Below are 56,828 nucleotides of genomic sequence, written 5' to 3' on the forward strand. Positions count from 1 at the left end.
TCCCGGCACCGTCCGGCACGCTTCCGTCCGGGGGCGGTTTGCGGTGGTATTCGACGTGAATACCGCCCGAAACCGCCCCCGACGCGTCGAGGTGTGGCGGGGCGGCTCCGTCAGGATCGGACCATGACCCCCGACGACGACGCCCCCGTCCGCCTGATCGCCCGCTCCGACGCCCCGCGGCGCCCACGGTCGACCGTGGACGTCCACTGCGCCCTCGAGCTGGAGCTGGCCTCCGGCCGCCGCGTGCCTCTGCTCACGGACCGCGGCTGGACGAGCCGGGCGGCGGCCGCACGCCTGCCCAGGAGGAGACGCGACACTGGGACGCGCTGGCAGCGGTCGCGGCCGAGGCCGGGGTGCCGGTGGGTGCCGCAACGTTGCGCGAGCTGCCGCTGGTGGGGGAGACCTCGCCCGAGCTGGCCGCCCTCGTGGACCGGGCGCACCGCGAGGCCCGCGCCCTGAACCGGCTGCTCGGCGTCCACCCGCTGGCCCTCGGCACGGTCGCGCCGGCCGACGTGCTGGGCGCCGACGCGACCGCCGCGCTGCGGACCGGGCTGGCCGCGGGACTCGGCGTCGCGCCGACGGCGTGGGAGGACCCGGGCGTCGTGCTCGCGCCCGCCGCGGACGCCGACCCGAAGCTGCTGCACGTGGTCCTGCTGCACACGACCGCGGTGGTCGCCGGGCCACCCGCACTCGTGGCCCGCCTCGCGGACGCCGACGTCTCCGACCTGCTCGACGACGCCTCCCTCGGCGCGCACCTGCGCCGCCCGGTGGAGGACGTGTCGGCGGCCTGGCTCCACGCGGCCGACCGGCAGGCGCTGTCCCTCGACCCGGACGGCGGGGCCGCGCACGTGGCGCGCCACGCCGACCTGATGGTCGCACTGGAGACGCGGCCCGTCGTCGTGGAGCGCGTGGGGATGCGCGACCGGGACGCCCAGCGCGCCGCCGACGCCGTGGGCCTGCGCCGGGTGGGCCGGGAACGCGTGCTCCGCGTCGCCGCGCCCTGAGCCGGAATGGTCACGACACGCCGCCTCGCCCGAGGGGAGGCGGCGTGTCGTGACCACTCTGCGCGGGAGGGCTTACCGCTCAGCCCGCCGGCTGCACCGCCTGCACGCGCAGGGACCGTCGCAGGGCGTCCGTGTGCTCCACGACCAGGCGCCGCAGTGCCCCCGGGGCGTCGGGGTGCTCGTCCAGCCAGCGCTGGGCCGCGGCCAGCGTCGGGTGTGACTCCTGCGCACCGGCGCCGCCGGCCACCGCGTCCTGGCGGCCCGGGAACAGCCCGCCGATCGCGCGCGAGGCCAGCCCGTTGGACCGCGAGGCCCACACCGAGGTCAGGCGCGGCCAGAAGCCGGACTCGTAGGGGGCGAGGAGCTCGACCTCGCCCGCCGCGAAGCCGGCCGCCGTGGCCGAGAGCAGGTCGTTGGACAGCTCCGTGCCGGTGGCCGTGCGGCCGGACATGACCGCCTCCCACGCCGCGGCCTTAACCTCGGCCTCGGGGCGGGCGGCCGCGGCGAGGCGGTGCCACGTGACCGTCTGGGCGGTGCGGCCGGCCTCGAGCTCCGCGTCCAGGCGGTCCTGGTCGGCCCGGCCGGTCGCGGCGAGGGCCTGGAGCACGAGCCAGCGCAGCTCCGCGTCGAACGCCAGGCCCGGCGCCGACGTCGCCGTGTCCTCGCCGAGCAGGGCGGCCTCGAGGGCCGCGGCCATCCCGACGTCGGCCCGCGCCAGCGTCGCCCACGTGCGGGCCGCGGTGCGCTGGCGGTCGGAGCCGGCCTCGAGCGTCCGGGTCTGCTCGGCCAGCACCTCGCCCAGCCGGGCGCGCAGAGCGTCCCGGTCCTCGGCGCGGGCGTACTGGTCCACGGCCGCGGCGGCCTGCGCCAGCACCTGCGCGTGCACGCCCACGGTCGAGATCCGCGCGGACAGCGTCGCCACCGCGTCGAGGAACCGGGCGACCGGCAGCTCGCCGTCGCGGGTCATCGACCACAGGGCGGCCCACACGGTGGCCTCCGCGAGCGGGTCCGCGATGGGGTGCGTCAGGGCCGCGCGCAGCGAGTCCGCGTCGAGCGCGACGGCGGCGTAGGTGAGGTCCTCGTCGTTGGGCAGCACGAGGCGGACGCCCCCGGGGACCTCGAGGTCCGGCAGGGGCACGGCCGTGCCCTCCGCCCCGCCCGGCACGTCGGCGGTGACCTGGGCGGTGCGGCGCAGGACGCCGTCCTGCCCGGGCGTGAAGACGCCGACCTTCAGCACGTGCGGGCGGAGGATCGGCCCGCCCGTGACCGGGTCCGTGCCCTCCTGGCGCAGCGCTGGGGTGTCGCCGTCGACGTCGACCCGCAGCCGGGGCACGCCGGAGGTGTGCAGCCACGCGTCCGCCCACGCGCGCATGTCCCGCCCCGAGGCGGCCTCGAGCGCGGCCATGAAGTCGGCGAGGGAGGCGTTGCCCCACGCGTGGGCGGCGAAGTAGCGGTGCGCGGCGTCGAGGAACGCGTCCCGGCCCACGTAGGCGGCCAGCTGCTTGAGCACGGAGGCGCCCTTGGCGTAGGTGATGCCGTCGAAGTTCTGACGGGCGGCCTCGAGGTCGACGATGTCCGCGACGATCGGGTGCGTCGTCGGCATCTGGTCCTGCACGTACGCCCAGGCCTTGCGGCGGGACGCGAAGGTCACCCACGCGGTCCGGAAGTCGGTGGCCTCGTCCACGCCGAGGGCGCCCATGTAGTCCGCGAACGACTCCTTGAGCCACAGGTCGTCCCACCAGTGCATCGTCACGAGGTCGCCGAACCACATGTGCGCCATCTCGTGCAGGATCACGTTGGCCCGGCCCTCGTACTGGACCGCGGTGGCCCGCGAGGTGAACACGAAGTCCTCGGTGAAGGTGACGAGGCCCGGGTTCTCCATGGCGCCGAGGTTGTACTCGGGCACGAAGGCCTGGTCGTACTTGCCCCACGGGTACGCGACGCCGAAGAGGTCGTGGAAGAACGTCAGCCCCCGCTTCGTCACGTCGAACACGGCCTCGGGGTCGAACGCGTCGGCCATCGTGCGCCGGGTGAACAGCCGCAGCGGCACGGCCCGCGCGCCGCTGGCCGGGTGACCGTCCCAGGCGTCCTCCCACTGCGCATAGGGGCCGGCGAGCAGCGTCGTGATATAGGTGGACTGGGGGAGCGTCGGGGCGAACTCCACCCGGACGACACCGTCCCCGGCAGGCGTCCGGGACACCTCCGGCCGGTTCGAGGCCAGCACCCAGTCCTCGGGTCCGGTGAGGGAGAAGGTGAAGGCGGCCTTGAGGTCCGGCTGCTCGAAGTCCGGGAACACGCGGCGCGCGTCGGCGGGCTCGTACTGGGTGTAGAGGTAGACCTCGCCGTCGGCGGGGTCCGTGAAGCGGTGCAGGCCCTCGCCCGACCGGGAGTACACGGACCGGCCGACCAGCTCCACCACGTTCTGCGCCGCCAGGTCGGGCAGCAGGACCCGGGCCTCGCCCACGACCTCGGCCACGTCCAGCGCCGTGCCGTTGAGGGTCACCGACTCCACGCCGCCGTGGATCCAGTCCAGGTGGGTCTGCGCGCCGGGCTCGGCGCACGCGAAGCGGATCACGGTGCGGACCGGATAGGTGTCGGCCGCGGCGTCCCGGGCGTCGGAGAGGTCCACGTCCACGACGTAGTCCTGCACCGTGAGCAGGCGGGAGCGGTCCGCGGCCTCAGCGCGGGTGACGTTGGTGGCGTCGAGGTCGGGGGTGGTGTCGGTCAAGGCGAGCCTCCGGTCGGGGATCCAGCGGGGACGGCGACGCGCGGACACACCGGGGCGTGCCCGCGCGTCGGCGGTGGTCCGGGGCCGGCGGCCCGGGGCCGCGTCAGTGCGGCGTCGGGACGGGCTGGCCCTTGGAGAGCACCGTCAGGCCGGATTCTGTCACGGTGTAGCCGTTCGCCTCGTCCTCCGCCCGGTCGAAGCCGATGCGCGCGCCCGGGGGCACGACCACGTTCTTGTCCAGGATCGCGTTGCGCACGTGGGCCCCCTCGCCGATGACGACGGAGTCCAGCAGCACCGACTGCTCCACCCACGCCTCGTTGTGCACGCGCACGTCCGTGGAGAGCACGGACTGGGCCACGGTGCCGCCGGAGATGACCACGCCCTGGGAGAGGATCGAGTCGTTCGCCGAGCCGGGGCGACGGGTGGACGAGCGCACGAGCTTGGCCGGCGGGGAGACGGACTGGCGGGTGTAGAGCGGCCACTCGCGGTTGTAGAGGTTGAACTCCGGCCACGGCTGCACCAGGTCCATGTGCGCGTCGTAGTAAGAGTCCAGGGTGCCGACGTCCCGCCAGTAGTGCTTGCCGGCCGTGCCCCCGGGCACCTCGTTGGCGGTGAAGTCGTACACCCCGGCCTCGCCGCGCTCCACGAACAGCGGGATGATGTCCCCGCCCATGTCGTTGTTCGACTCGGGGTTCTCCTCGTCCTGGTTCAGCGCCGCCACGAGGGCGTCCGTGTCGAACACGTAGTTGCCCATCGAGGCCAGGAACTGCGTGGGGTCGTCCGGCAGGCCGGGGGTCGTCTCCGGCTTCTCCACGAACGCCGAGATCCGCGTCCTGTCCTGCGGGTCCGTCTCGATCACCCCGAACGAGGAGGCCAGCTCGAGGGGCTGGCGCACCGCGGCCACGGTCGCCTTGGCACCCGAGGCGATGTGCTGGTCCACCATCTGCTGGAAGTCCATGTGGTAGACGTGGTCCGCGCCGATGACGACGACGATGTCCGGCCGTGCGTCGTGGATCAGGTTCATGGACTGGTAAATGGCGTTCGCGCTGCCCGTGAACCAGTCCTTGCCCCGGCGCTGCTGCGCCGGCACGGAGGCCACGTAGTTGTTCAGCAGCGTGGACATCCGCCACGTCTCGGAGATGTGGCGGTCCAGCGAGTGCGACTTGTACTGCGTCAGCACGACGATCTCGCGGTACCGGCTGTTGACCAGGTTGGACAGCGCGAAGTCGATGAGGCGGTACGTGCCGCCGAACGGGACGGCCGGCTTGGCACGGTCGGCCGTCAGCGGCATCAGACGCTTGCCCTCACCGCCCGCCAGCACGACCGAGAGGACCTTCTTCTGCACCATCTGCGTCACTCCTCATGAGCCGGGTCGTCGCGACCCGCACGCGTGCTCTGGGCGTGCGGGGCATCCGTGCCGCCAGACTATCGACCCCCGCCGGGCTGAACTAGGTTGGGGGCGTGCGCATCGACATCGTGAGCAAAGAGTTCCCCCCGTCCATCTACGGCGGTGCCGGCGTCCACGTCGCCGAGCTGACCCGCGTCCTCGCCTCCCGCGTCGACGTCCGCGTCCATGCCTTCGGCGAGCCGCGCGACCCGGACTACCACGGGGCCCGCGTCCTGACGTACCCGAACCCGCCCGGGTTCGACGCCGCCAACGGGGCCGTGCAGACCCTGGCCACCGACCTCACGATCCTCGGGGACCTCGAGGGCGCCGACGTCATCCACTCCCACACCTGGTACGCCAACATGGCCGGCCATCTCGGCAAGCTCCTGCACGAGGTTCCCCACGTCCTCTCCGCGCACTCCCTCGAGCCGCTGCGCCCCTGGAAGGCGGAGCAGCTCGGCGGCGGCTACGCCCTGTCCAGCTGGGCCGAGCGCACGGCCTACCTCGGGGCGGACGCGGTCATCGCGGTCTCGGACGGCATGCGTCGGGACATCCTGGCCTGCTACCCGGACGTGGACCCGGCGAAGGTGCACACGGTCCACAACGGCATCGACACGCAGGTCTGGACCCCGCAGACCGGCACCGCCGCACTGGAGAAGTACGGAATCGACCCGGACAAGCCCTCCGTCGCGTTCGTCGGCCGCATCACGCGCCAGAAGGGCGTGCCCCACCTGCTCCGTGCGGCCCTGCGGCTGCCGGAGGACGTCCAGCTCGTGCTGTGCGTGGGCGCCCCGGACACCGCGGAGCTGGCGCACGAGGTGAACGAGTTGATCTCCGAGCTGCGGCGCACCCGCCAGGGCGTCGTCGTGATCGAGGGGATGATCCCGCGCCACGAGGTGATGGAGATCCTCACGGCCGCCACCGTGTTCGCCTGCCCCTCGGTCTACGAGCCGCTGGGCATCGTCAACCTCGAGGCGATGGCGTGCGGCACCGCCGTCGTCGCCTCCGCCGTGGGCGGCATCCCGGAGGTCGTGCAGGACGGCGAGACCGGCCTGCTCGTCCCCTTCGAGCAGGTCGACGACGGCACGGGGGCGCCCGTGGACGAGGAGGGGTTCGCCGCCGACTTCGCGGCCGCGCTCACCCGCGTCGTGGAGGACCCGGAGCGCGCCCGCGCGATGGGTGAGGCCGGCCGGGCCCGCGCGATCGAGCACTTCTCGTGGGAGACCATCGCGGAGCGCACGATCGAGGTCTACGAGGCCGTGCTGCGCTGAGCCCGCCCGGCCGACCACGCAGACGGGCCCCCGCCACCGCGAGGTGACGGGGGCCCGGTGCGTCCGGGGACGGACGCGGTCAGCCGCGGCGACCCCGCGCCGCCTTCTCGCGGGCGCGCACGGCCTTCTCGTCCTCCGGCTCCTCGCCGGCGGCCCGGCGGGCCGTGAACCAGGCGTGGGCCTCCTCCTGGCGCTGGGTCTCGGCGTCCGTGGCCACCGCCATGCGCAGGTGCTCGGGCTCGAGGCCGAACGCCTCGACGAGCTCGAGGGCGAAGGGGCGCAGCCGCTCAGCCAGCCGGTTGACGTAGCCGCGCAGGGCCCGGGCGCGCTGGCTCGAGACGCGGCCGTGGGCCACGAACCAGCCGAGGTCGTCCTCGATGAGGCGCAGCGCGAAGAGGTCGCGCAACCACGTCAGGACGGTCTTCGTGGTCTCATCCGTGATGCCCTCCAGGGCGCGGGTGAAGGCCTCCCACTGCAGCAGCTCGCCGTGGTTGCGGGCGGCCTCGATGAGCTCGTGCTGGCGCGTGTTGAACGCCTCCGCCTGCGCCGCCTGGCCCTTGCCCCGGGCCCCCGAGAGGGTGCCGGCGACGTCGGCGGTCTTGGCGCGGACGCGCTCGGTGAGCAGCTCATGCTGGACGGCGGGGTCCTTGAACCAGTTCGCCGAGCGGCGCTCGGACCCGCCGTCGGCCACGGACTGGACGGCCTTGTGCAGGCCCGCACGGTGGAGGGCGTCCGAGGCCTGGTGGACCACGTAGCGGGAGAGGGCGCCCACATTGAGACGTCCGAACTCCTTCGAGTAGTCGGTCAGCAGGCGCTTGCCCACCAGCTGCAGGAGCACCGTGTTGTCACCCTCGAACGTGACGTACACGTCCAGGTCGGCGCGCATCTGGGCCACCCGGTTCTCAGCGAGGAACCCGGCGCCGCCGCACGCCTCGCGGGCCTCCTGCAGGGTGTCCAGGGCGTGCCACGTGGTCAGCGGCTTCACGGCCGCGGCGAGCGTCTCGAGCTCCTGCCGGTCCACGTCCGTGTCGGAGCGGCCGGAGAAGACGTCGTCGAACTTCTCCACGAGCTCGTTGGAGGAGAAGGCGTCCGCGTAGGCGCGGGCCAGGCGGTCGATGAGGCGGCGCTGGTGGTTCTGGTAGTCCAGCAGCACCTCCTCCCGCTGCGGGTCGGAGGCCTTGAACTGGCGGCGCTGCTCCGCGTAGGCCAGCGCACCGTGCAGGCCGAGGAAGGAGGCCGTGGTGGCGGCGAGGGACAGGGAGACGCGGCCCTGGACGAGCGTGCCGAGCATCGTGAAGAAGCGACGCCCGGGGGAGGCGATGGGCGAGGAGTAGGTGCCGTCCTCGGCCACGTCGCCGTAGCGGTTGAGGAGGTTGGTGCGCGGGATGCGGACCTGGGTGAAATGCAGACGGCCGTTGTCGATGCCGTTCAGTCCGCCCTTGAGGCCGTCGTCCTCGCCGCCCACGCCGGGCAGGAAGGCGCCCTCCTCGTCCCGGATGGGGACGTAGAAGCAGTGCACGCCGTGGTTGACGCCCCGGGTGATCAGCTGCGCGAAGACCGTGGCCGCCCTGCCGTGCAGCGCGGCGTTGCCGAGGTAGTCCTTCCAGGCGCCCTTGAACGGGGTGTGGATGACGAACTCCTGGGTCGCCTCGTCGTACGTGGCGGTCGTCGCGATCGAGGCGACGTCCGAGCCGTGCCCGATCTCGGTCATGGCGAAGGCGCCCGGGACGCTCAGGTCCATCGCGCCCGGCAGCCACCGGCGGTGGTGCTCCGCGGTGCCCAGGTGCAGGATCGCCGAGCTGAACAGGCCCCACTGCACACCGGCCTTGATCTGCAGGGAGGGGTCGGCGAGCACGAGGTCACCGAAGGCGGCGAGGTTGCCGCCGTGGTTGTCCTCGCCGCCGAACTCGCGCGGGAAGGCGCGGTGGACCGCGTTGCGCTCCACGAGGACGCCCAGCTGCCGCAGGACGCGGGCGCGGTGCTCGTCCATGCCGAGCAGCGGGTCGCGCCACAGGGCGGGGTCCTTGGCGAGTTCGCGGGATTCGCGGCGCTCCGCGGCCCAGCGGCCGAGGAGGGCCTCCTCGAGGGCCGCGGCGTCGAGGGAGCCGGGCGTCGGCCGCTCGGGCGCGATCTCGGCGACGTCGGAGGGAACCTCGGTGCTGTGCGTCGAGGACTGGGGGGCGAGCTTCTCGTGGACGGTCATGACGATGCTCCTGTTCGTGAGTGGGGGCGGGCGCGGTCGGCGTCCGCCGCCGCGGGTTCGAGGGAGGCGCCGGGCGCGGCGCCGATGAGGCCGGTGAGCAGCCAGTCGGCGATGGCGCGGGCCATCGCCTCGACCGGGATGCGACCGGCGGCCGGGGTCCGCAGCCAGGTCTCGGCGGCGGCCCGGACGAGGCCGACGGCGGCGCGCGGCCACAGGGCGAGCGGGTCCGCCGGCGCCGGGGCGTGGCCCCGCGCGGCCATCCCGCGCGCCAGGCCCGACTCGAGCACGGCGTAGACGCGCTCGAGGAACGGGCCCAGCACAGGGGCCTCGGCCGCGGCGGGGGGCGGGGCGACGGCGAACGCGTACACCTCGGGCGACGTCGCCGCGACCGTGAGGTACACCTCGACCATGCGACGCAGCGCCTCGGGTTCGGAGACCGGTTCGTCCGCGACCTCGAGCAGGCGGCGCTCCATGTGGGCGGTGACCCGCTCGGACACCGCCAGGCGCAGGCCCTCGCGGTCGCCGAAATAGCGGTAGTAGACGGTCTTGGAGGTGCCCGCGTGGGACGCGATCTCCTCCATCGAGGCGTGTGCGCCCAGGGCGTGCACGGCCGACCGGGCGGCCCGGACCAGTTCCAGACGGCGCTCGGCGCGGTGCCGGTCCCAGCGGACGCTGCGACCGTCCCGGGCGGTGGACGTAACGGGGTTCACGAAACCGAGCGTATCAGGTACTGTGGGTCACAGTCACCCACCCCGCCGATGTCCGTATCGTCCGGGGTGGAAACGCCCCCGCCGCGTCGGCGGTGGGCCCGCCGTCGAGAGGACCGTCATGACCCACCACGAGACCCCCGCGTCCGAGACCGCCTCCCGCCCCGCCGTCGCCGGTGGAGCGCTGCGCCCCGCCGTCATCCTGGGCGGCAACCGCATCCCCTTCGCCCGTGCCAACACCGCCTACGCCGAGGCCGGGAACCAGGAGATGCTCACGGCCACGCTCGACGGCCTCGTCGCGCGGTTCGGGCTCCAGGGCGAGCGCATCGGCCAGGTCACCGCCGGCGCCGTCCTCAAGCACCCGCGCAACTTCAACCTCACCCGCGAGGCCGTCCTGGGCTCCGCGCTCTCCGCCGCCACCCCGGCCGCCGACGTCCAGGTGGCCTGCGCCACCGGCATGGAGGCCCTGGGCACCCTCGCCAACAAGATCCGGCTCGGCCAGCTCGACTCCGCCATCGGCGGCGGCGTGGACTCGATCTCGGACGCGCCCGTCTCGCTCTCGGACGGCGCGCGCCGCGTGCTGCTGCAGCTCAACACCGCCAAGACCACGAAGGACCGCCTGCGCGCCCTCGCCCAGCTGCGCCCCGGGCAGCTCGTGCCCGAGCCGGCCGGCGCGGGCGAGCCGCGCACCGGCATGTCCATGGGCGAGCACCAGGCCCTGACCACCCACAAGTGGGGCATCACCCGTCAGGCCCAGGACGAGCTCGCCGCGGCCTCCCACCGGAACCTCGGCGCCGCCTACGCCGCCGGGTACATGGACGATCTGGTGACCCCGTTCCACGGCCTGGCCCGCGACAACAACCTCCGCCCCGACTCCACGCCGGAGAAGCTGGCCGGCCTGAAGCCCGCGTTCGGCCGCCAGCTGGGGGACGAGGCGACCATGACGGCCGGCAACTCCACCCCGCTCACCGACGGCGCCTCCGCGGTGCTGCTCTCCTCCGAGGAGTGGGCCGCCGAGCGCGGACTGCCCGTGCTCGCCGAGTTCGTGGACATGGAGAACGCCGCCGTGGACTTCGTCGACGGACACGAGGGCCTGCTCATGGCCCCCGCCTACGCCGTCCCGCGCCTGCTGGCCCGGCACGGGCTCACCCTCGACGACCTCGACTTCGTGGAGATCCACGAGGCGTTCGCCGGCACCGTCCTGTCCACGCTCGCCGCCTGGGAGGACGAGGAGTACTGCCGCGAGCGCCTCGGGCTGCCGGGTGCGCTGGGCTCGGTGGACCGCGCCCGGCTCAACGTGCACGGCTCCTCGTTGGCGGCCGGTCACCCCTTCGCCGCCACCGGCGGCCGCATCGTCGCCCTGCTGGCCAAGATGCTGCATGAGAAGGGGGAGGGCTCCCTCGGCCTCATCTCCGTCTGTGCCGCCGGCGGCCAGGGCATCGTCGCCCTGCTCCGCGGCCGCTGAGCCCCGACCGACCCGACCCGAGAGGACCGACCATGACCGACCGTTACGGCACCTTCGTCGCCTCGCCCCTGGGCCGCCGCCTCACCGGCGCCCTGGGCCTGCCTCAGCCCGTCGAGCTGCGCCGGCACACCCCCGGCGACCCCGTGCTGCCCGGCTCCGTGCTCGTCCTGGGCGCGACCCCCGCAGCCGCGGACGCCCGCACCCTCTTGGCCTCGTGGGGCCTCGAGGTCGCCGACGCCCCCCGGGAGGGCGCCCGCCACGCGGCGATCGTCGCGTGCTTCGACGGGGTCGCCACGCCCGCGGACCTCGGCGCGGTGGCGCTGGAGATCGGCGGCGCGCTGCGCTCGCTGGGCTCCTCCTCGCGCGTGGTGACCGTGTTCGAGGACCCCGAGGCCGCCACGGACCCGGCCCTGCGCGCCGCCCGCCAGGGCGTGACGGGCCTGACCCGCTCGATCGCGCACGAGATGCGCCGTGGCGGCACCGCCAACGGCCTCGTCCTGGGCGAGGGCGTGCCGCTCACTGCCCCCGGTGCGGCCGGCGCGCTCGCGTTCCTGCTCTCCGGTCGCGCGGCGTACGTCTCCGGCCAGTTCGTGCCCGTCTCCACCGCCGACGGCGCGGTCCCCGCCGACGCGGCGCGCCCCCTGGCCGGCAAGGTCGCCGTGGTCACGGGCGCCGCCCGCGGCATCGGCGCCGCCATCGTCCGGACGCTGGCCCGCGACGGGGCCGTCGTCGTCGGCGTGGACGTCCCGGCGGCGGGCGAGACGCTGGCCAAGGTCGTGAACGAGGTGGGCGGCACCGCGCTCGCCCTGGACATCACGGCGCCGGACGCCGGCGCGCGCATCCTCGAGCACTGCCGCACCCGGCACGGCCGGATGGACGTGGTGGTGCACAACGCCGGGATCACCCGGGACCGGATGCTGGCCAACATGGACGCCGCGCGCTGGGACTCCGTCCTCGCTGTGAACACCACGGCCCAGCTGGCCATGAACGAGGCGTTCCTCGCCGAGGACGCCCGGGACGTGGCGGGCCACGGGCTGCGCATCGTGGGCCTGGCCTCCATCTCCGGCATCGCGGGCAACCGCGGCCAGACGAACTACGCGGCATCCAAGGCCGGGGTGATCGGCCTGACCGCGGCCTCCGCACCGGTCCTCGCGGCCCGTGGGGGCACGATCAACGCGGTGGCCCCGGGCTTCATCGAGACCGAGATGACCGCGAAGATCCCGCTCGCCACGCGCGAGGTGGGCCGGAGGCTCAACTCGCTGCAGCAGGGCGGCCTGCCGCAGGACGTGGCCGAGACGGTGGCCTGGCTCGCCTCGGACGCCGCAGGCGGCACCAACGGGGCCACGCTGCGGGTCTGCGGCCAGTCGAAGCTGGGGGCGTGAGGATGCAGACCACGCAGCTGTCCGCCCCGCCCTCCCTCGCCCGGCTCTACGCCCGGGCCGCCAGGCAGGCCGCCACGGACGCCGTCGTCCGTCGGCGCCGTCCCCGCGAGCTCCCGGACCGTCAGGTGGTCGTGACCGGCCACCGCATCCCGGCCGAGGCCGTGTCCGCGTGGCGCGGGGCCGTCGGGTCCGCGGATCCGGCGGACCTGCCCTCGGTCCTGGTGCACACCCAGGTGTTCGGTGCGGCGATGGAGCTGATGGCCGACCCCGAGTTCCCACTGCCCCTGCCCGGACTGGTGCACCTGAGTAACACCGTCCTGCACCACCGGCCCGTCGCGGCGGAGACCCCGCTGCGCGTCACCGCGCGTGCGGTGGGTCTTGTCCCGCACCACGCGGGTACCGCCGTGGACGTCGTCGTGACCGTCGAGGGGCCCGGCGACGACGGCGGGGAGGCACTGCTGTGGGAGGGCGTCTCCCGGTACCTCGCCAAGGGCGTCCACCTCTCCGGCCTGCGTCCCGAGCGGCCCGCCCGCGAGGACTTCGTGCCCCCGACGCCGACCGCCCAGTGGCGCTTCGGGACGGGGGCCGGACGCCGGTATGCGGGTGTCTCCGGAGACTGGAACCCGATCCACCTGACGGGCGTCTCGGCCCGACTGTTCGGCATGAAGGGCGCGATCGCCCACGGGATGTTCCTGGCCGCCCGGATGCTCGAGGGCCGTGAGCCGGCCGGCGCCGGGTTCCGCTGGCACATCGACTTCGAGGCGCCCGTCGTGCTGCCGACCACCGTGGCCGTCCGCTACGAGCCCGGGCCCGACGGCGGCACGCGCGTGTGCGGCTGGGATGCGCGGCGCCGGCGCCCGCACTTCTCCGGGGAGATCACTCCGCTCGGGTCCTGACGGCCACCGGGCCCGCGCACCGGCCCGCCGAGACTCGCTGTCTCGGCGGGCCGGTGCGTTCGGGCGGTCAGGCGTCCAGCCCGGGCGACCGCCGCGGCACGGCGGTGACGGCCTCGAGCAGCCCGTCCGCGTAGGCCTCCCACGAGTGACCGGCGGCGTGGCGCACGGCGCCGGTCCCCAGTGCCGCCCAGGCGTCACGATCCGCCAGGATCTCGGCCAGGGCATCGGCCCACGCCTCGGGGGTGCCCGCCGTCACGTGGCGGCCGGACACGCCGTCGAGGACCGCGTAGACCAGTCCGCCGACCCGGTGCGCCAGCACGGGCGTGCCGCAGGCCTGTGCCTCGAGGGCGACCAGGCCGTAGGTCTCGGACGCGCTCGGCATCGCCACGACGTCCGCCGCCCGGAACTGGGCGGCCAGGGCGGGCGCGGGCACCGGCCCGGAGAACGTCACCAGGTCGGCGACCCCCTCCCGCGCGGCCAGGCCCGCCAGGTCCAGCTCGTCGTCCCCCGAAGCGGCCCCGTTCACGTGCAGGCGCACCCCCGGGTCGGCGCCCGCGCCACCGGCCCGCTCGCGCAGCACCCCGAGGGCGGCCACGAGCAGGTGCGGGCCCTTGTGCCGCTGCACGCGGCCGGCGAACAGGACGCGCAGGGCCCCGTCGTCCTCCGGGGCGCCCGGCCACTGCGCGGCGCCCTCCGGCGTGAACGTCTCGAGGTCGGCCCCGGGGGGCAGCACCCGGGTGCGGGCGCGGGGCACGTCCAGCAGCTCGCGCAGGTCGGCGACCTCGGCGGCGGAGTTGACCACGAGCAGGTCGGCCCGCTCGGCGACCTCGCGTTCGGCCTCGACCCGGGCGTCCGGCTCGCGCAGCTCGGGGTCCTCGAGCATCTTCGCCGCCGCCGTGGTGTGCATGGTCTGCAGGTACGGGGCGTGGGCCGCCCGCGCCAGCGCCGCGGCGGTGGACCCGGAGAGCCAGTAGTGGCCGTGCACGAACGCGACGGGCGGGGCGTCCGCGCCACCGAGGACGGGACCGCCCGGCACGGCGTCCGAGGCGAGCCAGTCCAGGGCCGCGCGGGTGAACTCGGCGCCGAGTCCCGCCAGCTCCTCCTTGGGCACGGGAGCGGACGGCCCGGCGGCGAGGTCCACGACCGTGACCGGCGGGGCCTGCCCGCCGGCGTCCACCATCCGGACCCGTGCGCCATCCGCTCCCACCGGCTCCTCCGCCCGGGTCAGCAGGATCATCCGCACGCCCCGGCGGGCCAGGGCGACGGCGGCCTGCCGCACGTAGACGTTCATGCCGCCGGCGTCGCCGCGGCCGGGCTGGGCCAGGGGGGAGGTGTGCAGGCTGACCCCGATCCCCACCGGCACGGACGCCCGCAGTTCGGCGTCCACGGCGTCGAACAGTCGGGCCGCCGACGCCGAGTCCGCCAGGTCCTCGACGGAGACCATCCGTCCGGCGCCGTCGCCGAGCGGCACGGTCCAGTTCGGGTACTGGTCCTGGAGGGTGCCGGGCTGGTTCTGGATGCGCCGCTCGCCCACGGCGTCCACGAGCGCCACGCTGTGCAGGGCCGAGGGCGCCTGCGCGAGCAGGCGGTGCAGGGCCACGATCTGGCGTTCGCGCACCTCGGGGCCGGCGTCGGGGACGTCCACGTCCGCCTCGGCGAGCAGCCCGCGCCGGGCCGCGGCGGCGAGGAAGGCGCGCACCTCCTCCGCCGACCGGCGGCGTTCCTGGGCGACGTCCACGGTGTAGAGGCCCAGCCGTTCGCGCAGGTCCACCTGGACGCCCTCGAGGTAGCCGGCCGTGGGCGGCAGGTCGTGCGTGTTCACCGCCGCCATGGCCAGCCGCCGGTAGCGCTCCGGCGGGGTGGGCTCGCCGTCCTCCTGCTCGAACCAGAGGATCGACGTGCCGAGCACGCCGGCCTCGGCCAGGCGGCGCTGCACCCACGGCTCGAACGTGCCGAGGTCCTCGCCCACCACGACGACGCCGGCCCGCTCGGCCTCGAGCGTGAGCACGGCGAGCATCGCCTCGTGGTCGTATTCGACGTACGCGCCCTGGGTGGCGCCGGCGCCCTCCGGGATCCACCACAGGCGGAACAGCCCCAGGACGTGGTCCATGCGGATGCCGCCCGCGCCGCGCAGCACGGTGCGCAGCATGTCCCGGAACGCGGCGTAGCCGGTCTCGGCCAGGCGGCGCGGATGCCAGGGGTGCTGTGACCAGTCCTGGCCCAGCTGGTTGAACAGCTCGGGCGGCGCGCCGACGGACATGGTCGGCACCAGCACGTCCCCGAGCATCCACGCGTCCGCGGTCTCGCGGGTCGCCCCGACCGCCAGGTCCACCATGACGCCCATGCGCATGCCGGCCGCCCGGGCCCGCTGGTGCACGCCGGCGAGCTGCTCGGCGGCGATCCACTGCACCCAGCGGTGCAGGTCGACGTCGGTCGCGCGTTCGACGCGGACCCGCTCGGCCTCGACCCCGCCCGGCGCCCAGGCCGGGTCGGCGAGATCGGGCCCGGTGCCGTCGCCGTCCAGGCGCAGGACGGACCAGAGGGCGAAGTCGTCCAGGCCCGGGCCGGCCTCGGCGCGGAACCGTGCGTAGGCGGCCTCGCGCTCGGGGGAGCGGGGCACCTCGTGCACGCGGCGCAGCGCGGGCCACAGGACGGCGGCGACGGCGGCCCGGTCGATCCGGCCGGTGCGCTCCAGCTCCGCCTGGACGCGGGCGCCGGCCGACCGCAGCTCCGCCTGCTCCGCGGCGGGCAGGTCGGCGAACTCGGGGATCGAGGGCACGTGCACGATCAGCGCCGAGAGGAACCGACGGGAGACGGGGGAGTAGGGGGAGTCCGCCGGATGGGGGCCGGGCTCGACCGCGTGCAGGGGGTGCAGCAGCAGGAAGTCGGCACCGTGCCGGGCGACGATCTCGGCCAGGGACGCCATGTCCGCCGCGTCGCCGATGCCCCACGAGTCCGCCGAGGTCACCGAGTAGCCCTGCGCGGCCGCGCCCCAGCCGCGGCGCTCGAGGAAGGGACGCGCCGTGCTCAGCCGGGTCGGGGCGCAGACCAGGACCGCGGAGGCGGTGGAGCCGGAGCCGCTGGTCACCTCCAGCCGGTGCCAGCCCGGGGCGAGGTCGGCGGGGATCTGCACGTGGACGCGCTCGCGCTCGACGCCGTCGACCAGGCGGACCTCGGACACCGGCTCGCTCACGCTCACCTCGAGGGTCCGCCCGTCCTCTGTGTGCACGCGGGCCACGACCGGCTCGCCCGCGGCCACGTGGCACGGCACGGACAGGCGGTGGCCGGACCGGGCGGCCACGGTGGGCGGGAGCACGTCCCGCCAGGGGGCCGTCTCCGCCTCCTCCAGCGCCTCGGCCAGAGCGGCGACCCCGTCCGGACGGACCGACACCCCGAGGGCGGCGAGCACCTTCACGAGGGCCTCGTCCGGCACGGTCTGGGCCGAGCCGTCCTGTCCGACGTACTCGGGCTGCACCCCGTGGGCTCGCGCGAGCCGGTGCAGCAGTGCGGGGGCTTCCAGGGCCATCGGGTCCTCCATGCCGTCGTGCGGTTCCACCGACGGCGCCTGCCGTCGCACGGACACCACTCTAGAGGGGACGCCGGGCCGGGGAACGCGCAGGGCCCCGGTCGTGACGACCGGGGCCCTGCTGCTCGACGAGCGGTGCGCGAGGGGGGACTTGAACCCCCACGTCCTTGCGGACACAGCGACCTCAACGCTGCGCGTCTACCAATTCCGCCACTCGCGCTCATCGGTGGAGCCCTGGGAGAGGCTCCGTCGCCCACCGCGTTCCGGTCCTGTCCGGTCCGTCCCGCTCCGGGCAACTTGAGAAAGATAGCACGGGTTCGGGCTAGGCTCAAAACCATGGTCGAGAACATCGTGAACCCCGCCCGCTCGCGCCCCGAGGACCGCGTCGTGGAGATCTGCCGCGACCTCATCCGGATCGACACGACCAACCGCGGGGGCAACGTCTCCGTCGGTGAGCCCGAGGCCGCGGAGTACTGCGCCCGGCTCATGGCCGAGGCGGGGATGACCCCTCGCTTCTTCGAGTCGGCGCCGGGCCGGGTCTCCGTCGTCGGGCATCTGCCGGGCTGGGATCCGGAGGCGCCGGGGCTCGTCATCCACGGGCACACGGACGTGGTCCCCGCCGAGGCGGACGAGTGGAGCGTGGACCCGTTCGGCGCCGAGCTCAAGGACGGCATGATCTGGGGGCGCGGCGCCGTGGACATGAAGGGCATGGACGCCATGGTGCTCGCGGTGCTGCTGCACCTGGCCCGCACGGGCCGCCGGCCGCGGCGCCCCCTGACGGTCGCGTTCTTCGCCGACGAGGAGGCCGGCGGCGTCTACGGCGCACGCTGGGTTGTGGACCACCACCCCGAGGTGTTCGACGGGTGCACCGAGGCGATCTCCGAGGTGGGCGGCTTCTCCACGGAGGTGCACGGCTCGCGCGCCTACCTCGTGCAGACCGCGGAGAAGGGGCTCGCCTGGCTGAACCTCACCGCACAGGGCGCCCCCGGGCACGGCTCGGCCCCGCACCCGGACAACGCGGTCACCCGGCTGGCCGGCGCCATGACCCGCATCGGCGGGCACGAGTGGCCGCTCGTGTACACCAAGACCACGCGCGCGCTGCTCGAACAGGTGGCGGAGATCATGGGCGTCGACTTCGACGAGGCGGACCCGACGCCGCAGCTCGACGCGCTCGGGCAGGCCCGTTCCTGGGTGGCCGGCACCCTGCGCACCTCGTCCAACCCGACGGGGCTGACCGCCGGCTACAAGCACAACGTCATCCCGTCCTCGGCCACCGGCACCGTGGACGTGCGCCTGATCCCCGGGGAGGAGGAGTCCGCCCTCGCCACGATCGCCGAGCTCGCCGGCCCGGACGTGACCATCGCACCCGAGCACCGGGACGTCGCCCTGGAGACCCCCTTCTCCGGGGACCTGGTGGAGCTGATGATCGCCGCGCTGCAGGCGGAGGACCCCGAGGCCCAGGTGCTGCCGTTCATGCTCGGCGGGGGCACGGACAACAAGTCCCTCTCCCGGCTGGGCATCACCGGCTACGGCTTCGCGCCCATGCGCCTGCCTGCCGACCTGGCCTTCACGTCCCTGTTCCACGGCATCGACGAGCGGGTGCCCGTGGACGCGCTCGAGTTCGGCTGCCGGGTGCTCGAGCGGATGCTGGAGCCGCGCTGATCCGGGCAGCGGGCGGCGACGACGGCCGGGGCGGCGTCGTCGCGCCCGCGCCTCAGAGGGTCTGCAGGGTCGAGGTCACGCGCATCACACGGCGACGCATCCAGTAGCGGCGCGCCCCGTCCCGGTAGTGCACGGAGCGCTGCAGCTCCCACTGGCCGTACTCCGCGTGCTCCACGAGGCGCCGTCGGGCGTCGGCGAGGGACTCGTGGGCGGCGACCGTCATCACCAGGTACTCCCACTTCTGTCCGCGGGAGATCGCGTCGAGGGTCGAGGACATCAGCTGTTCACGCACCCGCCCATCCTGGCAGACGACGTCGGGTCCGGCGGCCGGCCCCGCACGGCCCACCCCTGGCCGCGCCACCGGCCACCGGGTTACCGTTCACCCATGAGCTCTGACGCCCGCATGGCCCTCGAGGCCCTCACCACCGCCCTGAACGAACACCTCGTGGCCGCGCAGAACAAGCGGGGCGAGGACGACCCCGCCGTCGAAGCCGCGTTCTTCGCCGTGGCCGACGCCTTCGAGGCCTACGAGGACGCCCTGTACGCGGACACCGAGGAGGTCACCCCGCTCGACCTCTTCGACGACGAGGACGACGACGACTGACCGTCCCGCTCGTGACGGACCGCACGGCCCCGGGTTCCCACCCGGGGCCGTCGCGTACAGTGACCCTCCGTGACGTGGATCGAAGCCATCATCCTGGGCCTGGTGCAGGGCCTCACGGAGTTCCTGCCCATCTCCTCCTCCGCCCACATCCGCATCGTGGGCGAGTTCCTGCCCTCCGGGGCCGACCCGGGGGCGGCCTTCACGGCCATCACGCAGCTCGGCACGGAGCTGGCGGTCCTCATCTACTTCTGGCGCGACATCACCCGCATCATCGGGCGGTGGTGCGCCGCGGTCACAGGGCGGATCCCGCACTCGGACCCCGATGCGCGCATGGGCTGGCTGATCATCGTGGGCTCGATCCCGATCGCGGTCCTGGGTCTGCTGCTGCAGGACTGGATCGACACGGAGTTCCGGTCGCTGTGGATCACGGCGACCATGCTCATCGTGTTCGGCGTCCTGCTCGCCCTGGCGGACCGGCTCGGCCGTCAGACCACGCCGCTCGAGAAGCTCACCGTGCGGGACGGCGTGCTCTACGGGCTGGCCCAGGCCCTCGCGCTGGTCCCGGGCGTCTCGCGCTCCGGCGGCACCATCGCGGCCGGCCTGGCCATGGGATACACCCGGCCCGCCGCCGCCCGCTACGCCTTCCTGCTGGCGGTGCCCGCCGTGTTCGCCTCCGGCCTGTACAAGCTGTACACCTCGCTCACCGATCCCGGCACGCAGGGCCCGTACGGCATGGGGGAGACGCTGGTCGCGACCGGGATCGCCTTCGTGGTGGGCTACGCGGTCATCGCCTGGCTCATGCGCTTCATCAGCACCCACTCGTTCCTGCCGTTCGTCTGGTACCGCATCCTCCTGGGCGGAGTGCTGTTCGCCCTGCTGGGCGCGGGCGTCATCAGCGCCTGAGCCCGCTCCCGCCGCCGGGCATGACGGCCCGGCACCGCCGAACCACCCCGATGTGAGGAGTCCTGTGAAGTCCTGGAGCACCCCCGCCCCGCCCGCCGTGCCGAGCCGCCCGGACCGGCTGCGGCTGCACGACACCGCCACGGGACGGACCCGGCATCCGGGCAACGACGCGCAGCGCGCCTCGCTGTACGTCTGCGGGATCACCCCGTACGACGCAACGCATCTCGGCCACGCGAGCACCTATGTGGCCTTCGACCTGCTGCACCGCTACTGGCGCGCGGCCGGTCTCGAGGTCGCCTACGTCCAGAACGTGACCGACGTGGACGACCCCCTGCTCGAGCGGGCCGAGGCGACCGGCGTCGACTGGCGCGCGCTCGCCGAGGAGCAGACCGACCTGTTCCGTGCGGACATGGCCGCCCTCGAGGTGCTCGCCCCGGACCACTACGTCGGCGCGACCGAGGCGGTGGGCCTGGTGGTGGACGCCGTCGAGACGATGCTGGCGGCGGGCCGGGCCTACCGCGTGCCGGGCGGCGACGGCGAACCCGACGGGGACGTCTACTTCGACGTCCGCGCGGCCCAGTCCGCGACCGACTGGCGCCTCGGACAGGTCTCCGCGATGGGCCTGGACGAGATGGCCGCGGTGTTCCCGGAGCGGGGAGGCGATCCCGACCGCCCCGGCAAGCACGACCCGCTGGACCCGCTGCTGTGGCGCGTGCACCGCGAGGGCGAGCCTGCCTGGGACGGTCGGTCGCTCGGCTCCGGCCGGCCCGGCTGGCACATCGAGTGCTCCGTGATCTCCCGGGCCCACCTGCCGGCGCCGTTCACGGTGCAGGGCGGCGGCTCCGACCTGCGGTTCCCGCACCACGAGTTCTCCGCCGCGCACGCCACCGCCGTCGACGGCCTGCCGCTCGCGCACACCTACGCGCACACCGGCATGGTGGCCCTGGACGGCGAGAAGATGTCCAAGTCCCTCGGCAACCTCGAACTCGTCTCCCGCCTGCGGGCGCGGGGCGTCGAGCCGGTGGCCGTCCGCGCGGCGATCCTCGCGCACCACTACCGGTCGGACTGGGAGTGGTCCGAGCAGGTGCTGGCCGACGCCCAGGCGCGGGTGGCCCGCTGGCGCGCCGCCCTGGGCGGACCGCACGCCGCCGCCGGCGTCGCCGTGCTGGACGCGGTCCACGCGGCGCTCTCGGACGACCTCGACGCCCCCCTTGCGCTGGAGGCCCTCGACGCATGGGCGGCCGGCACCCTGCCGGGCCTGGCCGAGGCCGCCGCCGACCCGGTGCCGGTGGTCGACGTCGTGGCGGCGCTGCTGGGTCTGCGCCTGCGCTGACCCCGCCGGGCGCGGCCGGGCGTCAGCGTCCGCCGCGCCCGCGCAGGTAGCGCTCGAACTCCCGCGCGATCGACTCGCCCGAGGCCTCCGGCAGCTGCTGGGTGTCCTGGGCCTCCTCGAGCTGCCGGACGTAGGCGGCGACGTCGGGGTCCTCGGCGGCCAGCTCGTCCACGCCGCGCTGCCAGGCCCTCGCGTCGTCCTCCAGCCCGCGCGTGGACACGCTCACGTGCAGCAGGTCCTCGACCGCCTCGACCAGCCCGAGCAGCGTCTTGGGGGAGGGCGCCTGGGCCACGTAGTGGGGCACCGTCCCCCACAGCGAGAGGCTCGGCAGGCCGCGGCGCGCGGCCTCGTCCGCGATGACGCCGATGATGCCGGTGGGCCCCTCGTAGACCGGACGGTCCGCACCGACGGCCACCCGCACGTCCACGAGCGGCGAGGTCGGGCGGGCGCGCAGGGGCCGGGTGTGGGGCACGTCCGCCAGCAGCGCGCCCAGCGTCACGACGGCGTCCACGTCACGCGCGTCGGCCGCCGTGAACAGCTCCTCGAGGAACGCGCGCCACCGCACGTTCGGCTCCACGCCGACGGCGAGGAGCACACGCACCCCGTCCGGCGGGGCGGCCTCGCCCGCGACGGGCCGACCCTCACGGTCCAGGAGCGCCTCGTGCAGGGTGACCGCCGGCCAGTCCAGCGTCCCCAGCCCGTCGGCGTCGCGCCGGACCAGGGGTCGAGTGACCTGGTAGTCGTAGAACTCGCCGTCGCACACCCGTCCCGCGTCCGCCGCGTCCCACTGCTCCCGCAGCGCGCCCAGGGCCCCGGTCGCGGCCTCCCCGGCGTCGTTCCACCCCTCGAAGGCCAGCAACAGGACCGTGGGGGCCCGCCGCCCGGCCTCGAGCTCGTCCACGGTCGCCGTCAGGTGGGTCCGCAGCGGGCCCAGGACGTCGTCCGGCTGGTCCTCGGAGGTAGCGTCGGTCATGGCGGCCAGCCTAGACACGGCCCGACGACGGGGCCACGGCCCGCGACCCGCCCCGCACACCCCGGCGGCGGCGCTCGATAGGATGCACTCCATGCCCCGCCACCCCGCGCCCGCCCCGGACGACCGTGCCCGCCGCCTGCCGCGCGCCGTCCTGTGGGACATGGACGGCACCCTCGTGGACACCGAGCCCCTGTGGAACGCCGTCCAGCGTCGGCTGGTGGTCGAGCACGGCGGCACCTGGTCGGAGGACCTGGCCGCCTCCCTCGTGGGACGCCCCCTCGACGAGGGAGCGCGCCGTCTGCAGGAGGCCGGGCTGGACCTGCCCGTGCAGCGGATCATCGACCTGACGATGCACGAGGTCGTCCAGGGGGTCGTCAGCGGGGTGCCGTGGCGGCCGGGCGCCCGGGAGCTGCTCGTCGCGCTCGCCGAGGCCGGCGTGCCGGGCGCCCTCGTGACGATGTCCCACGCCCCGCTGGCCCGCGCGCTGGCCGAGCGGGCGCCGGCGGGCACGCTGGACGTCGTCGTCTCGGGGGACATGGTCTCCCGGGGCAAGCCCGACCCGGAGGCGTACCGGCTGGGCCTGCAGCTGCTGGCCGAGCGGACACCGGGGCTGACGGCCGCCGACTGTGTGGCGGTCGAGGACTCCCCGGTGGGCGTCGGCGCGGCCGTGGCCGCGGGCCTGCCGACGGTCGGCGTGCCCAGCGTGCTGCCGCTGCCGGCAGGGCTCGCGACCGTCGAGTGGACGACGCTCGCCGGCCGCACGCCGGCCGACCTCGCCGCGGTCCGCCGGATCGCCGCCGCGCGCGGGCCCGGGGCGGACGGGGCCGGATGAGCGGGCTCGCCTCCGTCCGGCTGGGCACGATCGCCGGCGCGCCGGTGCGCCTGTCCTGGTCCTGGCTCCTGATCGCCGCGGTCATCACCCTCGCGTTCGGCCCGCAGATCCAGCGCGCGCTGCCCGCGATCGGCAGCGTCGCCTACGGGGTCGCCCTGGGGTACGCCGTGCTCCTGGCCCTCTCCGTCCTGGTCCACGAGGCCGCCCACGCCCTCACCGGCCGCGCCTTCGGCCAGCGCACCGAGGAGATCGCGCTCACCCTGTGGGGCGGGCACACCCAGTTCCGCAGCCCGTCCGCTCGACCGCTGGACACGGTCCTCACCGCGATGGCCGGCCCCGCCGCGAACCTCGTGCTCGCGGGCCTCGCCCATCTGGCGGCCCGCGCCGTGCCCGGCCCGTCCGTTCCCGCCCTGCTGCTCGAGGTCACGGTGTGGGCCAACCTCCTCCTGGCCGCGTTCAACGCGCTGCCGGGCACCCCGCTCGACGGCGGCCGCATGGTCGAGTCCGCCGTCTGGGCCGCCACCGGCTCCCGGGCCCGTGGCGTCGAGGCGGCCGGCTGGGCCGGGCGCGTCGTCGCGGTGGGCGTCCTCGCGGCGGTGCTCGGCCCCCCGACCCTCGCGGGCCGCGCGCCGGACCTGTTCGTCGTCCTCCTGGTGGCCTGGGTCGCCCTCACCCTGTGGCGGGGCGCGGACGACGCCGTGCGCCACGGGCGCTGGAGCCGCCGGCTGGAGGCCCTGCGGCTCGAGCAGGTCGAGGCGCCCGCCATCGCCCTGCCCGAGCACCTCAGCGTCGCCGAGGCCCTGGCCCAGGCGGACGGCGGCCGCCGCGCCGTCGTGGCCGTGGACGGGGCCGGTCGGCCCCGCGGCGTGCTGGACCACACGGCCGCGGCGGGCCTCACCCCGGCGCGCCGCACGACCACCGCCCTGGCCGCGGTCGCCGTCGCGCTGGCCCCGGAGGCCGTCCTCGTCCGCGACGACGTCCCCGCCGCCGGTCCCGACCTGGCCGCCCGCCTGGCCGACCCCCAGACCCCCGTGTGGGTGCTGACCGACGCGCACGGCCTCGTGCGCTCCGTGGTGCCCCGCGAGACGATCCTCGCCGCCGTCGACGCGACGCGGCGTCCCTGAACCGAAGGAGCCCCCCATGACCGAACCCACCGGCGTGAGCGCGCGCCGCGGCCCCCTGCGGGCCGGCCAGCGCGTGCAGATCAAGGACGCGAAGGGCCGCCTCAACACGATCACCCTGCTGCCCGGCGGGGAGTTCCACAGCTACCAGGGCGTGCTGCGGCACGACGACCTGATCGGCGGCTTCGAGGGCGTCGTGGTCGAGAACTCGGCCGGCCAGCCGTACCAGGTGCTGCGCCCCCTGCTGAACGACTTCGTCCTGTCCATGCCCCGCGGCGCCACGGTGGTCTACCCGAAGGACGCGGCGCAGATCGTGCAGCAGGCGGACATCTTCCCGGGCGCCGTCGTGGTCGAGGCCGGCGTGGGCTCCGGCGCCCTGTCCATGTCCCTGCTGCGCGCCGTGGGCGACCACGGGCGCCTGCACTCCTACGAGCGCCGCCCGGAGTTCGCGGACGTCGCCCGGGCCAATGTGGAGGCCTTCTTCGGCGCCGAGCACCCCGCCTGGTCGGTGCACCTCGGCGACGCGCAGGAGGAGATGCCCAAGGTCCACGAGCCGGGCTCCGTGGACCGGGTGGTCCTGGACATGCTGGCCCCCTGGGAATGCCTCGACGCCGTCGCCGAGGTCCTGGCCCCCGGCGGTGTGTGGCTGAACTACGTGGCCACCGCCACCCAGCTCTCCCGCGTGGCCGAGGCCATCCGGGACTCGGGCCGCTTCACGCAGGTCGAGGCCAACGAGACCCTCGTGCGCGGCTGGCACCTGGACGGGCTCGCCGTGCGCCCCGACCACCGCATGGTCGCGCACACCGGCTTCCTCCTCACGGCCCGCCGCCTGGCCTCGGGCGAGGAGGCGCTGCGCCTGAAGAAGCGCTCCAAGGTCTCCGAGTTCAGAGCCGAGGACGTCGAGGCCTGGCAGCCGGCCGACGAGGCCCGGTGGACGCCCGAGGCCCTCGGCGAACGGCCGATCACAGACAAGAAGGCGCGCAAGGCGGCGAAGGAGGCCCGCCTCATGGCCGCGCGGTCACGCGCCGCCGAGCAGGGCGTGGACGCGTACGGTGGGAGGACCCCGACCGGGGAGCAGGACTGAGTGGACGGAGCACCGGTGGACCACCACGCGCAATCAGGCACGGAGCACGCCGAGCAGCGCCTCGCCGAGGCACGGGAGCTGCTGCGGCAATCCCAGGCCGAGGCCGAACGGCTGCGGCACCAGCTGCAGTCCGCCCAGCGGCACGCCGCCGGCCTGAGCGAACGCCGTCGGGCCGCCGAGGCCCAGACGCAGACGGCCGCCCGCAACAACCGGCGCATGGTCGAGCTGCTCGAGGCCACGCGCGCCGAGATCACGACGCTCAAGGAGAACCTGGACGCCGTCACGCATCCGCCGTTCACCTTCGCCACCCTCGAGGCCGTCCATGCCCCGCGCGAGCCCGAGGAGGGCGTGGAGACCGGCGCCGTGGTGCGCGGGGGAGCGGACGTCGTGCAGAACGGCCGGCGGCTGCGCGTGACGGTCTCCCCGCTGCTCGACGCCGCCCGCCTCACCCCCGGCGCCCAGGTGCTGCTGGACGAGTCCAGCTCGATCGTCGGCGTCGCCCCGGGCACGGGGTCGGGTCAGCTGCTGCGCGTCAAGGAGGCGCTGCCCGACGGCGGCCTCGTCCTGGCCGGCACGGCGGACGAGGAGCGCGTGGTGCGGCGCGCGCCCGCGCTGGAGGGCGTCGACCTGCGCCACGGGGACGCCGTCACCGTGGACGCCCGCGTCGAATGGGCGCTGCGGCGGGTCGAGCTGTCCGAGGTGGACGAGGTGCTGCTGGAAGAGGTCCCGGACGTCACATTCGAGGACATCGGCGGCCTCGGCCCGCAGATCGACCGGATCCGCGAGGCCGTCGAGATCCCGTTCCTGCACCCCGAGGTCTACCGCGAGCACGGCCTGCGCGCCCCCAAGGGGATCATGCTGTACGGCCCGCCCGGCACCGGCAAGACCATGCTCGCCAAGGCCGTGGCCAACGCCCTCTCGGCCCGCAGCGCGGACGGCGAGCGCTCGTTCTTCCTCAACGTCAAGGGACCCGAGCTGCTGAACAAGTACGTGGGCGAGACCGAGCGGCAGATCCGCGTCATCTTCGACCGGGCCCGCGAGAAGGCCGACGCCGGCTTCCCCGTGGTCATCTTCTTCGACGAGATGGAGTCGCTGTTCCGCACGCGCGGCTCCGGCGTCTCCTCGGACGTGGAGACCACGATCGTCCCGCAGCTGCTCACCGAGATCGACGGCGTCGAGGCCCTCGAGAACGTGATCGTCATCGGCGCCTCCAACCGCGAGGACATGATCGACCCGGCCGTGCTCCGCCCCGGCCGACTGGACGTGAAGATCCGCGTGGACCGTCCCGACGCCGACGGCGCCGCGGAGATCATGGCCAAGCACCTCACCGTAGACGTGCCCCTGCACGCCGACGACGTCGTCGCGGCCGGCTCCGCGGACGCGGCCCGCGCGACGCTCATCGCCCGGACGGTCGCCGCCCTCTACGACCGCGGCGCGGACACCGCGCTGGCGGAGCTGACGGACGTGTCCGGCACGACCCACGCCCTGCACCTGGCCGACCTCGTCTCGGGCGCCGTGGTGGCCGACGTCGTGGACCGCGCCAAGCGGCACGCGGTGCGCGACTACCTGGCCGCCGGCCAGGCCCCGGCCGCGCTCGGCGTCCGCGAGGGCCACCTGCGCGAGGCCGTGGCCGCGGTGCTGGAGGACCAGACGGACCTGCTGGCCACGGTCGCGCCTGCCGAGTGGGCGCGCACCTCCGGCTGGCGCGGTCCTCGGCTGCGCTCGCTGCGCATGGTCCGGGGGGTCGAGGCATGAGCGCGTTCGGCCGCGGGGCCGCGGACGGCTTCGCCCGGGCCGCCGCCGTCGACGTCGGCCCGACCCTCGCCTTCGAGGGCCAGCGCCGGCTGTTCCACGGCGCGGCGGTGCCCCCGAACGGGAGGGACGCCGCCGGCTGGGGCGTGCACCGCGTGATGGGCACGGAGACCGAGTTCGGCATCCACGCGCCGGCCAACCCGGGGGCGCACCACAGCGTGCTCTCGGTCGAGCTCGTGAACGCGTACGCGGACCTGGTCACCCGGTCCGGCTCGGCGGTGGCCGGCACGGAGTGGGACTACACGGGGGAGTCGCCGCTCGTGGACGCCCGCGGCTGGCGGCTGCCGCGTTCGGCGGCGCACCCCTCGCAGCTGACCGACGAGGCGCTCGTGGGCCCGGACGGGGAGCCCGTGCACCTGCTCCTGTCCACCGTGCTGGCCAACGGTGCGCGCTGGTACGTGGACCACGCCCACCCGGAGTACTCGTCGCCGGAGACGACCACCCCGCGGGACGCCATGGTGTGGGACGCCGCCGGGGACCTGGTCGCGCAGGCGGCGGCCGAGCACATCGGCCAGGCCGAGGGCGCCCCGGAGGTGCTGGTCTACAAGAACAACGTGGACGGCAAGGGCCAGTCCTACGGCGCGCACGAGAACTACCTCGTGGCCCGGTCCCTCGACTTCGAGGAGCTCACCGCCGTCCTGCTGCCGTTCTTCGCGGCGCGGCAGGTGCTCGTGGGCGCGGGCCGCGTGGGGCTCGGCCCGGCGGGGGAGCGGCCGGGCTTCCAGCTGTCGCAGCGGGCCGACTACTTCGAGGAGCCCGTGGGGCTGGAGACCACGATCCACCGGCCGATCGTCAACACGCGGGACGAGCCGCACGCCCGTCCCGAGGCCTACCGCCGGCTCCACGTGATCATCGGCGACGCGACGCTGAGCCAGCACGCCACGTGGCTGCGGATGGGCATGACCGCGCTCGTCCTCGCGATGGCCGAGGCCGGGACGGCGCCCCGGCTCACCCTGGACGACCCGGTGGCCGCGTTGCAGACGATCAGCCACGACCCGGGTCTGCGGGCCACGGTGCCGCTGCTCGAACGCACCGCGGACGGCCCCGTGCGCCGGCACTGGACCGGGCTGCAGATCCTGCGGTCCTACCTGGACGCGGCCCGCGCCCACTGCGCCGCCTTCGGGGTGACGGATCCGCAGACGCGCGAGGTGCTGGAGGCCTGGGCCATCGACCTCGACGACGCCACCGCGGATCCGCTGTCCCTGAGCGACCGCGCCGACTGGGCGGCCAAGCTGCGCGTCCTCGAGGGCCTGCGGGCCCGCACGGGCGCGGACTGGACCGACCCCCGCCTCGCGATGGTGGACCTGCAGTACGCCGACCTGCGCCCGGCCCGCTCCCTGCACCGCCGCCTCGTGGCCGCCGGCGCCCTCCGGACGCTCGCCGATGAGGCGGAGATCCGTGCCGCCGTCGCCACGCCGCCGCGGGCCACCCGCGCGTGGACCCGCGGCAACCTCGTGGGCCGCCACGGTGACCGCGTGGCCGGCGCCGCGTGGGAGACGCTGCTGCTGCGCGGGGCGGGGGAGCGGGTGCACCGGCTGCACCTGGCCGAGCCGCTGGTCGGCGCCGCCGTCGACCTGCCCGGCTGGTGGGAGGACGCCGCCGCGCCCCGGCCCGACGACGAGGCGCTCGTGGCCACGCTGGCGCCGCTGTTCGGCGCACGGGCCTGAGGCGGGGGCGGGCGCTCAGCCCGTGACGGCCGCGCGCACGCGGCCCAGCAGGGCGTCCGCCCGCGCGACGAGACGGTCCGCCCGGTCGACGTCGGTGCGCACGATGCCCTCCAGGCCCTCGTCGCGGAGGGGGCCCAGGTTGGTCTCGAGGGTGACCGCGGCGGCGGTGAGGCCGCCCCGGATGCAGCCGAGCGCCGCACCGACGTCGGAGAGCACGTTCGGGTTCGCCGCGTCCAGCACATGCTCGGCCAGGTCCAGTGCACGCTCGGCGGCGTGGACGATCCCGCGGGGTGGCCGGACGGCCTCGGACAGGGCGGCCTGGATCGCGGCCGAGCGCCGGGACCGGGCCTCCGGGGTGTCGCGGGGCAGCCCGAACGCCTCGGCCACGGCGCCGAAGCCCCGCTCGTCGCCGTCGGCGAGGCCGAGGCACGCCGCGATCAGGCCCTCCGATGACCGGGCGTCCTCCTCGGCCGCGCTGAACCGGGCCGCCATGGCCAGCAGTCCGGCGCCCTCGGCGACCGCCAGCGCGCCCGTCGCGCCGCCGCCGGGGGTGGGCTCGCCGGAGGCGAGGCGCCCCAGATAGCTCTCGATGCTCTCGTCGCGGATCATGCTCCCACGGTGCCAGACGGGGCCCGACCGCGGCCCGCTCTCAGGCGCGCTCCCAGGAGGCGACCGGCCCCGGGACGATCGTGAACAGCGGGTGCACGTCGGGGACGGGCGTGTCCGACCACCGTTCGAGCCAGGCGGGGCTGCGCGCGGCCAGCTTGGCGCACAGGTGACGCCACTCCAGGTCGCGCTCGCCCGTGGTGGCCGGGATCGGTGCGAGACCGGCGGGCGGGATGCGCACCGCGCCGTCGGGGGCGGGGCACGGTCGGTCGATCCGGGAGTGGTCGAATCGATAGCCGCGCGCCGTGGCCTCGGCCTCGATGCCGGAGAGGAACGCACCGATCGCGCCGGACGGGTCCGGGTGCTCCCGGAACCTCAGCAGCTGCGGGTGCTCCCGATACCCGCGCGTGCGGCCGGCCAGGACGGCCTGGGCGAGCAGGGCCTCGCGCCAGGCGCCCGTCAGGCCCTGGCGGTCGAGGTGGCGGGGGTGAAGGGTCCACAGGCGCATGCCCCCATCCTGCCAGCGTGGGGCAACCCGGGGACGTGGGGCTGAAACGTGGCCCGCGCGTGGGGCAGGATGGGTGGACGCGGACGGAGCACACCGACCCGCGTCGACGCACGAGGAGGCCACCATGTCCCAGGAGCAGATCCGCCCACGCCCGTCCGGCGGCGACGACGAGACCGGCGCCGCGGCGGGCCAGGCGCACGTGAAGCCCGCGGCCCAGGACCAGGGCCTGGACAGCCTGCTGGACGAGATCGACTCGGTGCTGGAGTCCAACGCCGAGGAGTTCGTCAAGGGCTTCGTCCAGAAGGGCGGCCAGTGACCGACGCGGACCGCGCCCGCCGGATCTTCGGGCTGGAGACGGAGTACGGCGTCCAGCATTGGAACCCGCAGGGGCGCCCGCTCAGCCCCGAAGAGGTCGTCCGCTACCTCTTCCGGCCCGTGGTCGAGTGGGGGCGGTCCTCGAACGTGTTCGTGTCCAACGGCTCCCGGCTCTATCTCGACGTCGGGTCCCACCCCGAGTACGCGACCGCCGAGTGCTCGACGCTCGACGAGCTCATCGCCTCGGACGGGGCGGGGGACCTGCTGCTGCACGACCTCGTGGTCCAGGCCGAGGAGCGCATGGCCGCGGACGGGGTCGGCGGCCGGATCCACCTCTACCGCAACAACGCCGACTCCTCGGGAAGTTCCTACGGCTCCCACGAGAACTACCTGCTGCGCCGGCGCACCGAGTACCGGCGGCTCACCGAGGCGCTCGTCCCGTTCCTCGTCTCCCGGCAGATCCTCGTGGGCGCGGGCCGCGTCGTGCCCGCCGGCACGTGGCCCGAGGGCGAGGGCCCGGCCCACTTCGCGTTCTCCCAGCGCGCCGACTTCGTGCAGGACGGCGTGTCCTCCTCCACCACACGGTCCCGGCCGATCATCAACACGCGGGACGAGCCGCACGCGGACGCCTCCGAGTACCGGCGCCTCCACGTGATCGTGGGGGACACGAACCTCTCCGAGCACACCCACCTGCTGCGCTTCGGCGCCACCGACCTGCTGCTGCGGATGATCGAGGCGGGCTTCCCGCTCGGGGACCGCGTCGTCGCCCACCCCACCCGTGCGGTGCGGCAGATCTCCCACGACCTCACCGGCACGGCCCGCATCGCGCTCCGGGAGGGGGAGGCCTCCGCCCTCGAGCTGCAGGAGCACTACCTCGAGCGGGCCCGCGCCTTCGTCGCCGCGGAGGGTGCCCACCACGACCGGGTGGGGGAGGTCCTCACCCTGTGGGGCGAGGTGCTCGACGCCGTCCGCACCGGTGACCGGTCCCGCATCGAGGATCGCATCGACTGGGCGATCAAGCTGCGCCTGCTGGAGGACTACCGGGCCCGCTACGACCTGGGCTGGGAGGCGCCCCGCCTCGCCCAGCTGGACCTGGCCTTCCACGACATCGACCCCGACCGGGGGCTGTTCCGCCTGCTGCTGCGGCGCGGCGCCGTCGCCCGCCTGCTGCCCGAGGACGCCGCCCGGTCCGCCGTCGAGACCGCCCCGCCCACCACCCGGGCCCGCGTGCGCGCGGACTTCGTGGCCCGCGCCCGGGAGCGCGGCCTGGACTACGCCGTCGACTGGACGACCCTGAAGCTCACGGACCATCCGCTGCACGCGATCGTGACGAAGGACCCGTTCGACACGTCGTCGGCCGCCGTCGACCGGCTGTTCGAGCGGATCGCCTGACAGCGCGCGTCCAGGACGCGCCGTTAGGGTGACCCGCATGAGTTCGTTCGAGACCCCCCAGCCCCCGACGGCCCGCCGCCGTCGCCGCCTGCTGCCGCTGCTGTCCCTCGGCGCCGCAGGCCTGATGCTGGCCACCGCCTGCGCCACCGGCGACGACGGCGCGGACCAGCCCCACAGCGACACCGCGTCGGCCTCCACGTCGGCCGCCCCCGAGCGGGCGGCCGTCGGCGAGGGCCAGGGGGAGCCGGACGCCCTGACGGGTGTCACCTTCACGGAGGGCGACGGCGGGGCGCCGACGGTCGAGATCGACGGGGAGATCGACACCGACCAGCCCACCACGCGCGTGCTGACCGCCGGCGAGGGGGAGCAGGTGCAGGAGGGCGACGTCCTGAAGATGTCGATCGCCGTCGTCGATCCGGCCAGCGGCGAGGTGGTCGCCGAGAACTTCAGCGGCGAACCGGAAGCCGTGCCCGTGGACGACCAGCTCAAGTCCATGAACCCGGAGATCCACGAGATGCTGGTGGGCAACGGCGCCGGCACGATCGTCGCCGCGTACAGCCCCGAGTACGACGTCTCCGTCCCGCAGACCGAGAGCGCGTCGCCGAGCGCCTCCCCCTCCACCCAGACGCAGCCCGCCCAGCTGTTCGTCTACAAGATCGACGCCATCCTGCCGAAGCAGGCCGAGGGCGAAGAGGTGACCGAGCGGGACGAGCGCCTGCCCGACGTCACCGTGGACGAGGAGAGCGGCCGGCCGAGCATCGCGAAGCCCGACGGCGAGGCGCCCCAGGAGCTGGTGGTCCAGCCCCTGATCGAGGGCGAGGGCCGCGAGGTCGGCGCGGACGACACCGTGACCGTGCAGTATGAGGGCGTGACGTGGTCCGACGGTGAGGTCTTCGACTCGTCCTGGGAGACGGGTCAGGCCATCACGTTCTCCCTCAACCAGGTCATCGAGGGCTGGAAGGAGGGTCTGGCCGGCCAGAAGGTGGGCTCGCGCGTCCTCCTGTCGATCCCGGCCGAGAAGGCCTACGGTGAGCAGGGCAGCCCGCCGGACATCGGCGAGAACGAGCCCCTGCTGTTCGTGGTGGACATCCTGGACGCCCAGGCGTCCGCCACCCCGTCGGCGAACTGACCCCGTCCACGAGAACCCAAGAGGAGAGCACCGTGTCCTTCGGACAGCGCGACTACGACCGCACCAAGCCCGAGATCGACTTCCCGGGCGAGACCCCGCCCACCGAGCTCGTGGTGGAGGACCTGATCGAGGGCTCCGGCCCGGCCGTCGAGGCCGGCTCCCGCGTGCAGGTCCACTACGTGGGCGTGGCCTGGTCCACCGGCGAGGAGTTCGACGCCTCGTGGAACCGCGGCACCCCGCTGCCCCTGACCGTCGGCGTCGGCCAGGTCATCGCCGGCTGGGACCAGGGCCTGCTCGGCATGAAGGTCGGCGGCCGCCGCCGCCTCGAGATCCCGCCGCACCTGGGCTACGGCGCCCGCGGCGCCGGCTCCGCGATCGGGCCGAACGAGACGCTCATCTTCGTCTGCGACCTCGTCTCGGTCGACTGACCCCGGGCCCCGTGACCCCACCCGCCCCGCGGCGCGCCGGCGACGAGGCCGCCGAGCGCATCATCTCGCTGCTGTGGCTGCTGCTCTCGGCACCGCACGGTCTCGAGCGTGACCGGATCCGACGGCAGGTCGTCGGCTATGAGGGGCTCACGGACGCCGCCTTCGAGAAGCTCTTCCAGCGGGACCGCCGCGTGCTGCGCGCCGTGGGGGTCCCGCTGGAGACGCTCGAACCCGCGGGCTTCGACGAGGGCGAGGCGGGGGTGCGGCACCGCGTCGTCCGCGATGCGCTGCTGCTGCGCGACCTCGACCTGACCGTGGACGAGCGCCGCGCCCTCGTGCGGGCGCGGCGCCTGTGGGGCGACTCGCCGCTGCGCGCCGACGTCGTCCGCGCCGTGGGCCTGCTGTTCCAGCCGGCCACCGACCTCACGGGCGACGACGAGCTGGCCGGGTACCACACCCTCATGCCCCGGGCCGACCCCCGGCTCGAGGCCCTCACCCAGGCCGTGGCCGACGAGGCCGTGCTGCGCTTCCCCTACCGCGACGCGCGGGGGCGGGCCACCCGGCGCACCGTGCGGGCCTGGTTCCTCACCCTCGTGCGCGGCCGCTGGTACCTCACCGGCTGGGACCTCGACCGCGGCGCCGAGCGCAGCTTCCGGCTCACCCGGATGGAGGGGGAGCCGCGCCGCGTCGAGCGGGCGACGGACGCCCCCGGCCGTCCCGAGGACCACGACCACGCCGGCCTCGTGGCGCGCCTGGCCGGGCAGGCCGACGCCGAGCGGGTCCGGGTGTGGCTCGCGCCCGGCCGGGGTCAGGGCGTCCGCGCGGTCGGTGAGCCCGCCGAGCCCCGGGTCGAGGACGGCGCCGCACCGGGGCCCGACTGGGAGCTCTGGGAGGCCCTCGCCGGACCGCGCGAGGACGGCCTCGCCGCGGAGATCGGCGGCCTGCTGGGCCGGGCCGTGCCCTCGGCCGCGCACCCGGACCTGACCGACCGCGTCCGCGCGGGCCTGGCCGCCGCGGCGGAGGCCCACGCCGGCCCCGCCGACCCGGCCCTGCTCGAGGTCCCGCTCGCCGCGCCCGTCCGGCGCCGCGCCCGCGACTCGAGCGAGGACCTCGTGGGCCGCCTGCTGGACATCGTGGGGCTGGCCAACCGGGCCGGTGGGGTGGACCGGGCGGAGCTGCGCGCGCGTCTCGGGGTCACCGACGAGCGCCTCGACGCCGACCTCGAGACGCTGCGCTACTGCGGCATGCCCGAGCGGGACTTCCCCGGCTTCCAGTTCGAGGTGGCGGAGGTGGCCGGCCGCGTCCACGTGGAGCGCGCCGCCGACCTGGCCGGTCCCGTGCGGCTGACGCGCCCCGAGGCGCACAGCCTCGTGGCCGCCCTGCAGACGGTCGCGGACCTGCCGGTGCTGGACGAGGCCGACCGCGAGGCCGCCCGCTCCGCTCAGCGCCGGATCCGCGCCGCGGTCCTGGACGCGGGGGCCCCGGATGCGGACGACGCGGACGACGCCGCCCTCCGGGAGGCCGAGGCGCACACCGCCGGCGGGCCCCCGGTCGCCGTCGCCGCCCACTGGGACGTGGCCGTGGACCCCGCGACGGTGCGCACCCTGCTGGCCGCCGTGGCGGAGCGGGCCGTCGTGCACCTGACCTACCGCTCCGTGCATGCCGATGCCCTCACCGAGCGGGACGTGGAGCCGCTGGCCCTGGTGCAGGACGGGGCGCGCCTCTACCTGCAGGCGTGGTGCCGTCGCGCCGAGGACCACCGGGTGTTCCGGGTGGACCGGATCAGCGCGCCCGCACCCACGGGGGAGACGTTCGCGCCCCGGGCTCGGCCCGCGCGCTGGCGGGTCCATCCCGACGACGCCGCGGGGGTGCCGGTGCTGCTGCGCTGGGCCCATCCCGTCCGCGACGCGGCCGCCGGCTACCGCCCGGATGCCCAGGCCGACCTGCCCGACGGCGACCGGCTCACCCGGGTGCATCTGACCGACGCCGGCGTGGCGGCCGCGCTGGTCGGACGCCACGGCGGCGCCGTCGAGGTGCTGGCCCCCGCCGACCTCCGGACGTCCGTGGCGGCCGCGCTGGGCGATGCCCTCGCGGCCCTGCCGGCGCGGTAGCCTGGACCCTGGAACCCCATCGAAAGGACCCTTCATCATGGCTGGACTCCAGGGCTGGCAGCTCGTCATCATCATCCTGCTTGCGATCCTGCTCTTCGCGGCGCCGAAGCTGCCCGCGATGGCCCGCAACCTCGGCCAGTCGATGCGCATCTTCTCCTCCGAGGTGAAGCAGATGCGCACCGAGGGCAAGGGCACCACGGACGAGCGCTCCGGCGCCGGCTCCAGCGCCGCGGACGAGCCGGTCGAGGGCCGCGTCGTCGAGCGTGACGAGACCGACCCGCGCGACCCGCGCTGAGCCGGAAGGACCCCCACCCGATGACCGAGGTCGACGAGGTCGCCCGCCGCACCCGGCGCCGCCGGAGGCGGCGGGACAACCCCACCGGCGAGATGCCGCTGCGCGAGCACCTCACGGAGCTGCGCAACCGACTGCTGAAGTCGGCGCTCGCCGTCGCGGTCGGCATGGTGGTCGGCTTCCTCGTCTACCAGCCGGTCATGGCGGAGCTGTTCCGCCCGGTCAAGCAGATCGCCAGCCAGGGACACACGGCGGCCGTCGCCTATGACACGGTGGCCTCGCCGTTCGACCTCATGCTCAAGGTCAGCATGTTCATCGGGCTCATCCTGTCCAGCCCGGTCTGGCTCTACCAGATTTGGGCATTCATCGTGCCGGGTCTGAAGAAGGCCGAGAAGAAGTACGCCCTGGGCTTCATCGCCGCGGCCGTGCCCCTGTTCATCTTCGGCATCGCGCTGGGGTGGCTCGTGATGCCGCAGGCCGTCCAGTTCTTCGTGGGCTTCACTCCCGAGGGCGGCGCGAACCTCCCGACGGCGTCGGTGTACATCAGCTTCGTCACGCGTCTCTACCTCGCGTTCGGCGTGGCCATGGTGCTGCCGGTGCTGCTGGTGGGACTGAACATGCTCGGCATCCTGCCGGGCCGCACGATCGTCCACCACTGGCGCATCACCGTCTTCGTGATCATGCTGATCGCCGCGATCGCCGCCCCCGGTGCGGACGCCATCTCCATGTTCTACATGGCGATCCCGCTCGTCGTCCTCTTCGGCGTGGCCATCGTCCTGTGTCTGTGGGGCGACCGGCGTCGCGACCGTCGGCAGGGCCAGCGCGAGATGGACGTCGAGGCGGAGCTCGCCGCAGGCCCGAAGCCGCTCGATCAGATCTGAGCGGCGCCCGCCGCAGCCCTCACGCCCGGACGCACGAGCACGACGGTGTCCGGACCCGCCAGTAGGGTGGGGCCATGGCCCACCATCCCGCGTCCGCGACCCCGCACGACGAGCCCGAGCTGAGCCCGGCGGAGCGCTACGCCCGTGCCCGGGCGGCCCGGCACCACGCCGGCTCCGAGCTCGGCCGGTTCGCCGCACGCGTGGGCTTCCCCCTCGACGACTTCCAACGCCGCGCGTGCGCCGAGGTCGAGGACGGCCACGGCGTCCTCGTCGCGGCGCCCACCGGCGCCGGCAAGACGGTGGTCGGCGAGTTCGCCGTCCACCTGGCCCTGGCCCGCGGCACGAAGGCGTTCTACACCACCCCCATCAAGGCCCTCAGCAACCAGAAGCACGCGGACCTCGCCCGCGTGCACGGCGCGGAGAACGTCGGCCTGCTCACGGGGGACACCTCCGTCAACCCGGACGCGCCCGTCGTCGTGATGACCACCGAGGTGCTGCGCAACATGCTGTACGCGCAGTCGGACACCCTCATCGACCTCGGCTTCGTCGTCATGGACGAGGTCCATTACCTCGCCGACCGGTTCCGGGGCCCGGTGTGGGAGGAGGTCATCATCCACCTGCCCGAGCACGTGCAGCTGATCTCCCTGTCCGCCACGGTGTCCAACGCCGAGGAGTTCGGCGCCTGGCTCGACACGGTCCGGGGCGCCACCACCGTGATCGTCTCCGAACACCGGCCGGTGCCGCTGTGGCAGCACGTCATGGCCGGGGGCCGGCTCTACGACCTGTTCGCCGAGGACATCGCCTTCGAGGACACCGCGGACCGGGACGGGGAGGCCCTGCTCAACCCCGAGCTCAAACGCCTGGGGGAGGAGGCCGAGCGCCGGTTCCAGCGCGCCGATTGGGGTCGGCCCGGGCGGCAGCAGCACCGCGACGGGCGCGGGAGCGTCCCGAAGGGGCGGGCCAGGGGCGGCCGGCGCACGGGCCGCGACGGCGGCCGGGGCCGGACCGGCTCCTCCGCGCTGGACCGGGAGCGGCCGGTCTCCGGTCGGCCGGGCGGTCACGACGGCGGCCAGCGGCGCGGACCGCGGCTGTCCACGTCGCGCCCGGAGATGATCCGGGCCCTGGACCGCGACGGGCTGCTGCCGTGCATCACCTTCATCTTCTCCCGGACCGGCTGCGACGCCGCGGTGGAGCAGTGCCTGCGGGCTGGGCTCGACCTCACCACGGCGCGGGAGAAGGCGCTCGTGGCCGAGCGGGTCGAGGAGGCGGCGCGTCTGCTGCCCGTCGAGGACCTGGAGATCCTCGGGTTCTGGGCGTGGCGGGACGGCCTGTCCCGGGGCTTCGCGGCCCACCACGCCGGCATGCTGCCCCCGTTCAAGGAGGCCGTCGAGGACCTGTTCGCCGCCGGCGCGCTCAAGGCCGTGTTCGCCACGGAGACCCTCGCCCTCGGCATCAACATGCCGGCCCGCTCCGTGGTGATCGAGAAGCTGGTCAAGTTCAACGGCGAGAACCACGTCGACATCACGCCGGGGGAGTACACCCAGCTGACGGGCCGGGCGGGCCGCCGCGGCATCGACGTCGAGGGCCACGCCGTGGTGATGTGGCGTCCCGGGCTGGGCCCGGCCGCCGTCGCGGGCCTGGCCTCGCGCCGCACCTACCCGCTGCGCTCCTCGTTCCGGCCCACCTACAACATGTCCGCGAACCTGCTGGCGCAGGTCGGCGCGGAGCGGGCGCGGGGCATCCTCGAGTCCTCGTTCGCCCAGTTCCAGGCGGACCGCTCCGTGGTGGGGCTGGCCCGCGAAGTCCGCTCGAAGCAGGCCAGCCTCGAGAAGTACGAGGAGGCCATGCAGTGTCACCTCGGCGACTTCGCCGAGTACCTCACCCTGCGCAAGGAGCTCGCGGCCGCGGAGAAGTCCGGCTCGCAGGGGCGCCGTCGGGCCCACCTGGCCGCCGTGAAGGACTCGCTCGCGAACCTCGCGGTCGGGGACGTCGTCGAACTCGACGCCGGCCGCGCGCTCGGGCGGGCCGTCGTCGTGTTCCCCGCCGGCAACCCCCAGAACCCGCGCGTCGGCGTCGTGACGGACAAGGCGCAGCTGCGCCGCATCACGGTGGACGACGTCGCCGGGCCGGTCGAGCCGGTGGCGGGCGCCGCCCTGCCCCAGGTGGTGCAGGTGAAGACGCCCACGCAGCGCAAGGACGTCGCCGCCCTCATGCGCGAGGCCGTGCGCACGGGCCGCCCGCCCACCGGAGGCCGCCGCACGGCGGGCTTCCGCCTCCGGGAGGACCCGGCCGCACCCCGGGTCGAGGAGCTGCGCCGGGCGCTGCGCCGCCACCCGTGCCACGGCTGCCAGGACCGCGAGGAGCACGCCCGCTGGGGCGACCGCTGGTGGGCCATGCGGCGGGAGGTCTCCGTCCTGCGGGAACGCATCGCGGGCCGCACCAACACCATCGCCCGCACGTTCGACCGCGTGGTCGCTCTGCTGCGCGCCTACGGCTACGTCCAGGAGGACGCGTCCTCGCCCCGTGCGGCGCTCACGGAGCGCGGCGAGGCCCTGCGCCGGATCTACGGCGAGCGGGACCTGTTCACCTCCCTAGTGCTGCAGGATCCGGCCACGGACGGCCTGACGCCGGAGGAGTGGGCCGCCGTCGCCGCGCTGCTCGTGTACCAGGGCAAGGGGGAGACCGAGCCCGGACTGGTCCCGATGCCGACCCCCCGGCTCGCACGCGTCGCGGAGGCCGCCGAGCGCATCGAGGAGCGCCTGCGCACGGACGAGGCCCAGGCACGGCTCGAGCCCACGCCCCGGACGGACCCCGGCCTGGTGGCGCCCATGCATCGCTGGGTGCGGGGGGCCACCCTGCGCCGCACCCTCGAGGGCGCGGACCTCGCCGCGGGCGACTTCGTCCGCTGGGCGCGGCAGGTCATCGACGTGCTGGACCAGCTGGCCAACGTCCCCGGGGACGCCCGTCGCAGCCGTGCCTGCCGCCGGGCCGCGGACCTCGTCTCCCGCGGCGTCGTGGCCACCTCGCTGCCGGCGGCCTCGGCGCCCCGCGCGGACGAGGACTGACACGGGCTAGGGTGGGCGGGTGAGCGCACACCTGTTGACCCACGGCATCATCCACTCGACAACGGACCCGTACGCACAGGCGCTGCTGGTCCGGGACGGGGTGATCGCCTGGCTCGGCGCGGACGACTCCGCGGACCGCGTGGCCGACCCGGGTGACGAACGGCGGGACCTCGACGGCGCCGTCGTCGTGCCCGTGTTCGTCGAGCCGCTGGCCCGGCCCGCGGACGCGCGTGACGCGCTCAGCCGCGGCACCGCCGTCGTGACGGTCCTGGCCGGGCCCGAGGACACGGGCGCCGCGCCCGCCGACGAGGACGTCCAGACGGTCGTCTACCGGCACGCGGACCGCGTGGACGCCGAGGCGGCCGGGGTTTGGCTGCCCGTCGGGACCGACACCGACCCCGCCACGCTCACCGGTCTCCTGACGGCCTCGACCCAGGCGGGGGAGCAGGCCTACCTCGTCCCCGACGGCGGTGCGGACGCCGGGCCCGCCGCCCAGGACGTGGCCCTGACCGCCCTGCGCTCGGTCGCGGAGGAACTCGGCACCGCCGCCCTGGGCCGCGTGCGCCATCGGCTCGTGGTCACCCACTCGGTCACCGCCGAGGACCGCGCCTTCCTGGCCGCCGCCGGGGTCAGCGCCACCGTCGTCCCCGACGCGGACGGCGTGCTGCACGCCCCCGTGGCGAGCCTGCTGGCCGACGCCGTCTCCGTGTGCCTGGGCGCCGGCCCGGCCGGGGACCCGTGGGCCGCCGTCCGGTCGGCGCTGTCCCACCCCGACCCGGACGAGCGCATCTCCGCCCGCTCCGCCTTCGCCGCCGCGACCCGCACCCCGCTGCGCGCGCTGCCCGACGCTCCGGCGGCCGGCCTGTCCGTCGCCCCGCGCCTGAGCGTGTCGGCCCCGGCCGTGTTCGGCGTCTGGGACGCGGACGCGGTGGCTGTGCAGTCGCCGGACGGCCGGGTGGCGGCGTGGAGCACGGACACCCGAGCCGGCACCCCGCTGCTGCCGGCCCTCGACGCCGAGACCGCCCTGCCCCGCTGGCGGGCCACCTGGGTGGACGGCCGGATCGCCGCGGAGGACGTGGCCCGCGACGCGCGCGATGGCGCGACGCCGGCCTGAGACCTCCGCTTCCTATACTCGAACGGATGCGATGGCCCGTACGACCGGCGGGCCGCCCCCACGACCCCGGCCGGAAGGCGAGAACCGCACATGCGCGTGCTGACCATCATCCCCACGTACAACGAGATCGAGTCGCTGCCGCTGACCCTCGGCCGACTCCGTGACGCCGTCCCGGAGTCCGACGTTCTCGTGGTGGACGACGCCTCCCCGGACGGCACCGGCGACTGGGCCGACGCCCGCGCCGCCGAGGACCCCTCCGTGCACGTGCTGCACCGCACCACCAAGGACGGCCTGGGCGGCGCCTACATCGCCGGGTTCCGCTGGGGCCTGGAGCGCGGCTACGACGTCCTGGTCGAGATGGACGCGGACGGCTCGCACCAGCCCGAGCAGCTGCCGCGCCTGCTGGAGGCCGTCCGCACCGCGGACCTGGTGATCGGCTCGCGCCGCGTGCCGGGCGGCAAGATGGTGAACTGGCCGACCTCCCGCAAGATGATCTCGTGGGCCGGCTCCCTGTACCCGCGGATCATGCTCGGCCTCAACCTGACGGACATCACGGCGGGCTACCGCGCCTACCGGGCCGACACGCTCCGTGCGATCGACCTGGACGCGATCGAGTCCAAGGGCTACGGGTTCCAGGTGGACATGACCTTCCGCACGGCCCGGCTCGGCAAGCGGATCGTCGAGGTTCCGATCACGTTCGTGGAGCGTGAGCTCGGCGAGTCCAAGATGAGCGGCGGCATCATCGGCGAGGCCGTGGTCAACGTGACCCGCTGGGGCCTGGCCGCGCGCTGGGAGGGCCTGCGCGCCCGCCTCGGACTCTGAGGCGCACAGCCCCCGAACGACGACGGGGCCGGATCCATGGCGGATCCGGCCCCGTCGTGCATGGGGGAGCGGCGGGTCAGGCGTCGACGTCCTCGCCGCGGCTGGCGCGCAGCTTGTTGAGCTGGATCTTGTAGGTCTCCTCCAGCTCCTCGAGGCTGCGGCGCTCGCGCAGCATGTCCCAGTGGGTGCGCACGGGCTTGCCCTCGGTCTCAGCCGGCTTCTCGCCGCTGACGAGGAACGCCTCCTTGCCGGTCTTCGAGGTCCAGGTGGCCGGCACGTCTGCCTCCACGGAGAAGGTCACGAACACCTGCTCGCCGTCCTCCGTGCGGTACTCCACCCGCTGCCGGGCGGCGGGCTCGACACCGGCCTCGGACTCCAGGGACTGCGCGCCCAGGCGCATGCCCCGCAGGCTGCGATCGCTCACGTTTCCTCCTCGTCAGGCCGCGCCGAGGCCCGCGCGGGGGCGCGGGCCGATCGAGGCGCGGCGGGTCGTCCTCACTGATGGAACCATTCAGTGTCCCACAGCATTCCCGTCGGCCTCGCCGGCCGGGCGGGTGCCGGGGGTGCGGCCGGCCGACGGGTCGGGCTCGATCTCCTGCGGCGTGGCCAGGGCCTCGTCGAGCGAGGTCTGCGGCATGTCCTCCGCCGTCACCGCGCCGGCGGTCATCGCGTCCATGACGCCGCTGGCGCGCAGGGCGTCCGCGGTGGTGGGGCGGGACCCACGCGGCCGACGCGCGCGCTCCGGGGTGACGCCGACGTGCTCGGCGCCCGGCTCGCCCGCGCGGTCCCCGGAGTCCCGACGCCGGGGTGCGCGCTCCGGGGTGGGGCGGTCGCCGCCGCCGGGGGCGAACGCCTCACCGAGGCCCTGCAGGGCGCGGGTGAGCTCGGCGGGGACCACGAACATGGTGGTGGCCTGGCCGTCGGCGATCTTGGGCAGGGACTGCAGGTACTGGTAGGCCAGGACCTCGGAGTCGGCGCCGCCGGAGTGGATGGCGTCGAAGACCACCTCGATCGCCTCCGCCTCGGCGTTGGCGCGCAGCACGCGGGCCTGAGCCTCGCCCTCGGCGGAGAGGATCTGGGACTGGCGCTCGCCCTCGGCCGTGAGGATGGCGGCCTGCTTCGTGCCCTCGGCGGTGAGGATGGCGGCGCGGCGGTCGCGCTCGGCGCGCATCTGCTTCTCCATCGAGTCCTGGATGGACATGGGCGGGTCGATGGCCTTGAGCTCCACCCGCGAGACCCGCAGGCCCCAGCGCGTGGTGGCGTCGTCCAGCACGCCGCGCAGCTGGGAGTTGATGGAGTCGCGAGAGGTCAGGGCCTCCTCGAGGTTCATGCCGCCCACGACGTTGCGCAGGGTGGTGGTGGTGAGCTGCTCCACCGCGTGGATGTAGTTGGCGATCTCATAGGTCGCGGCCTTGGCGTCCGTGACCTGGAAGTAGACGACCGTGTCGATGGAGACGACGAGGTTGTCCTCGGTGATCACCGGCTGGGGCGGGAAGGAGACGACCTGCTCGCGCATGTCCACCATCGGGAGCATGCGGTCCACGAACGGGATGATCAGGGTCAGCCCGGCGCCGGCCGTGCGGTTGTACTTGCCGAGGCGTTCGATGTTGGCCGTCCGCGCCTGCGGGATGATCTTGACCGAGGAGGCCACGATCACCGCCGCGAGGACGGCGAGGACGACGAGGACGATGAGGGTTTCCATCGGGGTCCCTTCTTCTGGGGTCGGTGCGGTCGGTGCGGTCGGAACGAGGACGTGGGGCGGCTCAGGCGCCGTCCGCCTTCCAGTCGATGCGGGGGAGCGGGCGGACCACCAGGGTGGCCCCGTCGATGCGCAGGACGGTCACCTCGTCGCCGGGGGCGACGTCGGGCGCCCCGGGCTCGACGCGGGCGGACCAGGTGTCTCCGTCGACGGCGAGCGTGCCGGCGTCGCCGGTGATCGCTCCCTGGGCCGCGACGCGGCGCCCCGGGAGCGTGTCCAGGTAGGAGGCGCCGGCGCCGGTGTCCTTGCGCAGGTGGCGCAGCGCGACGGGGCGCACGGCGGCGAGCATCAGCAGGGCGACGGCGGCGAACGCCGCGAGCTGGAGCGCCAGCGGGCCGCCCACGAGCGCGACCACGCCCGCCGCGCCGGCCCCGGCGGCGATCATCAGGAAGACGAGGTCCAGGGTCAGCAGCTCGACGCCGGCCAGGCCGGCGGCCAGCACCAGCCACAGCCAGCCCGCGTTCGCCTCGATCCACTCCATGCGTGCGCTCCCCTCCGTGTCGGGTGCGCGGACGGGTCTGCCGCGCGTCGACGTGTGATCCCCATCCTGCCCTACGCAGTGCCGCCGGACACAGCGTGTCCCCAGGCGGTCCTGGAAGGAGGGGGCCACCGCCCGGTAATGTGAGCTGCATGACATCTTCACCCGTCGCGGTCTCGCCCCTGCTCCAGCCGATCACCCTGGGCCCCCTCACGCTGCCCAACCGGGTGGTCATGGCCTCGATGCACATGGGACTGGAGGACCGGCACGACGACCTGCCGCAGCTGGCGGCGTTCTACGCGGAGCGGGCACGCGGCGGCGTCGGACTCATCGTCACCGGCGGCCTGGGCGTCGTCCCCGAGGGCACGGTGACGCTGGGCGGGGGGATGCTCGCCAGCGAGGAGGACGCGCGCGCCCATCGCGTCGTCACGGACGCCGTCCACGCAGCCGGGGGCAGGATCCTCGCCCAGCTGCTGCACGCGGGACGCTACGCCCCCAGCCCCGACCTGGTCTCGGCCTCCGCGGTGCGAGCCCCGATCTCGCGGCACACGCCCCGGGAGATGACGGCCGCGGACATCGAGCGGACCGTGAACGCGTTCGCACGCGCGGCCACGTTGGCCCTGGAGGCCGGATACGACGGCGTGGAGATCATGGCCTCGGAGGGCTACCTCCTCAACCAGTTCCTCGCCCCGGCGACGAACCGACGCGCGGACGAGTACGGGGGCGACGCCGAGCGCCGACGCCGGTTCCCGGTCGCGGTGGTCGCGGCCGTGCGCGAGGCGCTGGGGGAGCGCGGCGTGCTCTCGGTGCGCACCTCGGCGGCGGACCTCGTCCCCGACGGGCAGACGCGCGCGGAGATCGCGGACACCGCCCGGGCCTTCGAGGCCGCCGGAGCGGACGTCCTGATGACCGGCATCGGGTGGCACGAGTCGCGTGTGCCGACCATCGTGACCTCCGTGCCGCGCGCCGCGTTCCTCGCCGCCTCGGCTGACCTGACCGCCGCCGTCGACATCCCCGTGATCGCCTCCAACCGGTTGACCACCCCCGCCGAGGCGGAGGAGGCGCTGACGTCCGGGGCCGCCGCGCTCGTCGGGCTGGCCCGGCCCCTGCTGGCGGACCCCGACTGGATGGCCGCGATCGGCGACCCGCGCGCTCGGACCCTGACCCCGTGCATCGCCTGCAACCAGGCCTGCCTCGACCACGTGTTCACCGGGGCCAAGGTCTCGTGCCTGATGAACCCCCGCGCCGGGCGGGAGACGGAGCCGGAGTACGCCGCGCCCGTCCCGGTGGCCCTCGCCCGCCGTCGCCGGATCGCCGTGGTCGGTGCCGGGCCGGCGGGCCTGACGGCCGCGGAGCGTGCGGCCCGGTTCGGGCACGAGGTCACCCTGTTCGACCGGCACGCCGAGCCCGGCGGCCAGTTCCGGCTCGCCCGACGCATCCCCGGCAAGGAGGAGTTCGGTCCCGCGCTGGAGCACCTGGCGGCCCGCGCGGCGGCATCCGGGGTGACGCTCGTGACCGGGGAGGAGGTGTCCGCACAGACACTCCTGACCGACGACGGGCGGCCGGGCTACGACGAGGTGCTCCTCACCACCGGCGTGCGGCCCCGGCCCGTCGCTCTGCCCGGGGCGGGGGAGCCGGGTGCGCCCGCCGTCCATGCGTACGACGACGTGGTCCTGGGCCACGTCGACGTCGGTCCGCGCGTCGCGGTGATCGGCGCCGGCGGCGTGGGCGTGGATGTCGCCGAGGCCCTGGCGGCCGGCACGGAACGGCCGGACGGGACGCCCGAGACGCAGGAGCACTGGCGGGCCCGCTGGGGCGTGGCCCTGACCGCGGAGACGCGGGGCCAGCTGGCGAAGCCGGCCGCGGCCCACCCCGGACGCGAGGTCCACCTGCTCCAGCGCAGCCCCGGACCGATGGGCGTCCGACTGCGCCCCACCACCGGCTGGGTGCACCGCGCCGAGCTGCGGCGGCACGGGGTCCACCTGCACTCCGGTGTGACCTACGAGGGCCTCGGCCCCGACGGCCTGCGCGTGACCGCGCCGTCCCCGGAGGACCCCGAGGCCCGCGGGGCGCTGACCCTGGACGTGACGGACGTCGTCGTGTGCGCCGGGCAGGAGTCCGAGACGGATCTCGTCGAGGACCTGGTGGCTGCGGGCTACGCGCCGGAGGCGGTGCGCCTGATCGGTGGCGCGGCCGAAGCCCGCGAGCTCGACGCCTACCGGGCCATGGACCACGCCGTGCGGGCCGTGCAGGGCTGAGCCGCGCCGCCGGCCGGCGGGCCCTCCCGGGCGGACGACGTCGGGGCTACGGTCGGGGCATGGCTCTCATCTACACCGCACGCCTGGACCCGGACAAGCCCGAATGGATCCGCCGCCGCCTCGTGGCGCAGGGACTGCCCGAGGACGTGGCCGCCGAGAAGGTCGGCTCGTACCGGTTCGACGATCCCACCGGCGAGATCGGCGTCGAGTCGATGCTCGTGCGCGTGGGGGACCGGCTCTACCAGACTGCGTTCGCCTACCGAGGCGACGCACCCGCCGAGGGGGACGTCGTGGCCGAGGTGGAGCACTCCGTCCTGGGACACCGCTGGGTCGTGGACGCCGCCACCGACCCGGACGCGCGCCGTATCCTCGCGGCCGCCGTGCGCGGCGAGATCCCGCAGGCCCGGCTCGAGATGCACGACGAGTCCGGGACCTACCTCGAGACGCGCGCCCCGGATCTCACCCTCCGCGTGATCGGCGCCGATGCGACGGGGGAGCTCGAGGTGCCGGTCGAGCTGTCGGAGACGGGCGAGGCGGACGTCGACGGCCCGCGGTGCCTCATCGCCGAGGGAGACGGTGTGCGGGCCGTCGTCGCGCGTCTTACCTGAGGGGCGGTCCGCGCGGTCAGAGGCCGCGCGGACCCCAGGACCGCAGCCGGTGATGGCTGGTGAGCGACATGTACAGCGCGATGCACCAGCCGAGGACGGTCCACCCGGTGAGCAGGTTCACCCAGAACACCGCCCACACGGTGGAACGGCCACGGACGGCGGCGACGGCCCATGGAGCCAGGTAGCCCGCCGTGGCGATGGCCAGGACGACGGCGATCGTCGCGTGCAGGGGGCGGTCGCGCTGGTCGGTCATGATCGTCATGGGTCCAGGCTACGCGCGAGACCCGCCGCGGAGGGCGCCCTGTCCACCGTTCCGCAGTGCGCCGATAATGTACATTATGTCAACTAGCCCGTCCTTCGCCTCCCCTTCGGACGGTCGCCTGCACGGCACGCGCCACATCGGGACCTGGCCCAGGAGGTCGCGCCGGTCGACGCCGGCGCCGCGTACCGGCGATTCACTCCCCCGGGTCTGTGGACAGCCGGTCCAGCAACGGCAGGACGGCCGCCACCGCCGTCCGGCTCTCATGCCAGAGCCCGTGTCTCAACCGGGAATAGACGGCCTGCTGACTGATCCCGAGTTCGGCCGCCGCCTCTCGTTGACTGGCGCCGGCTTCGACCAGCCGTCCCGCCGCGTGCTGGTCAGCGGACCGGCGCCGTTCCACTGCGGCGACCAGCTGCAGGGTGGCCTCCGCACAGCGCAGATCAGCCTCTCGGCCGGACTCCGAGGCGCGGCCCGGGCGACCTCCGGCCGGCAGCACGAGTCGGCCCGGTGCCCGCCGGGCGCGCCGCCGCTCGGCTGGCGTCAGATACGACAACGCTGAGTCCTTGTCGGAGCCACCCTCGGGATCCAGCATCACCGCCCAGGACCCGGTCCGCACGGCCCACAACGCCAGGCCCACCGCAGCCGCCGCGTCGTCGAGGACGACGGCCAGCTCGCCGTCGTGCGGCGCCGCATCGTCGTCCACCGGGTCGGATTCGTCGCCGAGCCACATCGCCGCGGTCACAGCCGCGTCCGGGCGGGGATCGTCGCGCAGCGCGGTTGCCAGACGCCGCGCGTCCTCAGCCGTGGCGGTGGTCGGTCGGATGAGCACCAGATGTACGGACACCATGCCCAGAGTCTATCTCTGACAAAGGCAATGTCTTGTCGTACGGCACGTTCGCCGAGCCGCCCCCGGCCGTACGATCCGCCTCGACTTCGCGGTGGGCCAGACTGGATGCATGACGTCCTCCCCCACCGCCCGTCGTGTCGTACCCGCCGAGCACCGTGCCCCGCGCGGCGCCCTGCCTGCGCTTGCCGTCGACCTCCTGCTCACCGTCCTCTTCGTGGCTCTGGGCCAGGGGCAGCACTCCACGGAGCGCGGGCCGGTGGGCCTGCTGGTCACGGCGGCGCCGTTCCTCGCGGGTCTCCTGCTCATGACCGGGCTGACCTCCGGACACCGGACCTGGGCCCGCGTGTGGCCCCACGGTGTGATCGTGTGGCTGGGGACCGTCGCCGTCGGGATGGTCCTGCGCGTGGCCTTCGGCCTCGGTGGCGCACCCGTGTCCTTCGTGCTCGTGGCGCTCGGGGTGCTGGGCGTCCTGCTCCTGGGCCGCCGGGCAGTGACCGCCTGGCTGGTGCGCCGCACCCGGAGGTGAGGGCCCGGCGCGCAGCTAGGATCATCGCGGACACCGGACCCGCAGCATCGAGGAAATGAGGACCGCCCGTGGTCACCGCCATCGTCTTGATCAAGACCGACAAATCCAGCATCCCGGAGACCGCCGAGGCCCTCGCTGCGCTCGAAGGGGTCGGGTCGGTCTACTCCGTGACCGGCGCGTGGGACCTGGTGGCGATGGTCAAGGTGCGCCGCTATGAGGACCTCGCCGACGTGATCGCCGACCACCTCTCCAAGGTCGACGGGATCCAGGACACCGAGACCATGCTGGCCTTCCGGACCTACTCGTCTGAGGACCTCGGCGAGGGATGGGCGCTCGGCTTCGACTCCTGAGCGTCCTCTCCACGACGGGCCCCATCTCGCCGGGGAAGGCCCGTCGTCGCACCATCAGGATCTGGAGAAGGCGACCCAGCGGTCCAGGACGTCACGCGCGGCGCCGGAGTCGATCGACTCGGCGGCCCGCGCCATGTTGGCCGCCAGCCGCTCCATCAGCGGCGCGTCCGCGTCGCGGTCCCAGGCCGTCAGGCCCGCGGCCGCGTTGAGGAGGACGGCGTCGCGGATCGGGCCCTTCTCCCCCGCCAGCAGAGCGCGGACGAGGGCCGCATTGTAGGCGCCGTCCCGCCCGGCCAGGGCCTGGACGGGGGCCAGGTCGATGCCCAGCTCCCGGGGATCGAGCTCGTGGGTGCGCACACCGTCCCGGACCTCCATGACGGTCGACGGCCCCGACGTCGTGATCTTGTCCCGGCCGTCCGCCCCGCGGAAGACGAAGCCGCGCACCCCCCGGTCTGCGAGCACCTGCGCGAGCAGCGGGACCATGGCCTCGCTCGAGCAGCCCAGGGCCTGGGCGGTGACCTGGGCCGGATTGCTCAGGGGGCCGAGGAAGTTGAACACGGTGGGCACGCCGAGCTGCTTGCGCACCGGGGCCACGTACTTCATGGACGGGTGGTAGTTCTGGGCGAAGAGGAACGTGATGCCCACGGCCTCGGCGCACTCCTCGGCCTTCCGGGCCGGCATGGACAGGTCCACGCCGAGGGCCTCGATCACGTCGGCCGCGCCGGCGGTGGACGAGGCGCCGCGGTTCCCGTGCTTGACGATCCGCGCGCCCGCACCGGCGGCCACGAGCGAGGACATCGTGGAGAGGTTCACGGTCCCCAGGCGGTCGCCGCCCGTGCCCACGACGTCGAGGGTCTCCCCCGGCACGTGCACCGGGTTCGCCGCCTGGACCATCGCCTCGGTCAGGCCGCGCAGCTCCGGCACCGTCACCCCCTTGGCGGCCAGGGCGAGGAGGAATCCCCCCACCTGCCCCTCGGTGGCGTCGCCGGCCATCATCTCCCCCATGGCCCACGCGGCGACGTCGTCGCTGAGGTCCTCACCGAGGGTGAGGGCGCGGAAGACCTCCGGCCAGGAGGTCCCCAGGACTGCTGCGGTGTTCTCGGGGGTGCTCACGCACTGAGCCTAGCGGCCCGGCCGCACCCGGGACCGCGCCATGTCATGCGCCGCGCACCGCGAACCTGAACATCCCCTGGACGCCAGCCTCCGACTGACACTGAAACCCCCCGACGGTGCTGACGACCTGTCCTGCGACACGGTAAGTTCGATTTACCGCCCGGGCGGTGTTTGGGGCCATAATGGCTGGGTGACCACAGCTAACCCCACTCTCCATCAGCCCACCACGGGGCTCCCGAGCCGGCCGAACATGGTGCAGGTCGGGACCATGGTGTGGCTTGCCAGCGAGCTCATGTTCTTCGGTGGGCTCTTCGCCATGTACTTCACCCTGCGCTCCACGTCTCCGGAGCTCTGGGCCGAGCACACCGCGATCCTCAACGTCCCGCTCGCCGCGGTGAACACGACGATCCTGGTGCTCTCCTCCGTCACCGCCCAGTTCGGCGTCCTCGCCGCCGAGCGCCTTCAGCCCCGCCGCACCGGCGGCTTCCTGCAGTTCGGGAAGTGGGGCATGGTCGAGTGGTTCATCCTGACCTTCATCATGGGCTCGATCTTCGTGGCGGTGCAGTCCTACGAGTACGCGGTTCTCGTCTCCGAGGGTGTGACCGTCGCGGCGAACGCGTACGGCTCGGCGTTCTACATCACCACCGGCTTCCACGCCATCCACGTGACCGGCGGCCTGATCGCGTTCCTCTTCATCATCGGCCGCGCCTACATGGCCCGCCGCTTCGGCCACCACGAGGCGACGTCGGCGATCGTCGTGTCCTACTACTGGCACTTCGTGGACGTCGTCTGGATCGCCCTGTTCTTCATCGTCTACTTCCTGAAGTAAGACGACCCCCACTCACCGCACCGACTTCAGGCCCGGGCCGGCAGCATGAGCGGCCCGCCCGGGAAGAGAACGATAGGAAACCCCCGTGAAGGCACTTTCGCAGAACCGACGCCATCCCCTGATGGGGCTGGCGCTCCTCCTGCTGGGACTCCTGGTGACCGGCGGACTGTACTCCGTCGCGAGCACCGTGAACCAGGCGCAGGCGGCCACGCAGGTCACCGCGGCCGCCTCGGCTGATGACATCTCCGAGGGCGAGAAGCTCTTCAACGCGAACTGCGCCTCGTGCCACGGCACGGGTGCCGCGGGGGGCCCCTCCGGCCCGTCCCTGATCGGTGTCGGCGCCGCCTCCGTCGACTTCCAGGTGGGCACCGGCCGCATGCCGATGCAGATGAACGGCCCGCAGGCCCAGGTCAAGCCGAACCAGTTCAACGACGAGCAGACGGCCCAGCTCGCCGCCTATGTCGCCTCGCTGGGTGCCGGCCCCGCCGTCCCCGAGGACGAGTACCTGGATGTGAACCACGAGGACGTGGACATCACCCGCGGCGGCGACCTGTTCCGCATCAACTGCGCCATGTGCCACAACGCGGCCGCGGCCGGCGGTGCGCTCACCCGCGGCAAGTACGCCCCCTCTCTGCAGGGCGTGGAGGAGAAGCACATCTACGAGGCCATGGAGACCGGCCCGCAGAACATGCCGGTGTTCTCCGACTCGAACATCAAGCCCGAGGACAAGCGCGACATCATCGCCTACCTGAAGACCATCGAGAACCAGGGCTCCCCCGGCGGCCTCGCCCTCGGCTCGCTCGGCCCCGTCTCCGAGGGCCTGTTCATCTGGACCGCTGGCCTGGCGCTGATCATCGGCTTCATGGTCTGGCTCACCAGCCGGTCCTCCTGATCCCGTCGGCGCAGGCGCGCCGACCACCCGTCATCGACATTCATCACTCGAGTAAAGGAAACAGGACATATGGGCGAGAAAGGCTTTGAAGGGACCGAGCACCGCTCGGATTCCCTCGAGCACGCCGGCGAGGACGCGCCCCGGTACGCGATCGACAACCCGGGCCTGCCTCCGCACCGTCCGCGCCTGGCCGATGAGGATCCGAAGGCTGCGAAGCGCGCCGAGCGTCAGGTCTCGGTCATGTTCCTCATCTCCATCGTGGGCACGGTGCTCTTCTTCATCGGCTACTTCGGTGTGGGGCAGATCGGCAACGGCGAGGCGTTCAGCAAGATCTACCTGCAGAACCTGCTGCTCGGCCTGGGCACCGCCCTCGCCATGTTCGGCATCGGCATCGGCGTGGTGCACTGGGCCAAGACCCTGATGCCCGACCACGAGACCGTGGAGGACCGTCACGAGATCCGCTCGGAGGACGACCGCGTGGCCGCCACCGGGATGATCTCCGAGATCCTGGACGAGTCGCAGATCAAGCGCCGCCCCCTGCTGCGCAACACCCTGATCGGTGCCGCCCTGCTGGCCCCCCTGCCGTTCATCGCCGTGTTCCGCGATCTGGACGACTCGGACAACTTCTCGGATGAGGAGATCCACAACTTCGGTCCGGAGCGTCTGCGTCACACCATGTGGGCCGAGGGCGTGCGCCTCGTGCGCGACCCCACCGGCTCCCCCATCAAGGCCTCGGACGTCACGCTCGGCTCCGCCGTGCACGTCATCCCCGACGGCCTGAACGACCTGGGCCCTGACAAGCTCAACCAGAAGGCCAAGGCCGTCGTCCTGCTCATGCGCCTCGACCCGGCCAAGGTGAAGATCACCCCGGGTCGCGAGGACTGGAACGTGGACGGGATCTTCGCCTACTCCAAGGTCTGCACGCACGTGGGCTGCCCGATCGCCCTGTACGAGCAGCACACCCACCACCTGCTCTGCCCCTGCCACCAGTCGACCTTCGACCTGACGCAGGAGTGCAAGGTCATCTTCGGCCCGGCCAGCCACGCGCTGCCGCAGCTGCCGATCACCGTGGACGATGAGGGCTACCTCGTGGCCCAGAGCGATTTCCATGAGCCCGTCGGGCCTGTCTACTGGGAGCGTGGCTGACACCTATGAGCACCACCGTGAATGAGTTCCAGCCGGCGACCACGACCGGCCGCATCGCCAACTTCGTCGACACTCGCATGGGCATGTCGCCGATCGTGAAGTTCTTCGGCCGCAAGATCTTCCCGGACCACTGGACGTTCATGTTCGGCGAGGTCGCCCTGTACAGCTTCGTCATCCTGCTGCTGTCCGGCGCGTTCCTCACCCTCTTCTTCGACCCCTCCATGTCGGAGGTCGTCTACGACGGGGCCTACGCCCCGCTGCGCGGCATCGAGATGTCCGCGGCCTACGCCTCGACCCTGGACATCTCGTTCGACGTGCGCGGCGGCCTGTTCATGCGCCAGCTGCACCACTGGGCGGCGCTGATGTTCGTGGCGGCCATGTCCGTCCACATGCTGCGCGTGTTCTTCACCGGCGCGTTCCGTCGCCCGCGTGAGCTGAACTGGCTGGTCGGCTGCTTCCTGCTGATGGCCGGCTGGGCCGCCGGCTTCACCGGCTACTCCCTGCCCGACGAGGTGCTCTCCGGCAACGGCCTGCGCATCATCGACGGCATCCTGAAGTCGCTGCCGCTGGTGGGCACGTACCTCTCCGCCTTCTTCTTCGGCGGCGAGTTCCCCGGCCACTCGGTCATCGGCCGCCTGTACGCCCTGCACATCATGATCGTGCCGGCCGCCATCCTGCTGCTGATCGGCATCCACCTGTTCATGGTCGTCGTGCACAAGCACACCCAGTACCCGGGCCCGGGCCGCACCGAGGACAACGTGGTCGGCTACCCGGTGGGCCCCGTGTACGCGGCCAAGGCCGGCGGCTTCTTCTTCATCGTGTTCGGTGTGCTCGCGCTCATCGCCTCCACGGTGACGATCAACGCCAACTGGAACTACGGCCCGTACGATCCGTCCCCGGTGCAGGCCGGCACCCAGCCCGACTGGTACATCGGCGTGTTCGACGGCGCCCTGCGCCTCATGCCGGGCATGATCGGCGACTACTCCTTCCTCTGGAACATCCCGATGCCGTGGGGCTCCTCGGTGTCCCTGCCCATGGGCGTGCTCGTGCCGCTGATCCCGGTCGGCGTCCTGCTCGTCGGCATGTGCACCTGGCCCTGGATCGAGCGGTGGATCACCAAGGACAACACTGAGCACCACCTGCTCGATCGTCCGCGCAACGCCCCGGCCCGCACGGGCATCGGCGTGGCCGCCGTCGTCTGGTACTGCGTCATGTGGGCGGCCGCGTCCTCGGACCTCATCGCCACCCACTTCCACCTCTCCCTGAACGACGTGCTGTACGTGCTGCGCGCGCTGTTCTTCCTCGGCCCGGTGATCGCCTTCATCGTGACCCGCCGCATCTGCCTGTCCCTGCAGCGCAAGGACCGTGAGCTGGTGCTCCACGGCCACGAGGCCGGCGTCATCGAGATGTCCCCCGAGGGCGGCTTCCACGAGCGTCACCGCCAGCTCACCGACTACGAGCTGTACCGCCTGGTGTCCTTCGAGGACCGCCGCCCGGTGCCGGCCATGCCCGGCCGCAACGGCAAGGTGGGCGCGCTGGAGAAGGCCCGTGCCGGCCTGAACCGCATGTTCTACCAGGATCGCGTCGCCCCGGTCTCCCGCGAGGAGCTGGTGGAGGCCCGCACCCACGGCCAGCACGGCCACGAGGAGTCCGCGGTCGAGCTCGAGCACGGCTCGCACGCCCCTCACCTGGATCGCTGATCCCGAGCGGCTGATTCCCTGACGAAGGGCCCCACGCACCATGGTGCGTGGGGCCCTTCGACGTTCCCAGGGTGACCTCGAGGACGCGCTGCCCTGAGCAGCCCCGACGCCGCGGCGCGCATCGGCCCGCATGGACGGCGAAGGGTTCAGGCCCGCCGGTCCCGGGCCACCCCCGTGGGCCTGCCCAGCGTTTCCCGCCAGCCTGGGACGTGCCCGGCCCCTGCTGACGGCCACGTGCCCGGTTCCGGACTCCCAGGTGCCGCGGGCCCGTGCCCGACGGTGTGTCCTGGCGGCGGGGGCTGTCCCGGCAGGGTGGCCATCCGCCACCCCTGGGCCCCGAGATGGACGACGGCCCGGATGCAGGCCACGGCGTCACGGTCAACATGGTGGGCACCGGTGCAGAGCCAAGCCGTACTCCGCTGCACCGATGCACCGATGCACCGATGGTGATGATGAGGCCCATCGCCGCAACCACCGGCCAGCCCTTTCTTCCTGACCGAGGAGCTGTCGACAGTGCGTGGCAGGTGCCCGTGCGGACGCGGCCACGGGCTCTCCGGAGGCCGGGCCGGCCCCGCCCCCTCGGACGGTGCAGAGGGGGCGGAGGGGGCCTCGTCCGGCGCCCACCGAAAGTGTCACCCTCACCTCGCCACGTGGACCGTCACAAGCGACGGCCCTGCTGGCCTGCACCCCGTGCGACTCCCCTGCCCGGTCTCTACGTGACGAGGCTCGTTCCGGCCGCTGAGAGCGGCGTAGGAGTCGCGGGCACGGGCATCAACGGGACGCGCGACGGGACGGCCCATTCAAGTGCCGCCGCGGCACGCAGACGTCGTCATGGGCAGCGCGGTGAGGCGCTCCTGGCGCGCCGCTGACTCTGCGCGGCGGTCGATGCCCGGGCCTACGGAGACCACGAGACAGCGGGACGGGCCACCAGGCGAACCCTTCACCCGGGCACCACGCTTGGCCCCCGAGCGGCGAGTAGGCCGGTCGCCGTGACCGGCCCCGCGGCGCAGGGGCTGGCCGCCGCGACGGCGGGCTGGCCGTACTCAGCTCCCAGGGAAACGCCGCAGGCCGGACCCCCGAGGGGTCCGGCCTGCGGCGTTCGACGACGGCCAGGTCAGTGGGCGTACTTGCCCCGAGAGAACTCGTAGACCCACCCGAAGGTGAAGTAGGCGGCGGCGACGATGCCGATGATGAAGACCCACCAGCCGACGGCCAGGCCGGTCACGATGATCGCGCAGCCCAGGCCGAGGCCCAGCGGCCACCAGCTCCAGGGAGCGAAGGTGCCGTAGGTGCCGGCGTACTCGACGATCTGACCGTCCTCGTCATCTGCAGGGCCGACGCCGTATTTGTGCTCGGCGGCCCGCAGGTACCAGGCGATCATCCAGGACATCGCGCTCAGGGCGTAGAGGGCCGGGATGCCAGCCCACTCAGTCCACTCGATCCAGAATCCGTACAGGGTGCCTGCGGCCACGAAGAACAGGCCGATCACCCAGAAGATGTTCGCTGCGACCTTCACCGGGACACCTTCTCTCCGAAGGCCTCAGACGTGTTCTGAGGCGAGTGCGGGAAGAGCTCCGGGTGGTGCAGATCCAGCGCCGGACGCTCGGAGCGGATGCGCGGCAGGGAGTGGAAGTTGTGCCGCGGCGGCGGGCACGAAGTGGTCCACTCGAGCGAGGCGCCGAAGCCCCACGGGTCGTCCACGGTGACCTTCTTGCCATAGCGCGAGGTGATGTAGACGTTCCAGAAGAACGGGATCAGCGACGCGCCGAGAACGAAGGAGAAGACCGAGGAGAACGCGTTCATCGCCTGGAAGCTGTCCTCCACCATGTAGTCCGCATAGCGGCGGGGCATGCCGATGACGCCGAGCCAGTGCTGGATCAGGAACGTGCCGTGGAAGCCCACGAACAGCAGCCAGAACTGGATCTTGCCGAGACGCTCGTTCAGCATCTTGCCGGTGAACTTGGGCCACCAGAAGAAGAAGCCGGCGAACATCGCGAACACCACGGTGCCGAAGATGACGTAGTGGAAGTGCGCCACGACGAAGTAGGTGTCGGACACCTGGAAGTCCAGGGGCGGCGACGCCAGGATGACGCCGGTCAGGCCACCGAACAGGAAGGTGACCATGAAGCCGAGCGTCCACAGCATCGGGGTCTCGAAGGTGATCGAACCGCGCCACATGGTGCCGATCCAGTTCACGAACTTCACGCCGGTCGGGACCGCGATGAGCATGGTCATCACGGAGAAGAACGGCAGGAGCACGGCGCCGGTCACGTACATGTGGTGCGCCCACACCGTCACGGAGAGCGCGGCGATCGCCGTCGTCGCGAACACGATGGACTTGTAGCCGAAGATCGGCTTGCGGGAGAACACCGGGATGATCTCCGACACGACGCCGAAGAACGGCAGGGCGATGATGTACACCTCGGGGTGGCCGAAGAACCAGAAGAGGTGCTGCCACAGGATGGCGCCGCCGTTCTCCGGGTTGAAGATGTGGCCGCCGAAGCGACGGTCCAGGCCCAGCGCGAAGAGCGCGGAGGCAAACGGCGGGAACGCCATCATGATCAGGATGCTGGTGATGAGCGTGTTCCAGGTGAAGATCGGCATGCGCCACATCGTCATGCCAGGAGCACGCATCGTCAGGATCGTGGTGATGAAGTTGACGCCGCCCATGATCGTGCCGAAGCCCTGGAGGACCAGACCGAACACCCAGAGGTCACCGCCGACGCCCGGCGAGAACGTGGTGTTGGAGAGCGGGGCGTAGGCGAACCAGCCGAACGAGGCCGCACCCTGCGGGGTGAGGAACCCGGCGGTCGCGATGAGGGAGCCGAACAGGAAGA

The 56,828-nt window shown here is 73.8% G+C and carries 49 protein-coding genes and 1 tRNA gene (1 of these 50 running past the window's edge); 32 read left to right on the plus strand and 18 right to left on the minus strand.

What is annotated here, in order from left to right; genetic code table 11:
• The first annotated feature begins 359 nt into the window (after nucleotides 1-359).
• Entirely contained in the window at nucleotides 360-1,004 is a 645-nt protein-coding gene (locus tag ACTSKS_RS03480) for a hypothetical protein (protein WP_442927292.1), read from the plus strand.
• Nucleotides 1,005-1,083: 79 nt separating this feature from the next.
• Here ACTSKS_RS03480 and pepN read toward each other — a convergent pair whose 3' ends face one another.
• Nucleotides 1,084-3,732 carry an aminopeptidase N gene (pepN, locus tag ACTSKS_RS03485; RefSeq protein ID WP_442927293.1) on the minus strand — a complete coding sequence of 883 codons (2,649 nt, stop codon included), beginning with the start codon at nucleotides 3,730-3,732 and terminating at the stop codon, nucleotides 1,084-1,086.
• 103 nt (nucleotides 3,733-3,835) lie between these two features.
• The gene (gene glgC / locus ACTSKS_RS03490; protein WP_069941300.1) at nucleotides 3,836-5,080 is read right to left on the minus strand and encodes a glucose-1-phosphate adenylyltransferase; all 1,245 of its coding nucleotides are present in this window, start codon (nucleotides 5,078-5,080) and stop codon (nucleotides 3,836-3,838) included.
• 113 nt (nucleotides 5,081-5,193) lie between these two features.
• Between glgC and glgA the strand changes: the two genes are divergently transcribed.
• Complete coding sequence (gene glgA / locus ACTSKS_RS03495) at nucleotides 5,194-6,390, plus strand: glycogen synthase (RefSeq protein WP_324701328.1); 1,197 nt, start codon at nucleotides 5,194-5,196, stop codon at nucleotides 6,388-6,390.
• Between the two features lie 79 nt (nucleotides 6,391-6,469).
• Here glgA and ACTSKS_RS03500 read toward each other — a convergent pair whose 3' ends face one another.
• The gene (locus ACTSKS_RS03500; RefSeq protein WP_442927294.1) at nucleotides 6,470-8,593 is read right to left on the minus strand and encodes an acyl-CoA dehydrogenase family protein; all 2,124 of its coding nucleotides are present in this window, start codon (nucleotides 8,591-8,593) and stop codon (nucleotides 6,470-6,472) included.
• Nucleotides 8,590-9,303, minus strand: coding sequence for a TetR/AcrR family transcriptional regulator (locus ACTSKS_RS03505; protein WP_036383382.1), 714 nt, complete (start codon nucleotides 9,301-9,303; stop codon nucleotides 8,590-8,592). Before ACTSKS_RS03505 ends, ACTSKS_RS03500 begins: the two co-directional genes overlap by 4 nt.
• Nucleotides 9,304-9,421: 118 nt before the next feature.
• On the opposite strand from ACTSKS_RS03505, the gene ACTSKS_RS03510 reads away from it, so the two are divergent.
• From ACTSKS_RS03510 to ACTSKS_RS03520, 3 genes are read left to right on the plus strand one after another with little or no spacing between them, the layout of a single operon-like run.
• Nucleotides 9,422-10,765 carry an acetyl-CoA C-acetyltransferase gene (locus tag ACTSKS_RS03510; RefSeq protein WP_061867265.1) on the plus strand — a complete coding sequence of 448 codons (1,344 nt, stop codon included), beginning with the start codon at nucleotides 9,422-9,424 and terminating at the stop codon, nucleotides 10,763-10,765.
• A 32-nt stretch (nucleotides 10,766-10,797) separates the two neighbouring features.
• Complete coding sequence (locus ACTSKS_RS03515; protein WP_036336858.1) at nucleotides 10,798-12,147, plus strand: 3-oxoacyl-ACP reductase; 1,350 nt, start codon at nucleotides 10,798-10,800, stop codon at nucleotides 12,145-12,147.
• A gap of 2 nt (nucleotides 12,148-12,149) precedes the next feature.
• On the plus strand, nucleotides 12,150-13,043 hold the full coding sequence (locus ACTSKS_RS03520; protein WP_095695721.1) for a MaoC family dehydratase: 894 nt from the start codon (nucleotides 12,150-12,152) through the stop codon (nucleotides 13,041-13,043).
• A gap of 67 nt (nucleotides 13,044-13,110) precedes the next feature.
• On the opposite strand, the gene malQ is transcribed toward ACTSKS_RS03520, so the two are convergent.
• Together malQ and ACTSKS_RS03530 are read right to left on the minus strand one after the other, a co-directional pair.
• Nucleotides 13,111-16,620 (minus strand): 4-alpha-glucanotransferase, encoded by a 3,510-nt coding sequence (gene malQ, locus ACTSKS_RS03525; RefSeq protein ID WP_442927295.1) that lies wholly within the window; start codon nucleotides 16,618-16,620, stop codon nucleotides 13,111-13,113.
• 85 nt (nucleotides 16,621-16,705) lie between these two features.
• Nucleotides 16,706-16,789, minus strand: a tRNA-Leu gene (locus ACTSKS_RS03530).
• A gap of 116 nt (nucleotides 16,790-16,905) precedes the next feature.
• On the opposite strand from ACTSKS_RS03530, the gene ACTSKS_RS03535 reads away from it, so the two are divergent.
• Nucleotides 16,906-18,231 (plus strand): M20/M25/M40 family metallo-hydrolase, encoded by a 1,326-nt coding sequence (locus ACTSKS_RS03535; RefSeq protein WP_041103816.1) that lies wholly within the window; start codon nucleotides 16,906-16,908, stop codon nucleotides 18,229-18,231.
• 52 nt (nucleotides 18,232-18,283) lie between these two features.
• On the opposite strand, the gene ACTSKS_RS03540 is transcribed toward ACTSKS_RS03535, so the two are convergent.
• Entirely contained in the window at nucleotides 18,284-18,523 is a 240-nt protein-coding gene (locus ACTSKS_RS03540) for a DUF5703 family protein (RefSeq protein ID WP_442927296.1), read from the minus strand.
• Nucleotides 18,524-18,616: 93 nt separating this feature from the next.
• Here ACTSKS_RS03540 and ACTSKS_RS03545 point away from each other — a divergent pair, with 93 nt between their 5' ends.
• The 3 genes from ACTSKS_RS03545 (at nucleotide 18,617) to mshC (ending at nucleotide 21,071) form a co-directional block, all read left to right on the plus strand.
• Complete coding sequence (locus ACTSKS_RS03545) at nucleotides 18,617-18,835, plus strand: hypothetical protein (protein WP_036315190.1); 219 nt, start codon at nucleotides 18,617-18,619, stop codon at nucleotides 18,833-18,835.
• A 69-nt stretch (nucleotides 18,836-18,904) separates the two neighbouring features.
• Entirely contained in the window at nucleotides 18,905-19,738 is an 834-nt protein-coding gene (locus tag ACTSKS_RS03550) for an undecaprenyl-diphosphate phosphatase (protein ID WP_002854828.1), read from the plus strand.
• A 64-nt stretch (nucleotides 19,739-19,802) separates the two neighbouring features.
• A complete protein-coding gene (gene mshC, locus ACTSKS_RS03555) occupies nucleotides 19,803-21,071 on the plus strand; it encodes a cysteine--1-D-myo-inosityl 2-amino-2-deoxy-alpha-D-glucopyranoside ligase (RefSeq protein ID WP_192593302.1) in 1,269 nt (422 codons plus the stop codon).
• A 22-nt stretch (nucleotides 21,072-21,093) separates the two neighbouring features.
• Here the strand turns inward: mshC and ACTSKS_RS03560 are convergent, their stop codons facing one another.
• On the minus strand, nucleotides 21,094-22,044 hold the full coding sequence (locus ACTSKS_RS03560) for a proteasome assembly chaperone family protein (RefSeq protein ID WP_036315178.1): 951 nt from the start codon (nucleotides 22,042-22,044) through the stop codon (nucleotides 21,094-21,096).
• Between the two features lie 91 nt (nucleotides 22,045-22,135).
• On the opposite strand from ACTSKS_RS03560, the gene ACTSKS_RS03565 reads away from it, so the two are divergent.
• From ACTSKS_RS03565 to dop, 5 genes are read left to right on the plus strand one after another with little or no spacing between them, the layout of a single operon-like run.
• Nucleotides 22,136-22,876, plus strand: coding sequence for an HAD family hydrolase (locus ACTSKS_RS03565; protein ID WP_324701325.1), 741 nt, complete (start codon nucleotides 22,136-22,138; stop codon nucleotides 22,874-22,876).
• Nucleotides 22,873-24,000, plus strand: a complete 1,128-nt coding sequence (locus tag ACTSKS_RS03570) for a site-2 protease family protein (protein ID WP_206451607.1) — start codon at nucleotides 22,873-22,875, stop codon at nucleotides 23,998-24,000. The genes ACTSKS_RS03565 and ACTSKS_RS03570 overlap by 4 nt, the downstream gene beginning before the upstream one ends.
• A gap of 16 nt (nucleotides 24,001-24,016) precedes the next feature.
• The gene (locus tag ACTSKS_RS03575) at nucleotides 24,017-25,081 is read left to right on the plus strand and encodes a tRNA (adenine-N1)-methyltransferase (protein ID WP_020627227.1); all 1,065 of its coding nucleotides are present in this window, start codon (nucleotides 24,017-24,019) and stop codon (nucleotides 25,079-25,081) included.
• Nucleotides 25,082-26,836, plus strand: a complete 1,755-nt coding sequence (gene arc, locus ACTSKS_RS03580; protein ID WP_098092775.1) for a proteasome ATPase — start codon at nucleotides 25,082-25,084, stop codon at nucleotides 26,834-26,836. It abuts the gene before it with no gap.
• Nucleotides 26,833-28,560, plus strand: coding sequence for a depupylase/deamidase Dop (dop, locus tag ACTSKS_RS03585; protein ID WP_442927297.1), 1,728 nt, complete (start codon nucleotides 26,833-26,835; stop codon nucleotides 28,558-28,560). Before arc ends, dop begins: the two co-directional genes overlap by 4 nt.
• 15 nt (nucleotides 28,561-28,575) lie before the next feature.
• On the opposite strand, the gene ACTSKS_RS03590 is transcribed toward dop, so the two are convergent.
• On the minus strand, nucleotides 28,576-29,169 hold the full coding sequence (locus ACTSKS_RS03590; protein ID WP_317676460.1) for a cyclodeaminase/cyclohydrolase family protein: 594 nt from the start codon (nucleotides 29,167-29,169) through the stop codon (nucleotides 28,576-28,578).
• A gap of 40 nt (nucleotides 29,170-29,209) precedes the next feature.
• Nucleotides 29,210-29,674 carry a pyrimidine dimer DNA glycosylase/endonuclease V gene (locus ACTSKS_RS03595; protein WP_317676459.1) on the minus strand — a complete coding sequence of 155 codons (465 nt, stop codon included), beginning with the start codon at nucleotides 29,672-29,674 and terminating at the stop codon, nucleotides 29,210-29,212.
• 124 nt (nucleotides 29,675-29,798) lie between these two features.
• Here ACTSKS_RS03595 and ACTSKS_RS03600 point away from each other — a divergent pair, with 124 nt between their 5' ends.
• The 10 genes from ACTSKS_RS03600 to ACTSKS_RS03645 all read left to right on the plus strand — a co-directional run bounded on the left by ACTSKS_RS03600 (nucleotide 29,799) and on the right by ACTSKS_RS03645 (nucleotide 41,223).
• Nucleotides 29,799-29,990, plus strand: a complete 192-nt coding sequence (locus ACTSKS_RS03600; RefSeq protein WP_017488237.1) for a ubiquitin-like protein Pup — start codon at nucleotides 29,799-29,801, stop codon at nucleotides 29,988-29,990.
• Entirely contained in the window at nucleotides 29,987-31,381 is a 1,395-nt protein-coding gene (gene pafA / locus ACTSKS_RS03605) for a Pup--protein ligase (RefSeq protein ID WP_442927298.1), read from the plus strand. The genes ACTSKS_RS03600 and pafA overlap by 4 nt, the downstream gene beginning before the upstream one ends.
• A gap of 37 nt (nucleotides 31,382-31,418) precedes the next feature.
• Nucleotides 31,419-32,510 carry an FKBP-type peptidyl-prolyl cis-trans isomerase gene (locus tag ACTSKS_RS03610; RefSeq protein ID WP_041103792.1) on the plus strand — a complete coding sequence of 364 codons (1,092 nt, stop codon included), beginning with the start codon at nucleotides 31,419-31,421 and terminating at the stop codon, nucleotides 32,508-32,510.
• Between the two features lie 32 nt (nucleotides 32,511-32,542).
• A complete protein-coding gene (locus ACTSKS_RS03615; RefSeq protein ID WP_010078659.1) occupies nucleotides 32,543-32,938 on the plus strand; it encodes an FKBP-type peptidyl-prolyl cis-trans isomerase in 396 nt (131 codons plus the stop codon).
• An 11-nt stretch (nucleotides 32,939-32,949) separates the two neighbouring features.
• On the plus strand, nucleotides 32,950-35,049 hold the full coding sequence (locus tag ACTSKS_RS03620; protein ID WP_036384786.1) for a helix-turn-helix transcriptional regulator: 2,100 nt from the start codon (nucleotides 32,950-32,952) through the stop codon (nucleotides 35,047-35,049).
• A 37-nt stretch (nucleotides 35,050-35,086) separates the two neighbouring features.
• Entirely contained in the window at nucleotides 35,087-35,344 is a 258-nt protein-coding gene (locus ACTSKS_RS03625) for a twin-arginine translocase TatA/TatE family subunit (RefSeq protein ID WP_036384785.1), read from the plus strand.
• A gap of 20 nt (nucleotides 35,345-35,364) precedes the next feature.
• A complete protein-coding gene (gene tatC / locus ACTSKS_RS03630) occupies nucleotides 35,365-36,222 on the plus strand; it encodes a twin-arginine translocase subunit TatC (protein ID WP_036384783.1) in 858 nt (285 codons plus the stop codon).
• A gap of 74 nt (nucleotides 36,223-36,296) precedes the next feature.
• Nucleotides 36,297-39,287, plus strand: a complete 2,991-nt coding sequence (locus ACTSKS_RS03635; RefSeq protein ID WP_250161810.1) for a DEAD/DEAH box helicase — start codon at nucleotides 36,297-36,299, stop codon at nucleotides 39,285-39,287.
• Nucleotides 39,288-39,306: 19 nt separating this feature from the next.
• Nucleotides 39,307-40,401 (plus strand): hypothetical protein, encoded by a 1,095-nt coding sequence (locus ACTSKS_RS03640; RefSeq protein WP_036384777.1) that lies wholly within the window; start codon nucleotides 39,307-39,309, stop codon nucleotides 40,399-40,401.
• 90 nt (nucleotides 40,402-40,491) lie between these two features.
• A complete protein-coding gene (locus ACTSKS_RS03645; protein WP_036315073.1) occupies nucleotides 40,492-41,223 on the plus strand; it encodes a polyprenol monophosphomannose synthase in 732 nt (243 codons plus the stop codon).
• Between the two features lie 76 nt (nucleotides 41,224-41,299).
• Here ACTSKS_RS03645 and ACTSKS_RS03650 read toward each other — a convergent pair whose 3' ends face one another.
• The 3 genes from ACTSKS_RS03650 to ACTSKS_RS03660 form a co-directional block, all read right to left on the minus strand.
• Nucleotides 41,300-41,647: an RNA polymerase-binding protein RbpA gene (locus tag ACTSKS_RS03650; protein ID WP_012750883.1), complete on the minus strand. Its 348-nt coding sequence runs from the start codon at nucleotides 41,645-41,647 to the stop codon at nucleotides 41,300-41,302.
• Nucleotides 41,648-41,734: 87 nt separating this feature from the next.
• Nucleotides 41,735-42,925, minus strand: a complete 1,191-nt coding sequence (locus ACTSKS_RS03655) for an SPFH domain-containing protein (protein ID WP_442927299.1) — start codon at nucleotides 42,923-42,925, stop codon at nucleotides 41,735-41,737.
• Between the two features lie 61 nt (nucleotides 42,926-42,986).
• The gene (locus tag ACTSKS_RS03660; RefSeq protein WP_317676451.1) at nucleotides 42,987-43,463 is read right to left on the minus strand and encodes an NfeD family protein; all 477 of its coding nucleotides are present in this window, start codon (nucleotides 43,461-43,463) and stop codon (nucleotides 42,987-42,989) included.
• 149 nt (nucleotides 43,464-43,612) lie between these two features.
• Between ACTSKS_RS03660 and ACTSKS_RS03665 the strand changes: the two genes are divergently transcribed.
• Together ACTSKS_RS03665 and ACTSKS_RS03670 are read left to right on the plus strand one after the other, a co-directional pair.
• Nucleotides 43,613-45,718, plus strand: coding sequence for an oxidoreductase (locus tag ACTSKS_RS03665; protein WP_442927300.1), 2,106 nt, complete (start codon nucleotides 43,613-43,615; stop codon nucleotides 45,716-45,718).
• A gap of 59 nt (nucleotides 45,719-45,777) precedes the next feature.
• Complete coding sequence (locus ACTSKS_RS03670; RefSeq protein ID WP_317676449.1) at nucleotides 45,778-46,326, plus strand: maltokinase N-terminal cap-like domain-containing protein; 549 nt, start codon at nucleotides 45,778-45,780, stop codon at nucleotides 46,324-46,326.
• Nucleotides 46,327-46,342: 16 nt separating this feature from the next.
• Here ACTSKS_RS03670 and ACTSKS_RS03675 read toward each other — a convergent pair whose 3' ends face one another.
• Nucleotides 46,343-46,588, minus strand: a complete 246-nt coding sequence (locus tag ACTSKS_RS03675) for a superinfection immunity protein (protein ID WP_317676448.1) — start codon at nucleotides 46,586-46,588, stop codon at nucleotides 46,343-46,345.
• Between the two features lie 193 nt (nucleotides 46,589-46,781).
• Nucleotides 46,782-47,435, minus strand: coding sequence for a hypothetical protein (locus tag ACTSKS_RS03680; protein WP_010078646.1), 654 nt, complete (start codon nucleotides 47,433-47,435; stop codon nucleotides 46,782-46,784).
• Nucleotides 47,436-47,544: 109 nt separating this feature from the next.
• Here ACTSKS_RS03680 and ACTSKS_RS03685 point away from each other — a divergent pair, with 109 nt between their 5' ends.
• Both ACTSKS_RS03685 and ACTSKS_RS03690 read left to right on the plus strand, forming a co-directional pair.
• Nucleotides 47,545-47,961 carry a DUF3054 domain-containing protein gene (locus ACTSKS_RS03685; RefSeq protein ID WP_036384761.1) on the plus strand — a complete coding sequence of 139 codons (417 nt, stop codon included), beginning with the start codon at nucleotides 47,545-47,547 and terminating at the stop codon, nucleotides 47,959-47,961.
• Nucleotides 47,962-48,029: 68 nt separating this feature from the next.
• Entirely contained in the window at nucleotides 48,030-48,311 is a 282-nt protein-coding gene (locus ACTSKS_RS03690) for an Lrp/AsnC family transcriptional regulator (RefSeq protein ID WP_036384759.1), read from the plus strand.
• A 54-nt stretch (nucleotides 48,312-48,365) separates the two neighbouring features.
• On the opposite strand, the gene trpD is transcribed toward ACTSKS_RS03690, so the two are convergent.
• Entirely contained in the window at nucleotides 48,366-49,424 is a 1,059-nt protein-coding gene (gene trpD, locus ACTSKS_RS03695) for an anthranilate phosphoribosyltransferase (RefSeq protein ID WP_036384758.1), read from the minus strand.
• 190 nt (nucleotides 49,425-49,614) lie between these two features.
• Here trpD and ctaE point away from each other — a divergent pair, with 190 nt between their 5' ends.
• The 4 genes from ctaE to qcrB all read left to right on the plus strand — a co-directional run bounded on the left by ctaE (nucleotide 49,615) and on the right by qcrB (nucleotide 53,991).
• Nucleotides 49,615-50,253 (plus strand): aa3-type cytochrome oxidase subunit III, encoded by a 639-nt coding sequence (ctaE, locus tag ACTSKS_RS03700; protein ID WP_428842618.1) that lies wholly within the window; start codon nucleotides 49,615-49,617, stop codon nucleotides 50,251-50,253.
• An 85-nt stretch (nucleotides 50,254-50,338) separates the two neighbouring features.
• Nucleotides 50,339-51,145 carry a cytochrome bc1 complex diheme cytochrome c subunit gene (qcrC, locus tag ACTSKS_RS03705; protein WP_036315101.1) on the plus strand — a complete coding sequence of 269 codons (807 nt, stop codon included), beginning with the start codon at nucleotides 50,339-50,341 and terminating at the stop codon, nucleotides 51,143-51,145.
• A 69-nt stretch (nucleotides 51,146-51,214) separates the two neighbouring features.
• Complete coding sequence (gene qcrA / locus ACTSKS_RS03710) at nucleotides 51,215-52,291, plus strand: cytochrome bc1 complex Rieske iron-sulfur subunit (protein WP_036384754.1); 1,077 nt, start codon at nucleotides 51,215-51,217, stop codon at nucleotides 52,289-52,291.
• A 5-nt stretch (nucleotides 52,292-52,296) separates the two neighbouring features.
• Entirely contained in the window at nucleotides 52,297-53,991 is a 1,695-nt protein-coding gene (gene qcrB / locus ACTSKS_RS03715) for a cytochrome bc1 complex cytochrome b subunit (protein ID WP_036384751.1), read from the plus strand.
• A 1,114-nt stretch (nucleotides 53,992-55,105) separates the two neighbouring features.
• On the opposite strand, the gene ACTSKS_RS03720 is transcribed toward qcrB, so the two are convergent.
• Both ACTSKS_RS03720 and ctaD read right to left on the minus strand, forming a co-directional pair.
• The gene (locus tag ACTSKS_RS03720) at nucleotides 55,106-55,507 is read right to left on the minus strand and encodes a cytochrome c oxidase subunit 4 (protein WP_036384748.1); all 402 of its coding nucleotides are present in this window, start codon (nucleotides 55,505-55,507) and stop codon (nucleotides 55,106-55,108) included.
• Nucleotides 55,504-56,828: the 3' portion of an aa3-type cytochrome oxidase subunit I gene (gene ctaD, locus ACTSKS_RS03725; RefSeq protein WP_052007134.1), read on the minus strand. It continues 385 nt past the right edge of the window; only the last 1,325 of its 1,710 coding nucleotides appear in the window; its start codon lies beyond the right edge, outside the window; the stop codon is at nucleotides 55,504-55,506. The genes ACTSKS_RS03720 and ctaD overlap by 4 nt, the downstream gene beginning before the upstream one ends.

Origin of the sequence: Micrococcus sp. TCR-5 (assembly GCF_052220525.1) — a bacterium.
Lineage (GTDB): Bacteria > Actinomycetota > Actinomycetes > Actinomycetales > Micrococcaceae > Micrococcus > Micrococcus luteus.

Excerpts from the sequence above, each read along its gene's own strand:
- ACTSKS_RS03535 (WP_041103816.1), top strand. The coding sequence starts at position 16,906 with ATGGTCGAGAACATCGTGAACCCCGCCCGCTCGCGCCCCGAGGACCGC.
- ACTSKS_RS03675 (WP_317676448.1), bottom strand. The coding sequence starts at position 46,588 with ATGACGATCATGACCGACCAGCGCGACCGCCCCCTGCACGCGACGATC.
- ACTSKS_RS03545 (WP_036315190.1), top strand. The coding sequence starts at position 18,617 with ATGAGCTCTGACGCCCGCATGGCCCTCGAGGCCCTCACCACCGCCCTG.
- ACTSKS_RS03590 (WP_317676460.1), bottom strand. The coding sequence starts at position 29,169 with ATGATCCGCGACGAGAGCATCGAGAGCTATCTGGGGCGCCTCGCCTCC.
- ACTSKS_RS03660 (WP_317676451.1), bottom strand. The coding sequence starts at position 43,463 with ATGGAGTGGATCGAGGCGAACGCGGGCTGGCTGTGGCTGGTGCTGGCC.
- ACTSKS_RS03625 (WP_036384785.1), top strand. The coding sequence starts at position 35,087 with ATGGCTGGACTCCAGGGCTGGCAGCTCGTCATCATCATCCTGCTTGCG.
- ACTSKS_RS03655 (WP_442927299.1), bottom strand. The coding sequence starts at position 42,925 with ATGGAAACCCTCATCGTCCTCGTCGTCCTCGCCGTCCTCGCGGCGGTG.
- qcrB (WP_036384751.1), top strand. The coding sequence starts at position 52,297 with ATGAGCACCACCGTGAATGAGTTCCAGCCGGCGACCACGACCGGCCGC.
- ACTSKS_RS03570 (WP_206451607.1), top strand. The coding sequence starts at position 22,873 with ATGAGCGGGCTCGCCTCCGTCCGGCTGGGCACGATCGCCGGCGCGCCG.
- ACTSKS_RS03635 (WP_250161810.1), top strand. The coding sequence starts at position 36,297 with ATGGCCCACCATCCCGCGTCCGCGACCCCGCACGACGAGCCCGAGCTG.
- glgC (WP_069941300.1), bottom strand. The coding sequence starts at position 5,080 with ATGGTGCAGAAGAAGGTCCTCTCGGTCGTGCTGGCGGGCGGTGAGGGC.
- ACTSKS_RS03600 (WP_017488237.1), top strand. The coding sequence starts at position 29,799 with ATGTCCCAGGAGCAGATCCGCCCACGCCCGTCCGGCGGCGACGACGAG.
- ACTSKS_RS03670 (WP_317676449.1), top strand. The coding sequence starts at position 45,778 with ATGGCTCTCATCTACACCGCACGCCTGGACCCGGACAAGCCCGAATGG.
- ACTSKS_RS03500 (WP_442927294.1), bottom strand. The coding sequence starts at position 8,593 with ATGACCGTCCACGAGAAGCTCGCCCCCCAGTCCTCGACGCACAGCACC.
- ACTSKS_RS03665 (WP_442927300.1), top strand. The coding sequence starts at position 43,613 with ATGACATCTTCACCCGTCGCGGTCTCGCCCCTGCTCCAGCCGATCACC.
- tatC (WP_036384783.1), top strand. The coding sequence starts at position 35,365 with ATGACCGAGGTCGACGAGGTCGCCCGCCGCACCCGGCGCCGCCGGAGG.
- ACTSKS_RS03515 (WP_036336858.1), top strand. The coding sequence starts at position 10,798 with ATGACCGACCGTTACGGCACCTTCGTCGCCTCGCCCCTGGGCCGCCGC.
- ACTSKS_RS03575 (WP_020627227.1), top strand. The coding sequence starts at position 24,017 with ATGACCGAACCCACCGGCGTGAGCGCGCGCCGCGGCCCCCTGCGGGCC.
- ACTSKS_RS03680 (WP_010078646.1), bottom strand. The coding sequence starts at position 47,435 with ATGGTGTCCGTACATCTGGTGCTCATCCGACCGACCACCGCCACGGCT.
- ACTSKS_RS03645 (WP_036315073.1), top strand. The coding sequence starts at position 40,492 with ATGCGCGTGCTGACCATCATCCCCACGTACAACGAGATCGAGTCGCTG.
- ACTSKS_RS03685 (WP_036384761.1), top strand. The coding sequence starts at position 47,545 with ATGACGTCCTCCCCCACCGCCCGTCGTGTCGTACCCGCCGAGCACCGT.
- dop (WP_442927297.1), top strand. The coding sequence starts at position 26,833 with ATGAGCGCGTTCGGCCGCGGGGCCGCGGACGGCTTCGCCCGGGCCGCC.
- ACTSKS_RS03595 (WP_317676459.1), bottom strand. The coding sequence starts at position 29,674 with ATGCGCCTGTGGACCCTTCACCCCCGCCACCTCGACCGCCAGGGCCTG.
- ACTSKS_RS03565 (WP_324701325.1), top strand. The coding sequence starts at position 22,136 with ATGCCCCGCCACCCCGCGCCCGCCCCGGACGACCGTGCCCGCCGCCTG.
- qcrA (WP_036384754.1), top strand. The coding sequence starts at position 51,215 with ATGGGCGAGAAAGGCTTTGAAGGGACCGAGCACCGCTCGGATTCCCTC.
- ACTSKS_RS03520 (WP_095695721.1), top strand. The coding sequence starts at position 12,150 with ATGCAGACCACGCAGCTGTCCGCCCCGCCCTCCCTCGCCCGGCTCTAC.
- ACTSKS_RS03560 (WP_036315178.1), bottom strand. The coding sequence starts at position 22,044 with ATGACCGACGCTACCTCCGAGGACCAGCCGGACGACGTCCTGGGCCCG.
- ACTSKS_RS03610 (WP_041103792.1), top strand. The coding sequence starts at position 31,419 with ATGAGTTCGTTCGAGACCCCCCAGCCCCCGACGGCCCGCCGCCGTCGC.
- ACTSKS_RS03510 (WP_061867265.1), top strand. The coding sequence starts at position 9,422 with ATGACCCACCACGAGACCCCCGCGTCCGAGACCGCCTCCCGCCCCGCC.